Below are 57,671 nucleotides of genomic sequence, written 5' to 3' on the forward strand. Positions count from 1 at the left end.
TCCTATCCAGAAGGGTGAATTGTATATCTTTTGTCCTTTCTAGGGAAGCTGTTTTACACGGATTGCCCAAGTGGAATTCGTTACTCGATAGCATGCTTTGGCCTGATGTCGATATCAGATTTGGATTGAATAAGGTGTCAGGTAATGGGCAGAGTAGGGTGTAAAATAAAGCCTCTTTGAGGGGCATTCTATATTTCAAATTACCAGATTGGTAAAAACCCTTATTTACGATTTAGATCATTAAAAGTTGCGTTGAACTTATTAAGGAGCTAGCAGAGCGACTTCGGAAAGCTCAATTATCTCGTATATGAGGTTGAGTTGATAAATTCTATAACTTTGCGTTGCTTATACTTGTGATGCCAGAAATTGTACGAAGATAATATTGTTCTAGGTTAATTTAATTATATGTATTATTTGTGGGTGAGTTAATTCTGTGCTTGCGGAATCTTAAAATTATTTCCTAAATTTTATTGCACAGTACAGTCTTCTAGTCGAACATTGATGATATAGGTTTTTTATATGATCCTCTTTCTTGCAACAAATTAGTCTTGACTGCCTGACATTTCGAGAAGATGTTTACTCTTTAGTTGGCGTGTCAGTACAGGTACTTGTTTTGTAAAAGGTGGGTTAAGCCGTAATCTATCAAGCTTAAGACTCTGGTCAATACCACCTTAAGGGGGTTCGCTTGCAAATTTACATTCCCCTCCAACAAGCCATGGCTATTCTGTCTAAGGTTGGGCTTGCACCTCCAGGTGAGCTTTCATTTAATTAGCCATATAAGTAATCAAGGATATATAATAATGACTTCCTGGTCACTTGCTTGGGGTTGTGGGCGCCAAAAAGACGTGGAGAGTAATCTCCAGTGGGCAAATTGCTTATACCGTCAACTTGTGCAGATGCAGTCAGCAAGGTACGTAAAGATATTAAGTAAATATTCAGAAGCTCCCTAGGCTATTGTTTTCGGGAATTTTTGCTAGAACACATTCTTTATGGGCACCCATTTTAACTTGATTATTTGCCTGGAAAGCACTAGGTGTCACCTGTGATTGTTTGTTTTTACAGGTTGAAAAATTGATGGACTTCATGTTTTATTGCTAACAAATATCTCCTGTTAAAGATAATAATTTATGCCAGATAGTGAAGAATCAGTTGTATTTAAAATACAAGGGAAAATGGTAATTGGTCAGCGTAAATTCAGGGCACCGTTAAGTTATCAAGACCGTTTAGTTGATGAGGCAAGGCTGGTTTACGTAATTAGTGGCTGTTCAACCCTGGTTTGTGGTGATGAAACCCTCACCTTGAGTCCAGGTGCCACTGTGCTAATGAAGACAGATAATTTTATTAATCAGTGGCATGAAGATGGAATAAACAATGAAATTAATTTCATCGGTTTTCGGCTAACGTCAGAGCTATTACAGAGACTCTACCCAAGTGGTATGCCTGATGTCTTTGGTAATAATGGCGAAAGAAGGGCTGCTGTTAAGGAGGATAATAAGTCCAATAATCAGCCCCCCTCGGCTGAGCGCCTGCAGGAATCTGTACTGCTCTCTAATTATATGCGTAGCATAATTGACTATATCCAGCAGCCAGAAGTATTCAGTGAGCCACTGGTGGTATTAAAGATTCGAGAATTAGTAGAGCTCATCCCCAGGCTCGATAGCAGTGGAACAGTTGTGAAGATGTTGGGGCAGTTGTTCATCAGGCAACAGCCTAAACTTCAGGAAGTGGTGCAAGCTCACTTATACTCCTCTCTGAAGCTGGCGGATTTAGCTTTTCTATGCCATATGAGCGAGTCAACATTTACTCGTAAATTTAAGCAAGTCTATGGCAGTAGTGCCACGAAATATATTACCTCGAAACGGATGGAGAAAGCACAGCAGCTGATTCTCAATAGCGATCTTAGCCTGACTGAAGTTGCTTTGGAGTGTGGTTTTGATGAGCTTAGTTACTTCTCCCGGGTGTTCAAGCAGCACTATCAAGTAGCCCCTTCCCAAATGCGTAAAAAGGCGATTTGACGGATTTGTACAAATCCTTGACTGGATGTTCCAAGTAAAGTGTTGGCTTGCTGGTTAATCTAGTCCTTGTCTTAACAGCGTACTTTTCTAACGATATGTCGTTATATTTAAACCCTCTTGTTATTGAGGGGGTAAAGAATGAATACATGCTCATTGCTGGTGCTAATGGTGATGTTGGTTTTACGTTTAGCCCGACGAGCATTAGTTGTCGTCCTGGTGGTTTGATTAGAACCCTCCTAGGGCAAACTATAGCTGATACCGCTGAAGACTATAAACCAGTCACTTTTATTACTTGCTCATGTTTGCTGGAAGCCTGAATGCTAATCACTCTGCCCCCTGCGCAATCAAAAATAGTGAGACTTGATACAGTCAATTAGTAGCACTGCTTTGGTCTGTTATCCGGGCTAAGGGCCTCTTGAGGTCTCGCAGAAATGATAAGGAATTTTTCAGGGGATCTTTGAGTTCTCATTCTGTTCATTTAATCAACCAGATGGAATATTTAATATGATTCGTTTCGCACAATTTCTTTCCGGTATATTTGTACTTATATTGGGTTCGGCTGGCTTAGTGACCATGCTTTTCCCGGAAGTTGTTAATGGTCCAGCAGGGTTTGATGCCACAACTAATTACGGTTTCACTAACCTACGTACTCTCGGTGCCCCCACACTTAGCTTAGCGATTATTACAGCAATTGGTGCCTTTCGCAAAGAGTGGTTATTAATACTTCCTGCCTCGATGTACTTTCTATTTAATGGTTCTTCGCGGCTTATTTCTGTATTGGTTGAGGGCTACGAGCCCGTAATGCTGACTGGTTTGGTGGTGACATTTACACTATTTATTCTGTCCCAGGTAGCTGTGTACAATTTCCGTCGTGCAGTTTTGACGTAGGTTCAGAAAATGTAGGGTGTTGGCGGTGTTTACTGTAAATATCACACCGCCTCTCTTTCAGAACGTCGCAGAAATGAGGGTGACTCTATGGAAATTGTGTACTTGATTGATGGTGAGGTTAGTGGTGCGTTGCTTCCGTAGGTTTTTGTATTCCATTTCCTGAAACGAAAGCAACCAGCTCTAAGTTGAAAAATGTTTCTAGTTTTTAGGGGCTTTGTCTGAAAACAGCTTTCCAAACGCATCGTAAACAGCAAGATGCAGAGTGTCACCATGGTCTAGTTGTTCAAAGTAGCCGAAGTGTATTTTTGTGTTGCTCTTCTTGTTATCTAGCTTGTTGTATAGTGTTCGCGCTAGGCGCTCCATCACTTCCCCCTCTTTTCCAACTCCAATATAGATCTGTTTGTCCTCACAGCAGTCTTCAGGGATGCTTGTCAGAAGAGATTCTCCACTCCACCATAAGCTTGGGCTGATAATAATATAGTTGTCGAAAAGGTCCATATGCTTTATCAGGATTTCTGTAGCTACAAGTCCTCCCAGAGACTGACCTATCAGTGTGGACTTTTCTTTTGTACGGAAATTGCTCGCAATAATGGGTTGAACCTCTTTGCCCAAAAAATCAATGAATTCCTTTGATCCGCCTGATGATGGAAATTCTTTTTGATCTAAAGCTATTTTGGATGGAAATGTAAAGTCGCGTTTTCTATCAATATTTTCTATGCCTACAAGAATGGATTCTGGAAGCATATTAATCCATGAGAATGAGCCGAATTGGAGCACTCCCGCTATATGGATAAAGTCTTCGGATAAGGAGCCATCTAAAAGAAAGATTACAGGGTAGTTTCTTTTAGGTTCACGATGGTAGCTCATGGGTAAGTAGACATTTAAGGTGCGCTTTTCCTTTAATATCTTTGATTGAAAACTAATTGAGTCGCCAATTACCAGGGGAGAACTCTTAAGGTCTGTAGCCTTTGCGAAAGTAGCCATAAGAAAAAATGAGATGAGAGCCAAATACTTGACCATAAGTTATATGCCCTTTGAAGGTTAAATTATTCTTGAAATAGATAGGGTCTGTAGAAGATTCATATTGAAACGGCCTAATCCTAACACCGGGAAGGGTGGTGGTTGTAGTAATGCTTTATCTAAAGGTTAAAATTATTCATCACTCATCATTTATACAGAAAGTCTTGTTGGGATTGGCGTTCGGATATGGAAGGGGGTGAGATTGCGACCTTATTCTTCTGCTCCAGCTGAATGATTTTCCTGGTTTCATATTCAGGTCGCTTTAAGTAGAAATTTGGATATTTGGCCTGAAAATGTACCAATTTAATTGGTTGGGATTGTTTTGGTATGTACCGCTGAATTTACGAAAGGTGGCCACTTGCAGGTGGTTATTGTTACGACCTGCTTTGCTAGTCCCCCGTCAAATCCTTGATCATTGCCACGTATTGCGCCCCAAGATGTTCAGTTTGTGGATCAGAAATTAACCTGGCTCAGTCTGACTGGCTGGTCGGTTTTTGGGGTTGTTGCATGGGTGTATTTCCTATTTAATTAATCAGCTGATTAATTAAGGTCGTATACCTGTGACTGATAAGCCATCCACACGAGGGCGCGGGCGCCCAAAAGATCCTGAGCGCGAATCCCAAGTGCGTGAAGCGCTCATGCAGTCAGCGTATGCGCTACTTCGGGATAAGGCCTTTCGTGATATTTCGATTCGCGAGATTGCCCAGGGAGCAGGGGTGAATTCGGCAATGATCAGTTACCACTTTGGTGGCAAGGAAGGGCTGATTATCGAGGTAGTGCGGAACCAAATAATGCAGTATGGCCCTGCTTTCATCACTGCCGGGCTGGATGGGAGGGAGCCCACTTTAGAATTGTTGAGAGAGGCAATGAGCAGAATGATACGCCTATATATCAAGGAGCCTTGGATTCCTCGCCTAATTGTTGATGAAGCAGCTTCCAAATCCGGTCGAATGCGCGAACTCTTTGCCGATAGGTTGGCCTCAAAACTGATACCCAAGTTACGTGCTCTACTGCAAACCCTTCAGTCCAATGGCCAGTTGCGAGAGGATTTGGATATTGACCTGATGCCAATCTCTTTTTCCAGTTTGATCGCCTTCCCCTTTATTGCTGGCGCCCGTTTTAAGGAAGAATTTGGCTTTGCTCTGGGGGAGGAAAGTGGGGAGAGATGGATTAACCATACCGTTCAACTCTTACTCCAAGGTGTTTCTAAAAAATCTATATCCAAAGGCGAGGAAGTCAGCAATGGAAATTAAGAGTCATATAAAAGCTCTGATGAATAGCCGGCTCGCATTGCCGGTACTGATTGCGGCGGCGGTGGTTGTATCCTTAGTGTTGGACGTCACTAAAAGTGAGCCTAAACACGATGCAATCACGTCTCCTATAACAACGGTAGACGCAATAAAAGTGCAGGAGCTGCCGTTGCGAGCTCAAGCTATTGCATATGGAGAGGTGAAACCCAGTACTTTCCTGGAAGCCAATGCAGAAGTCAGTGGTAGGGTGGTGTATACAGCTCCGGAATTGGAACGGGGAAATATTATCTCTGCCGGTACGCTGGTTTTGAAAATCGATGATACCAGCTATCAGCTTGCCCTGGCGCAGGCTGAAAGTGACCTGGCTGCAAATCGCGCTAACTTGCAAGAGCTGGAAGTGGAGGAGGCCAATAGTCAACGTTCTCTGGAAATCGCCGAGCGCACCCTCAAGTTGGGTGAGAAAGAACTCGCTCGCAAGCAAAAGTTAGTTGCGAAGGGAACCGTCTCCCGCTCTACCGTAGATACTGAAGAGCAAAATATGCTGCGCTTGCGCCAGGAAGTGCAGAACCAGAGCAGCCAACTTTCCCTTTTCCCGACCCGCCGGAAGGTGATTGAAGCACAGATAGCTCGCTCGGAAGCTCAGGTACGGGATAGTAAATACAACCTGGAGCGCACCAGGGTGACCCTGCCATTTAATGCTCTTATTGGTGAAGTCCATGTAGAGGAAAACCAATATGTTACTGGCAGTGCTCGCTTATTTGATGCAAGTGGACTCGCCCAAGTAGAAATTGCAGCAGAGCTTCCCATGGTGCATGTGGCTCCACTATTGCGTAATTTAAGGCCGGGTATTGATTCCAAACCGACTCCTGAAGATCTACCAAAGATGTTGCTGGGGCTGGAAGCTCGAATCACCCTGGTTGGGGGGCCGGGGAATAATGAGTGGCAGGGGAGGGTTGTGCGTTTGGGGGGAACCCTGGATAGCACCAGTCGAACACTCTCCGTTGTGGTTGCTGTGGATGATCCTTATGGCAAGGCGGTGACTGGTGAAAAGCCTCCGCTATTTCGCGGCATGTATGCCCGCGTCGAGTTGTTGGCTCCCGCTGCACCGGCACTCGCTATCCCCCGCCGCGCTCTCCATGAAGGCAATGTCTATCTGGTAAAAAATGGCCAGCTAAGAGTCCGCCCTGTACAGATTGACTACCACCAAGGCGATATCACTGTGATCCGTGAGGGATTGAATCCCGGTGAGCAGGTTATTGTGACTGATGTAATCCCTGCAATTAATGGAATGGCTGTTTCCGTCGTTAGTGATGAACAATCTGTTACAGCTAGTGCTAGAGGTAACCAGCAGTGATTCGTTATTTTGCCGGTCACCCAACGGCGGCCAATTTATTGATGGTTGCGCTGATGCTAAGCGGGCTTTTTGTTCTGCCTGGCATGAAGCGTGAAACTATGCCGGAAATCGATAAGTTTGAGGTTCAGGTTTTGGTCCCTTATGCCGGCGCTGCGGCGGCCGAGGTGGAAGATAGTATTTGTCTTCCTTTGGAGGAGGCCACCGATGGAATCAGCTTTATTGATGAGCGACTTTGTGAGGCGAAAGATAATCTGGGCCTGATGACTCTTAAAATGCAAGAAGCGGGTGATATGGACCAGTTTGTTGCTGATGTGGAGTCTGCAGTTGACGGTATCGACTCGCTTCCTGCAGAAAGTGAGCGCCCGGTGGTTGAGGAACTGGGGCGTACTCAGGCTGTGGTTAGTATTGCTATCAGTGCCGATCTGCCGTTGGTTCAATTGAATCAACTGGCCGAACACTATCGCCGTGAATTGCTCCGCGACCCCGCCATCCCGATAGTGCGTATTTCCGGTTTCTCTGATCATCAGCTCCAGATCGAAGTCTCAGATTACAACTTGCGCCAATACGGGCTTAGCGTGATGGACCTGGCCAATATTATTGACCAGCAAGCTATCGATATGCCCGCCGGTAAGGTTTCCACTCCAGATCGAGAATATCAGGTGCGCTTTACTGAAGAGCGCCGCACGGTTACAGAGTTGGAGAACCTTGTAGTGATTAAAGGTGGTGATGGGGCGGAAGTTCGACTTGGGGATATTGCAAAAATTTATGATGACTTTGAGTTGGCTGAAGACAAAATTACTTTTGATGGTCATCGCGCTGCGCTTCTCAATATTGAGAAGAATAGTGTGGATGATAGCTTGCGTGTGCTTGAAGCCGTGCGCGACTTTGTCGACCGTGAAAATGAAATTCTACCTGATGGCATGAAACTCACCTTAACCCAAGACAGCGCCTCTATAGTTGCGGATCGTTTGCAGATGGTTATAACCAATGCTTGGCAGGGGCTGATCCTGGTAGCATTGGCTCTCTACCTATTCTTTAGTGGCCGCTATGTTTTTTGGGTGGTCATGGGATTGCCGGTTTCATTCCTGGGGTCGTTTGCATTGATCACGGCCATGGGCGTGTCCATTAATATGATCAGCCTGGTGGGATTGCTGATTGCCATTGGTATCCTAATGGATGACGCCATTGTGTTATCGGAAAGTATTGCCAGTGAACACCGCGAGGGAAGATCTCCGCTGGAAGCGGTTATCAATGGCACCAAGCGGGTGGCCCGTGGCGTTTTGTCCTCATTTGCAACTACGGTAATGGTTTTTGGGGGACTGGTTTTTATTAAGGGAGATATTGGGCAAGTCCTCAAGGTGTTGCCCATTGTATTGATTTCTGTATTGCTCATTAGTTTGGTGGAAGCTTTCCTGATTCTGCCGGCGCACTTGCGTCATGCTCTTGAGCACAAAAGCTCTATCCCCGCCTGGAAGCAGGGTTTTGCTAAACGCTTTGATGGTTGGCGAGAAAATATAGGGCGCGCAGCGGACTGGGCGGTTAAATATCGCTACGCCTTTGTCGGGGGAGTGTTTGGTTTATTCCTGGTCACGGTAAGTCTGATGACGTCCGGGATTGTTAAGTTTCAGGGTTTTCCGACCTTAGAGGGCGATTTATTACAAGCCCGGATCTTGATGCCCCAGGGAACCTCTTTGGTTGATATGGAGAAGTTAGTCGATAAGCAGTTGAAGGCGCTGGATCAGGTCGCCTCAGAGTTGTCAAAAAATGAAAACGCACCTCTGGTGAATCATACGAGTGTCACTTTTGGTATTAATGGTGATGCCTTTGAATCGGGCCCCCATGTGGCCACCATTAATGTCGATTTGCTCGCTGCTGAAGGTCGTACTACCAGTATGGATGAATTGCGCCATGCCTGGCATAAGGCTGCCGGCGATATGGCTGGAGCAATCGCTATTCTTTATAAGGAGCCGGCCTTAGGTCCTGCCGGCCGTGCTATCCACTTACGCCTTGCTGGCTTGGAGTTGGATCAATTAAAGGCAGCGTCCATTCGCTTGCAGGATTGGCTGCGTGGATACGACGGCGTTGTGAATGTAGTGGATGACTTGCGTCCCGGCAAACCGCAGCTCACCGTTAAAATGCGTGAAGGTACCTATGCTTCTGGTCTGGATGCCAGTAGTGTCGCCAATCAGCTGCGAGCTGCTTACCAAGGGATGGAGATAGATGAAATTCAATATCGGGGGGAGACCTACGAGATTCAGGTTCGTATGGATGCAGATTCCCGTGGCGCACTCAGCCGTTTCGATGAGTTGGTCATAATCCATCCAGCTACCAAACAAAGGGTTCCGTTGATTGCCGTTGCCGATATAGAAATGAATCGGGAGTATGCACGAATTCAGCGTATTAACGGTGAGCGGGTTGTGAGTGTGTTTGCTGATGTTTTCACTGAGAAGGCGAACGCTGGCCAGGTACTTGGCGACACCCAGGAGAAGTTCCTGTCTGAGCTTACCCGTGAGTTCCCAGGATTGCGCGTTGATATGCAAGGGGAAATGAAAAATAGTGAGGTTACCGGTACGTCTATTGGCCGGGCCCTGTTAATTGGCGCTATTGGTATCTACCTCCTTTTATCCTTGCAATTCCGCAGTTATGTGGAGCCGCTGATTGTATTGGTAGCTATTCCTTTGGCGCTGATCGGTGTAATTTGGGGTCACCTGATTATGGGGCAGAATATGTCTATGCCCAGCATGATGGGATTTGTCTCTCTCGCCGGAATCGTGGTCAATGACTCAATTTTGCTAGTGGAGTTTGTGAAGCGGCGAGTGCGTGAAGGAATGGACGTTCACAGCGCGGCAAGCCAGGCCAGTCGCGATCGTTTCCGAGCAATCTTCCTTACCTCACTGACTACAGTTGCCGGCCTGTTGCCACTGCTATTTGAAACCAGCTTGCAGGCACAGGTGTTGGTGCCGCTGGTCACCAGTATTGTATTTGGTATTAGCAGCTCTACTATTCTGATCCTTCTGGTACTACCGGCGCTCTATGGAATACTGGAGGACTTTGGGTTTACTGAACCTCAAGAAGAGAGTGATGGCGAAGACGTATTAGTACCGGCGCCTATGCTAACTGCGCCAAGTAGTTAATACTTTCCTTCTAATCATGAAGAATAATGCCTAGCTTAGTGCACCCAAAGTGGTAGTAATAAGCTAGGCAATGTACTTTGGGCTAGTCTTTCCAAAGTCTTCGATCAATAGTTTTGCCAATCTTAGTAAAGTAAAAGCAGGGGTCTTCTAACAATTCATAGTCTCCAAAATAATTTTTGGAGGCATCATCATATCGACAGATTGGTTTAACTTCTGAAAAATTGCGTAGCCCTGATTTTTTAAGGGACTGAAGTTCGCTCTCGACAGGCTTGACAAGACATATTTCTATACTTTTCAAGATGAATTGAGCAACTTTCTTAAATAAATCAAAGACGCCAGAATCGTATTGATTAGTTGTAGCTCTAAATGAAAGTACTAATTCGTGCTCGGGTGAGATAGCTGCCCTGAAAAAATATATAATTTGGTCGCCTCTTCTGCTAGAAAAATATTGTACTGCATAGCTAATCCACTGAACTCCTCCAGTTTTTGGGAGCTTGAATATCTGCCAAAATAAGGGAAATAAATATTGCCACTTTTCTGAAGGAGCGCCTTCACCTGGAGAGTAGTAAGCTCGAATTTCACTGTCTAGCCAGTGTTCGTAATGAGCTGCTTCAAGCAAGTTGGTGCGATTTTTTGGTCTCCTTAAAACTGCAGTAAATTCCATTCCTCCGATGTCAGGATTCCATAAAGGTAGACCTTCATATTAATCGTATTCTTCTGCTGGTTAGGTGCCCCAGGCATTATTTGTAACTTTAAAAAAGTTCTCATAAGAGTGTATGTTTATATCAAAATCCAGAGGTAGATCAGAATCTGTATCTACTCTACCGGGCATGGGAATCTTACTAGCGGGGCAGAAAACGAAGTTCTGTACCGAAAAATTTACAAATTACAGGTGCAGACTTGTTTAAGTTTGGTCTCTTGGGGTTTTGTGTGGTGCCAAATAACATTTACAAATTACGCTAGCAAGCGGATATCAAGTGGTGAATCTAATGCGAACTCTTAACTGTTGAAATCCAATCAGTTCAAATAATGCTGTTACGAATATATTAACGATATACTTCATTTCAAAACTGTTATGAGAAGGTGATGCTGAAACAGGCTGCCATCCTGCTAATGTTAGGGGAAGCTGCAGTTTAATCAAAAGGGTGAATCTGAATAAAGCCTAGCTTGGTCCCCCGATGACTGACTCAACTAGGCGTGTAAATGATGGCTTAGTCGACCCAGAGCCTGCGATCAACAGTTTTGCCAATCTCAGTAAAGTAAAAATACGGATCCTCCAGAAGTTCATAGTCTCCAAAAGGATTTTTTGGTGTGTCATCGTACCTGGAGATTGGCTTTTCTTTGCTGAAGTTGCGCAGTCCTGATTTTTCTAATTCCGAAATCTCAATTTCAATAGATTTGGTGAGTTTGATTTCGATGTTATTTAAGATAAAACGAACGATTTTTTTAAAAAGACTAAAAGCACCGGATTCATATTGATCTGTTGTTGCTCTGAAGGATAGGATTAGTTCGTGCTCGTGGGAAATTGCCGCTCTTGCGTAATAAGTAAATTGATCTCCTTTTCGTGCGCAAAATTTCTGAACAATATAGGCGACCCACTGAATACTTCCTGTTTTTGGTAGTTTAAAAGTCTGCCAAAAAAGAGGGAATAGATAATACCATTCGTTAAAAGATAATCCAGTGTCAGGCTCGTAATAGGCTTTAATATTTCTATCAATCCATCGTTCATAGTTGTTGGCTTCTAATAAACTTGGGGAGCCATTTGGTCGTCTAAGTGCTGCACGAAAGTCCATCCCGCCAATCTCTGGATTCCATAAGGGTGTGCCACGGTACTTGTAGTATTCTTCGGCTAGTAGCAAACCCCAAGCATTATCTGACAGCTTTACGAAATCTTTAAAAGAGTAGATATTTAAGTTGAAGTTCAGTGGGAGAACAGGGGTTGAGTCGACCGCTCCTGGTACGAACCTATTGCTGGGGGGCTTAACGAAATTAAGTTTGGTGCCAGATAGGTTGCAAGTTACTGGCATGGATTTACTTAAGTTCGGTCCCTTAGGTTTCTTTGTGGTTCCAAATAACATTTACAATTTTCTTTGTTAAGCTGATATTAAGTGGTGAAGTAACATAGGTTCTTTACTGTTGCGCATATCTCCACGATGTCTATGATTTTATAGTTGTTATGAGAAGGTAATGCTAAACATTTTGCTACCTGATCAGTGTTAGGGAAAACTACAGCACACTCAGAGAGGTGTTTCTGAATGAAGTCTAGTTGAGTTTCCTTGAAGGTTGGCTCAGTTAGGCAGTATAGAGGAGGCTTTGTCGACCCAAAGCCTACGACCTATAGTTTTGCCAATTTTAGTGAAATAAAAGTAGGGGGCTTCCAGTAATTCATAGTTCCCAAAATGGTTTTTGGAGGCATCGTCATATCGACAGATTGACTTTTCCTCGGTAAAGTCACGTAGACCTACTTTTTCCAGGTACTTAATTTTCTTTTCAGTGGAGTCGATAAGTGTGATTTCAATTTTGTTCAAAATAAAGCGAGCAATCTTTTTGAAGAGGTTGAATGCACCGGGGTTATATTGATCTGCAGCTATAAAAGTAAAGGTTAAATCATGCTCTGTTGAAACTGCGCTCCGTACAAAATATGTGAATTGATTGTCCTTTCTGCCGCAGAAATTCTGAACGAGATAGGCTACCCATTGAATATTGCCTGTTTTGGGTAGCTTAAATGTTTTCCAAAAAAGAGGAAGTAGGTATAGCCAGTCATCAAAAGCTGATCCTGTGCTTGGCTCGTAGTAGGCTTTAATATCTCTTTCGATCCAATGCTTATAATTAGCAGCTTCAAGCAAGTTAGGGTGGCTGCTAGGTCTTCTCAATTCTGCAGTAAAGTGAACTCCGCCAATATCAGGATTCCATAGCGGCGTACCGTGATATTTATAGCTTTCCTCTGCAAGAGGAAATCCCCAAGCTCTATCAGAAAACTCAACAAAACCCTCCAAAGAGAAAATGTTTAGATCCGGATTCAGAGCTAAGACGGAGTCTAAAGGGGTAATTTCTGGTACCAAAGTATTACTGAGCGGCTTTACGAAATTAAGCCTTGTGCCGGACAAGTTACATCTTAACGACTTTGACTTGCCAAAGTCAGGCCCCTTAGGGTTTGTCGTAGTACCAAATAACATCTAGGGCTTCACACTAACAGGCTGATATTAAACTGTGAGGTTAGCACGAAATTTAGTTGCTTGCCTCAAGCTGATCAATGTGCTCGTAGACATTGAATACAAGTCTCCATGGTACATTTGCCCAAAAGCAAACTTGCTTTTTGTAGAGGGCTACCTCTTATGTGCTTCACTGTTGTGGCTATTACTTGCTACTCCACCAGTAGCAAGTAATAATACTGTGGGTGCATCACTGGTAACGGAGTCAATAGCTACATTCATCACTTTATGGATGGTTCCCGTAGCCCCATTCAATGCCGCTACCGAGGTCTCAGTAGTAACTTTTCAAGAAATGCTTCCTTTTCTTCTACTCCTTCGGATTCTACCGTGTCTGCAAAATCCGCCAAAGAGGCTACAGATACTTCTGCAAGGGAAGCGTCAACAATAAGCGTTCCACTAAATATTGGCGCTGTGGACTTAAGGTTCTGGCTCAATTTATCAAAGTCTTTGGTTTCGCAGAGCTGGTACACCAAGGTTACCTATTTTGGTTGAGATCAATGTTTACAATTCAATCTACTCAGGTGTTCACTAACTTTGTGTATATGCATACAGTGTTGTGGGTTAGAATGGAAAACTGGCAAGTAACGCTAAGGGCTCAAATAGGGCTTGGATGGTTATGGCTTAATTTAGACTTTTACTGCTTTAAAAAGGAGGCAGAGTGAAAATTTCAGGAAAGTTCGAGGTTACTGTAAAGCCGATGGATCCGTATGCGAAAGGCAGTGAAGGAAACAGCTTGGGGCGTATGTCAATTAATAAAGTCTTTTACGGTGATCTTTCAGGAGAAAGTCGAGGAGAAATGTTAAGTGCAATGACTCCCGTAAAAGGATCTGCGGGGTATGTAGCTATAGAGCAAGTTGCCGGTACTTTAGGTGGTAAGCGAGGCACGTTTGTTTTACAGCACTTTGGGACTATGAAGAAAGGAGAGGACTTCCTTATTTTAGAAGTTGTGCCTGATTCTGGCACTGGAGAACTAGTGGGACTCTCTGGGAAAATGTCTATTCAGGTGGATGGTGGAGTTCATTACTACGACTTTGAATACCAACTTGATTAATAGGAGTTTGCTGTCTGTATAGCGTCATGGAGAGGTTATTCGATCGAAATTTATACGGTCTGTACTCGTCTTGATTGAAGGTGCAACCTCGGATTGAATATTTGCTAATAGAAATTCAATCTGGGGGATCAGTGTCGTTTTCATAATATCTAAGTTTAGAAGAAGGGCTGAACAGGTGGGTAAGTCTGCGGGGATATATTGGTGAGTGTATCGTCAAAGAACTTCCTTCCTGTATAGAACAAGATGATATCGCCAGTGGAAATCCGCTGACGATAAATTGCTAGGTCGCTAAAAGTCATAGGAAAGCTGGGCGATTAGCTCTCGTGGTTGGCCGGGAAAATGTCCTTGCCGCTCATTAAAACCGCTCACTGCATACGTTTTATTCAAAAGGTTTTTCACGTTGATACTCAGCTGAATATCATCCCAACGAGTTGCCCAGCTGGCATCGAGTACAGTGTAGGCCTTTACTTTTTGATCATCGAAGCTTATTTGATCGCTCACATAGTCGGCACCAATGGCAAATGCTGAGTCCCATATACTGAGGTCATAGCGGGCCCACAAGCCTGCTTGGTGCTTGGGTGCATTTACGAACTGACCTGAGTCTGACACATTGCGTGAGTCACCCTCAGCGATATACGTATCGTTGTACGCATAATTAGCTGTTATGCTGAGTCTCTCAGTTATGTCACCGACTAAGGTGAACTCGCTTCCACCACTTTGAACCTGCCCGAGGTTGATAATTTCGGCTTCATTCGGGGTCTCATCGGCACTGATATAGGCGGGGTTACTTTGGGCCATATTTGCTTTTTTTATCTGATAGAAGGCTAGAGTGGTCAGGATACGCCCATCCAGCCATTCCTTCTTCACACCAATCTCCACTTGACTGCCAGTACTGGGTTCAAGCTCCTCGGCGCCGCCCTCAAAGTCGTCTGCGCTCACCGGATTAAAGCTCTGGGAGTAATTTGCATAGAGGGATAGTGTATCTACGGGCTTATAAGTGATGCCTGTACGGTAGCTTGCATCATTATCTTTGTAGCTATTGCCGCTTTCTTTTTCAGTTTCATCGAACTGATCAAGGCGCGCACCTAGCATCCAGAACCACTGATTGGTCAATTCCACAGTATCCTGGATATAAATGCTGGTACGGATGCTGGCCGTACCATCCTTATTCATATTGATAAGGTTGTAAGTTGACGGGTCAGTTATGCCGTAGTTGAGTTCGTAGATGTTGAGGTTTGTAACACCGTCTGCTCCAGGGCGCGCTCGCCAATAGTCATATTTTGTATCAACATCATGATAGTCACCACCAAGCAAAATCTGATGATTCATACCTGAAATGTCTGTGTCATACACAAAATCCAAAGTAAGGCTCAGCTCTTCATTTGCCCGGTACTGATCGCGGTACTCACGGCGGATGGTTCCATCTTCAGCATTGGCCATTCCATCACCATTGATGTCTACCCAACCGCGTGATTCGTGATAAGCCTGCTCCCTTTCATTTTCCATGTAACGCAATGTTGCGTTAAAGTTCAGGCTATCTGTCACCTTATGCTTGACTTTAGTTCGAAGAACCAAGGCTTTTAGGTTTTGATAATCAGCTTTTTCGTTGGTGTTGTAGGAAGGATCTACCAGGAATTTGCCGTCATCATTAACGGGTACGCCGCGCAAGCGGTTACCGCCTAGGTTTTGTTCTATGTGCTCGAAGGTGGTCGTCAAGTGAGTGCCTGCTGAGAGGTCAAATAGTAGTCCCCCGGCAAGTTCAATGTTCTCGCTGTTCGCATTATTGCGAAAGCTATCTTGAGATTCATAGAATCCTCCTAAACGATAGGCGATATTTTCAATTACACCGCCTGTTAGCTCGATAGAAGCTCCTTTTAGCGATTCGCTTCCGGAGGTGACTGTTAATTCACGACGCTCATCGAAGGTTGGCCTCTTGGAGGTGTAGTTAATCATCCCTCCGGGCTCACCGCCGCCATAGAGGGCGGAGGATGGCCCTTTTAGTACCTCGATGCGCGCTACATTTGATACTTGAGGCACACTAAACCCTGAATAGGGATCGCCGCGGACTCCATCGTAAAATATATTTTTATTGTCTCGAAATCCCCGAAATGTGACTCCGGAATAGCTGAATTCACTAACTCCTGCGATGGAGCGGTACAAGTCAGTGATATCGCGGGCAGCCTGGTCTTCAATGAGCTGTTCACTTAGTACCTGAGCAGACATCGCAATATTTAATAAGTCTGCGTCTGCTTTAGTTCCAGCTTGTGTATGAGAGTCCAGATAAAATTGTTGGGCTCTACCAATAACTTCAACTTCTTCTACCGTTTGAGTTATTTCCTGGGCAGACACCAACGCAGCAGGGGCTAGTGAGGCCCATACTGCCAAGTTGAGTTGTTGAGGGTACATATTGATAGAATTCCGTACAAATAGGGTCGATTATAATTGATAATGGCTGTCATTTTTGAGATGTAGTAATAAATGTGAAACAGTCGTAGGAAGCTAAAAAGCTATTGTGCCGACTGGAGATTAGGTAGGAAGAGTTGATAGCTTAGAACCCTAGCCGTCAACAAAGCATTGATTTTCCTTGAAAGGGTGTCAGTAATAGGTTAAGGAATTGATGGTTTGTACGAATGATTGAATTAAGAAATATTGAAAAGAATGATGAAGCACTACTGGTTGAGTACTTAAATGATGAGTCTGTGTTTAAGTATTTGTCATCGAGAATTCCTCACCCTTATACATTGGAAGATGCTGCTTGGTGGGTTGATAAAGGTTGTAAGAAGGAAGGGGTTGTAAAGGCAATAGAGTACAGAGGGGCCTTTTGCGGGATTATAAGTATGCGCGAGCAGCTGTTTGAGCATTCTCACTCCGGTGAGGTTGGATATTGGGTTGCGCGAGAATTTTGGGGGAGAGGAATTGCTACTATTGCTTTGACTCAGTTTACTCGTGAGATTTTTTCTTCACAAAATATTGTCAGGCTTTATGCCTCTGTCTTTTCTGGAAATGTCGGATCAGTGAAGGTTTTACAGAAGGCGGGGTATAAGCATGAAGGGACTTTAAGCTGCTCAGTAAAAAAAGGGGGTATTTATTTTGATGAGTACATTTTCGCCAAGGTGAATGCCCCATCATAAAATTTCGAGTTATATTCTTAGTTGTGGAATATTAGAATTGAACAGAGATACTGAATTCAGTAGAGAGCTGAGTAGGATATCAAAATACTTCAGCTACCTGCTCAGGCATAAGCCTGAAGCCATCGGCTTGTTTATGGATGAGAATGGATGGGTGGCAGTTGATGAGTTGATTCAGAAAACTGTAGACTTTGAGCTAAACAGGGATTTGGTTTCTGTCGTTGTGGAAACCAATGATAAGCAGCGGTTTTCTATAAGTGATGATGGTCTTTCTATCAGAGCCAATCAGGGACATTCTGTAGATATTAATTTACATTTAAGCCCCCTTGAACCACCAGGTGCGCTTCTCCATGGCACTGCAGAGCGTTTTGTTGAAGATATCCTCGCGCAAGGACTGAAGAAAATGCAAAGGCATCATGTTCACCTGTCAGAATCTGAGGCTGTTGCTCGATCTGTTGGTGCCAGGTATGGCAAGCCCGTACTGTTAAGGGTGGAGGCTAAATCCATGCATCGAGATGGTTTTGATTTTTATCGCTCTGCTAATAATGTGTGGCTGGTTGATCATGTGCCAGTCAAGTATATGAAGTTACTTTAAAGGCAGGGGTTATCAGTATTGTTATATGGGTACTGTTAGTGGAGGGATACTCTAGAGTCAGCTTATTTACAAAGGAAGAGCCATTGATCAAGATACACCCCTTGAATGGATAGGCCTATTGGGGGGTGAAGATAGCTTTATAAATTTCTATGCCAAAATAAGGAATAATTATAATTTTTCTGTATACCAAATTTTTGGAGTCACAAGCACGCCAGCCTTCTTCTTGGCTTCTTCAAGTTCACTACTATTGACAAATTTAATGGCATGCTCCTTCGAAGGAAATTCATGGATCACGGTCACATTATGGTGATTATCAATTTCCCGGTATACGGATGTGGCAGTAGCACCCATTTGCTCAACTATAGGCATAAACTCCTTTAGCGCTCTGTGCCATTCGTTGAAGTCCTTAACATTTGCGTGTACAAATAGATGTATCATATGGATACCAGTTGGTCAGTAGATGCTGCGTGTTATACAACCTTGTGAATAGTTATAGTAGTTAGCTATTCAGGGTCAAGTTTTAAAGAGGTTTCCAATAGTAGCCTTTGGGTCGCAACGGGGATGTTTGGCAGGTAGTTGGGGGTCGGTTGTTATAATTGGTCTTTAAATTTATTAATTGTATGGAGTCAGGGGGGTTGACTTAAATAGTATGGTTAGTAAAACGCTATCTTGTGAGTCAAGCTTTGCCGCTTATTGCTTTGCCTACTTTCTAATTAAATCCACGGGAAAAGTACAAGCTTCGTATATTGCTATTTAATTGTGTGCGATGAGGTGAACCCAAATGGGTACGATTGTTTTGTTTTGGGTTTCTTATAAGGCTCCCGTCTAAAAATAGTAATTTTAACTTATTGAATAGCTTTTCTGAGTAAGTGTATCTTTCTATTTGTTCCTGCCCATTAATGAGAATAGATAGTTTGGCGGTGATTTTCGCAATGTGGCGTGTATCTACTGTGTTGAAATTTTCTGGTATCGATAGATAGTGATACCAAGGTTTGATTTTTAGTGCATATTGAAATTTGAGCTTTTTCTGGGGGAGCTTATGGATCTGACTATTTCTATTTTAGGGCATGCACTTACAGCTATCGCGGCTCTTTTGGCAATTCATGGGAAAACATGGGATGAAACCCAAATTGGCCTGAAAAGGGTAACCAGGATAGGCGGTGTTGCAGCCGGGGTGGCAGTTGTTGGTCTGGCGCTTTCAATCTTTCAGACTATCGATAAGTATCAGGAAAAAGCTGCTTATAAGGAATATGCAATTTCAAAAATTGAAAAGGGGTGGAGCAATCTTTTTGTTCCCTTTGAGGCGCTCCACTACCAGGTGACAGGCTTGAAACCCAAAAAGGGGGAGCACCTGGAGTTTGCCGAGTTGGTATTGAAGGAAAATCTATTGGCCAGCTTTGATAAAGTGGATTTTAAAGAAATTCATCGATTCCCCAAGTTTGGGACAGTTGGGAATATGGTTTGTGCACAAACACTTTCAGGTATGGGGACGGTTTCCAGATATATTGAAGAGTACTCAGATCATTTGGATTTAGAAATCAAGGCTTCGGTAGAGGAGTTGCAGTTAATGCCTGCTTTTTCCACGCTAATACAATTTGGCGGCTGTCCCGGTATTAAGGGGCGCTCAGTCAACGATCCTGATCGTTATCAGGGGAAATTTGATACTCCGGAAATGCGAGCTTATATCAGGAAGCTAATCGCATTTCAGAAATTAATAGGCTAGGGGGTAAGTACTTAGTGGAGAGATAGCAAAACGGCAGCTCAATAGCATACCGTTTTGCAGTCGGCCGTGATCAGGGTCATATATCAGACGGCTCGACCTTGCTTCTTGAATATTGTGATGGCGCTGATAGTGAGTTCCTTGACTAAAGTCTCAAATTTTTGCAACGGCATATTTCTAGCTGGAGCAATATTCAATAGATGCTCGCTGACTTGAACGAGTTTCAACCCTTTGGGGGGGTGAATGTGGGCGGGGAATCTACAAACCCATCCTGTTAGTGCTAGTTTGTTGATAGCTTCTCTATCGAGAGCTTGAATTCCTTTGCCGTTAGCAATGATTACTTCGATATCATCAAGGTGGGTGGTATCAATGTTCTGGGGTTTTCTTGGTGTTGAGTTGGGTTTTCTAAAACTCTCGAGTTTTAAAAGTTCTTCGTAGGTGATATAGAGCTCTTTCCCAGGCATTCTGATCTCCTTCTCACGGTCATCAACTAAAACTTGTGTCCGATGCTCCTGAGCATTTTGGGTTGAATCGGATCGCTTTTATTTTTTAGTGTTTATTAATCTAGTTGTTATTCCAAGAATCGCAATCAAATTCGATGATTGCATCATATAGACAGATTGATACTTTGGGCAATGTTTTAAACTCTCAATAAGGTTGCTAAGAATATTACAGCGACTGATTGTGTAGAAAATTCACGAAAACCGCTATTGTGAGTTGAGTTTGTTACTTGCCGGACTGGGTAATTTATTATTTTAAGCGTTGGCGTAATACTTAAAATAATAAACTGCCTTGCAGTTATTCAAATTTATTTATATTTCCTTTTTGAGGTAGTGTTTGAAGGTTTACCTGGTTGATTGAATTTTGAAGCGTGACCTCTGGTTTTGGCCAGCTTAAAAACTCGCTCGTCTTTTTATTTGATGCCTCACAGGTGGTTTCCTTCTGGAGTCTCCAGGTGGAATGGGAGAGGTTTATTTAATTTCATTTAAGAAGCCTTGCGTCGATATATCTTTTAGGCATGTGATACATCCTCGCGCTGGTAAGTAGGTCGAGTTTTAGATTAAAGCAATCCCTGTAAGACAGAATTGCAAAAGCTGGCGTGCATAATGCTTATCTCGGATACAACGTATAAAAATGGATAAGCACTATGGAAGAGAAGGATTCGATTGACAAGAAAGTGTCGAGCAAAAAAATTAGCCGTAGAAATTTTACTAAAGGGGCGGTGCAACTGGGTATTGCTGCCAGCGCGGCTTCGACAGGATTGGTTTCCGCTCTCTCAATGTTGGATCGGAATTTCTATGATCAATATGACTACGTGATTGTTGGGTCCGGTGCGGGTGGAGGGCCATTAGCGGTAAATTTAGCAAAGGCGGGATTTTCTGTTTTGGTGTTGGAAGCTGGTGCCGACGACCCCAGTGATGACACCCATAATATTCCAGCATGGCACCCCTTTGCGTCTGAAGACCCCAAATTGAGCTGGGACTTTTTTGTTAAGCATTATGCGGATATCAATCAGCAGCAACTTGACGAAAAATACGTTTCCGGGAAGGGAATCCTCTACCCACGGGCGAGTACTATCGGTGGTTGTACTACGCACCACGCACTGATTACGGTCTATCCACATAATAATGACTTTGACCGCATAGCTCGGGATACAGGGGATATTTCCTGGGATAGCGCAAATATGCGGCGATATTTTGAGCGATTAGAGCGTTGTGAATATGTGCCCCGCCCAATTTTCTCCAATCCATCTCGCCACGGTTTTGATGGTTGGCTGCCCACGAATCGCGGCAACCCCGCGTTGTTGCTGGAAGACCCGGCGATCTTGAAAGTTGCCCAGGCTGCGTTGGCCAAGTATGGGCTCGAAGGGGCTTTGGAAAAAATTATCAGCGGTAATCTTCGCTTGGATATCAATCATTGGGACGTGGCCGGTGGCCAGGAAGGACCTTTTATCGCCCCTATGGCAGCAGATAGCCGAAACCGCCGTACCAGTGTACGCGAATACCTCTTAGATACTCAGTCAATTTACCCAAACTTGCTTCATATTCGTACAAATTCACTGGCAACTCGTGTGTTGTTTGAGGGGAATACTGCTGTTGGGGTGGAGTTTTTAGAGGGGGCGAGCCTGTATAAGGCAGACCCTTACCACGACGAAAGTGGTACTGCCGGAGTCTTGAGGCAAGTGCGGGCAAATCGCGAGGTTATCTTGTCTGGAGGGGCCTTCAATAGCCCGCAACTTCTCAAGTTATCGGGAATTGGTCCCGCCCATGAGCTCCGCGATCACGGCATAGAGCCCCTGGTAGATCTGCCTGGGGTAGGAGAGAACCTCCAGGATCGCTATGAGGTCGGAATCGTTAGTGAGATGAGTGAGGATCTTGCCCTTCTTAAAGATTGCACTTGGGGAGAGGGGAATGATCCCTGCTTAAATCGCTATCGCTATGGCTGGTTCAATCAGGGGCCCTACAGTGGAAATGGTCCAGTATTGTCTCTGGTCAAACGTTCCAAGCCGGAGCTGGAAGATCCCGACTTGTTTATTTTCGGAGTGCCCTCCGATTTCCATGGATACTTTCCCGGGTACTCCCAGGCGTTGCGGGACTACAAAGACCGTTTCTCCTGGATTGTACTGAAAGGTCATACGAACAATACTGCCGGACGTGTGACCCTGCAATCTGCTGATCCTAGGGACACGCCGGAGATCAACTTCCACTATTTTGGTGAGGGTAATGATGCTCTGGGAGAAGACCTTCAGGCAGTTGTTGAGGGGGTAAAAATTTCCAGGGATATTATGTCGGGCCCTATTGTGAGCAAGCAGGTCTCCAGGGAATTATTGCCCGGTAAAGAGGTTCAGTCAGATCAGCAAATTGGCGATTTTGTTAAGAACCAAGCTTGGGGACATCACGCTTCCTGTTCAAATAAAATGGGGCCTGCCAGTGATCCTATGGCAGTTGTCGACAGTAAATTCCGGGTTCACGGCACCAATAATTTAAGGGTGGTGGATGCTTCGGTGTTCCCCCGAATCCCCGGTTTTTTCATTGTGGTGCCGGTCTATATGATCAGTGAAAAGGCGAGCGATGACATCATTGCTACAGCAACTGGGCTGAGCGCTTGAAGATTTGTATGTGAAATAAAAAGCCCCGCGTTGCGGGGCTTTTTATTTAGAACGAGATGTTCTTCGGTGTGCGCGGGAAGGGGATTACATCGCGGATGTTGCCCATGCCGGTTACGTAGGACACGATGCGATCAAAGCCCAGGCCAAAGCCCGCATGAGGCACTGTACCGTAGCGGCGCAGGTCGCGGTACCAGTCCAGGTGTTCCTTGGGTACATTCATTTCATCCATACGCTCATCGAGCTTCTCCAAACGCTCTTCACGTTGGGCACCGCCGATAATTTCGCCGATTCCCGGTGCCAGAACGTCCATTGCGGCAACGGTTTTGCCATCGTCGTTCATGCGCATGTAGAAGGCTTTAATGTCCTTCGGATAGTTCATCACGATAACTGGCTTTTTGAAGTGCTTCTCTGCCAGGTAACGCTCATGCTCAGAGGCCAGATCAATACCCCAGGATACGGGGAACTCGAACTTCTCTTTGCAGCTTTCCAGGATTTCAATCGCTTCGGAGTAGTTGATGCGGGCGAAATCGTTGTCGATGATATTCTCCAGGCGGCTGATAGCCTCCTTGTCGATGCGCTGGGCAAAGAAGGCCATATCATCGGCGCGCTCTTCCAGTACCGCCTTGGATACATACTTCAGCATTTGCTCAGAGAGATCGGCTACATCTGCCAGGTCTGCAAAGGCAACTTCCGGCTCAACCATCCAGAACTCTGCCAGGTGGCGAGTGGTATTGGAGTTTTCTGCACGGAAGGTGGGGCCGAAGGTGTACACCTTGGACATGGCCAGGCAGTAGCTCTCAACATTCAGCTGGCCGGATACAGTGAGGAAGCTCTCTTCGCCGAAGAAGTCCTTGCTGTAGTCCACCGCACCTTTATCTGTGCGCGGCAAGTTCTCCATATCCAGGGTACTGACCCGGAACATCTCGCCAGCACCTTCACAGTCAGAAGCGGTGAGAATTGGGGTGTGCACGTAGAGGAAGCCGTTCTCGTGATAAAAACGGTGAATTGCTTGGGCGATACAGTTACGCACGCGGGCTACGGCACCACTGACATTGGTGCGCGGGCGCAGGTGAGCGTGTTCGCGCAAGTGCTCCATAGTGTGGCGCTTGGGGGACATGGGATAGGTATCCGGGTCTTCCACCCAGCCGACAACCTGGACTTCGGTGGCGAGCAGTTCGATAGACTGTCCCTTGCCTTCGGATGGTTTGATGGTACCGAGGATATCTACCGCGCAGCCGGTAGTCAGGCGCTGCACTTCTGACTGGTAATTGTGCAGGTGATTCTCAGCAACCACCTGGATCGGATCAAAGCAGCTGCCGTCATGTACGGCCAGGAAAGAGAGGCCGGCTTTGGAGTCGCGGCGGGTTCTGATCCAGCCTTGAACGCGGACTTCTTCGCCCTCGCGACCGCTGGATTTCAATAGGCTATCTACGGATTCGACTTTTACTGTCATTTTCTATCGGTTTCTCATTAGTCCGGAAGGTGGTGTTCTGTCAGCTTGCCTAAAAGTTGACCACCCCACCAAGGTGAAGTTACGGCGGGCATATTGACTGGTTGTAGAGGGGAAATCCAGTCCCTTGGCTATCGGGCAGCTCTTCAAAATCTCCCTAAGGACTTTGAAGAGCTGTTATGGCCTCTATATTGGTGATGTCTCACCAGCGGATTGCAATGGGGGTGCCGACTTTTACGAGAGCCATAAACTCATCCATCTCGTCATTGGTAAGGGCAATGCAACCATCAGTCCAGTTAAAACGTTGGGTGATTGGAGCGAGCCAGCCGAGTCGATTGCGCTGGCCATGGACCATAATGAAGCCACCTGGCGAGACTCCCCGAGCCTCAGCTTGAGCGCGGTCTTCGGCATTGGGGTAGGAGATATGCATTGCCCGATAATAAGAGGAGTCTTCTTTTTTGTAGTCCAGCGTGTAGTGTCCCTCGGGGGTTTTTTCATCGCCTTCCTGCTGCTTGTGTCCTTGGGGTTGCCCGCCGAAGGCTACATGGTAGCTCTTTATAACCTTGTCGCCATCGAGCAAGTGCATTTTGTTTTCGGACTTAATCACTTCCACCAGGGTGACTTCAGCCTGGGCAATAGTGGTTAATGTAAAAAGCAGAATGGCGATATAGCGCACGGCTTGTAACTCCGGTTGGAGGTGGTTGATTCAGGTTGCTGTGATATAAATTTTCCGAATCAGCAAAAGGGCGGGGCTGAATTATCTTGCAGCTGCAGCTGCAGCTAGAGTGGGGCGCTTCACTTTGGGTGAGGCAGGCAGCTTCAGTTGAGCGCCTGCCAGGATGTGCTAGATCAGCCGCTGGGTTTTTTCACTGTGTGTAGGACGGTGTCCTGTTCAAAGAAAACGTAGAACTCGCCGTATTCCCAGCGCGTGATAGCGGGTTCGCCAATTGGCCCCTCAATACCAAGGGGTTCCCCCAGGCGTGAGGTCACATCATGTTTTTTAAGCCCACGGACTTCTTCAATGGTGAGCTCCCCACCCTGGGTGCCTACGGGTACTTCAATGGTTGTCGCCTGGGCGCCAAAAGTAAGAAGTAGTGCCATTGAGCCAGCGAGACAATTCAATCCGCTGCGGAGTCTGCTGAACATTTTTTGTTCTCCGATGTAGATGTTCCATTAGCCGTCCCATTAAAACAGAATTTCCGCCAATGCTCCTGTTCTTCTTCACGTTTTCGCGCCAAGAATAGAAATAAATGCGCCTCTTTGGGATGTTAGGTGCCATGAGTTGACGGCTAAATTCTTGCAGCGCTACTACTTCGAATTTTGATGCGATTTAACAGAAGACGGCTTGGCTGGCTGTATCGGCGCCTATGCTAGGCTGTTAATTATGCTTGGCTTGTCGAGCGGACAAGAATGAGGCTGGTTAATACCTTTTCAATTCTCGGCCTTCTTATTGGTTCTATCTGCTTTGCGCTCTCCCTTACGCCATCCCTTATTCCTCGCAGTGATGTAATGCAGGGAATACTGGGCGGCGTCGCATTCTTTGTCGGCTATGTTTTCGGCGTCTTTCTGAGTTGGCTTTGGAAATACCTGGGTATCCCCAATCTGCCGATTTCCACATGGCAAAAACGTCTATTTGATCGAAGTGTATTAGCAGTATGTCTCCTTCTTTTTCTTGTTTCTCTCTGGCAGGGAGTGAAGTGGCAGAACTCTATCCGCGCCCTTATGGGTATGGAACAGGTTGGATCCGTAGAGCCTATTACGATCGCTGTAATATCTCTCCTCATGTTCCTGGTGTTGTGGTGCCTGGGAAAAGGGTTTCAGCGAATAGTTCTCCTGGTGGCCTGCTATGTGGAGCAGCATGTGCCCGAGCGAGTGGCGATGCTTGTGGGTGTGTTGGCGGCTGTGCTCCTTTACTGGGCTGTTTTTAATGGAGTGCTGTTGAAAGCAGGTTTGCATGTGATTTCATCGACCTATCAGCGGCTAGATAATTCTTATGCGAAGAGTATTCCCCCTCCGGCAGACCCCAATCTTCCTGGTGGCGCCAATTCGCTGATTAAGTGGGATGACATTGGCAATCAAGGGCGCCGGTTCTTAACGTTGGGGCCGACAGAGGAAGAAATAAAAGAGGTGGCTGGTTCTGCAGTACAGCCCATCAGGGTTTTCGTTGGGCTTGATAGTGCTGTGACGCCCATGAAGAGCGCTCAGTTGGCGCTGGAGGAATTAAAACGGGTTGGTGCATTCCAGCGTGAGATCTTATTAGTGGCAACTCCAACCGGCGCCGGCTGGGTTGATCCCGGTGCTGTAAATTCTTTAGAGTTTTTGTATCGAGGTAATACCGCCACTGTTGCGGCGCAGTACTCCTATTTATCCAGTCCAATAGCGCTGATGGCGGATGATTCTGAGGGGCTTGAGTCGGCGCGAGCACTGTTTAAGGTCATTTATGATTATTGGACGGAGTTGCCAGAAGATGAGCGGCCCCGAGTTTACTTGTTTGGCCTCAGTCTTGGCGCTCAACTTTCCGAAGACTCCTTCGACTTCTATGACATTATTGATGACCCGATTGATGGAGCCCTTTGGGCTGGGCCGCCCCTCGGTGTAGGCATGTGGAGCCGGATTGTCAGAAATCGAGATCCGGGCACTCCCGCCTGGCTGCCAGAGTTCAAAGGGGGGGAGGTGGTGCGCTTTGGTAATCAGTACGGAGGCTATATTGGTCGTGAGCCATGGGGTGAGTTCAGGATTGCATTTTTGCAGCACGCCAGTGACCCGATAGTATTCTTTAGTGTGCGCTGGGCGCTGGAAAGGCCCGACTGGTTGAACCATCCCAGAGGACCTGATGTATCGCCGGATCTCCAGTGGTACCCTCTAGTTACCGGCTTGCAGCTGCTGGCAGACTTAAATGTAGGGCTCGCTCCGTTGTCTTTTGGCCATCGGTATACCCCGTGGGGATACACCTTAGCGTGGCTCGCCCTTACAGAGCCAGAGGAGTGGGATGAAGAGGCGTTGAAGCGCCTGAAGGCCCAGCTCAAGACATACAACGTTCGGTAAACTTGCCTAAATCTTTGGATTTCCTGACGTTTTTCCGTTTAAATCGACCCTATGTTAAAACCTGTTCCCCTATTTATTGGTCTGCGCTACGTGGCTGCCCGCCGCAGGCAGCAGTTTATTTCCTTTATCAATGGCTTTTCTCTACTAGGGATGGCCCTTGGTGTTTTTGCGTTGATCGTTGTCGCTTCTGTTATGAACGGCTTCGATCGTGAGCTTAAAACCCGAATACTAAGTGTTGTACCTCACGGCTTTGTAGAGCGGGAAGGCGGTCTTGTGGACTGGGAGACACCTGCACGGCAGTTGGAAGCTCAGCCACATGTCGAAGCGACCAGCCCTTTTGTGAATGGCTACGCCCTCTTGAGTGCTCATGGCAGCAGTCACGGTGCCCAGTTCCAAGGTGTGGAACCGCAAGCGCTGCGCAAGGTGTCTACTGTCGGTGAGCATATGGTGATGGGTAACCTGGATTTGCTCGAGCCCCGCAGCTACGGGGTGGTTCTGGGGCGAATCCTTGCCCATCAGCTCAATGTGATTCCCGGAGATTCGGTAATACTGACCCTGCCAGAAGTCAGCGTGACCCCCGCTGGTATATTCCCCAGAACAAAGCGTTTCACGGTTGCCGGTGTTTTCTCTGTGGGTGCGCAGGTGGATCAGAATCTCGCGCTGATCAATATTGAAGATGCTGCGCGCCTGACCCGGATGACGGGTAAGGTCCAGGGGCTGCAGTTGCGCTTTGACGATATGGACAATGCGCTGGGGCTTGTTTCTGTCTATGCAAATGAGCTGGGCGAGGGTTTTCAGGGTGAAGATTGGGGGGATTCCCAGGGAAGTCTTTTCCAAGCAGTTAAAATGGAGAAGACTGTTGTCACGTTGATGCTGATGATCATTGTCGCCGTGGCCGCATTCAATATTGTCTCCGCATTAGTACTGATGGTTGCGGATAAGCGCTCCGATATTGCAGTGTTGCGAACATTGGGGCTGACCTCCCGTCAGATTATGGCGGTATTTGTGATTCAGGGCAGTGCCATTGGCATTATCGGCGCTTTTGCCGGTGCTGTTTTAGGCATCGTGATAGCGATGAACCTGACTGAAATGGTGAGCTGGATTGAGTCGGTAGTAGGCGCCAAGATATTTGATCCCCGTGTTTTCTTTGTTAGTTACCTGCCTTCTGAATTCCGTGCCGGCGATGCAGTGGTGGTGTTAACGGCGGCAATTTGTATGAGCCTGCTGGCAACGATATTTCCTGCCTGGCGAGCGGCACAGATTGAGCCGGCGGAAGCTTTGCGTTACGAATAATTTATATAAGTCGGCCTGTTTTGGTGTGATTTATAGATGTTGAGAGACAGCGAATAATTTGATGAACAGTCGAGTGGAAATAGATACGGAAAAAGCGCAGCCAGCTCCGGCCCCGGATGGTGCTGTTTTGGCTTGTCGGCAATTGCGCAAACATTACCGCCAGGGAGGCCGGGACCTGGAGGTTCTGAGTGGTGTTGAGCTTGAGGTAAAGCGGGGCGAGAAATTGGCCATCGTCGGCGCTTCTGGCTCTGGTAAATCGACACTGCTCAACTTGCTTGGTGGCCTCGATACCCCAAGCTCCGGTGAGGTCTGGGTTGCGGGTAAGAATCTCGCTGAACTCAATGCCAATGAGCGGGGCTGGTTGAGAAATAGCAGTCTCGGTTTTGTATACCAGTTTCACCATTTGCTTAACGAGTTTTCCGCCCTGGAAAATGTCGCCATGCCATTACTGATAGGCAAGCGTTCAGTTGCCGAAGCCCGCAAAGAGGCCGAGGCGATGCTCACGGCGGTAGGCCTGGGTGAGCGCATGGGGCACAAGCCATCACAGCTTTCTGGCGGTGAACGGCAACGGGTGGCCATTGCCCGGGCACTGGTGACAAGGCCCGCCTGTGTTTTGATGGATGAACCCACCGGCAATCTGGATCGGGCTACGGCGGCAGAGATCCATAAATTGATGGATCGCTTGAATCAGGAGATGGGAATTAGCTTTGTGATCGTTACCCATGACCCGGATCTGGCGGCAGCCCTGGATCGCTGCCTGCATCTGATCGATGGGCGACTGACTGCTGACTGGCACCAGGGTGATCATGTTTAAGCCACTTCCCGCCTATATTGGGCTGCGCTATGCCGGTGCCCAGCGTAGAAATGATGATTCTGCCGGGTTGGTCTCATTCATTTCCGGTTTGTCGATGATCGGCCTGATCCTCGGTGTTGCCTTGATGATTGTGGTGATGTCGGTGATGAATGGTTTTGACCGGGAATTGCGCGAGCGAATCCTGGGAATCATGCCCCATGTCACTATTTACAACGGGAGCCCTGATGTGGATTGGGCCCAGTTGCGCCAGCAATTGGTTTCCGACCCTGCGGTTCTCTCCGCGGCAGAAGTGTGGCAGGTTAATGCGCTTGCCAGGCGTGGGGCTGAAGTGACGCCGCTGTTGGTGCAGGGGGTCAACCCAGAGACAATTACCGAAGTCTCCAATATCGGGGACTTCCTTGAATCCTCATCCTTCGATGCCTTGCTTGACCCGTCTGAACCGGGTGTGGTTCTGGGTAAAGGGCTCGCTGAAAAGTTGGGGGTTGAGGCGGGTGATTACCTTTCCCTGATTGTGCCAAATAACGATAGTGCCACCGGAGCACGCAAGGCAGCCAGGGTTGCTGGATTTAAAGTGGCGCAGGTTTTTCACTCTGGCACTGTATTGGATCAATCTCTCGCCCTGGTTGCCTGGCAGCAGGCCAGGACTCTGGCTGGAGGTAGCGGTGGGGCAGGGGTCCAGTTACGGGTCAATGAAATGCTCGAGGCCAACTGGATTATGCGGCGTCTTCTGCAAGACCTGCCTCGGGGCAATTTCTACGGCACTGATTGGAGCCGAACCCACGGCAACCTCTACCAGGCTATTCAGATGTCCCGCAACCTGGTGGGGTTACTGGTTTTCCTGATTATTGCGATTGCCGCTTTTAATGTGGTTTCCACTTTGGTAATGGTGGTTATCGATAAGCATACCGATATCGCCATCCTCCGTACTATGGGTGCCAGTACCCGGCAGATTTTGCTGACTTTTGTGAGTCAGGGTGCGCTGGTCGGGCTCGTGGGGGCTGTAGTTGGCGGTGCGTTGGGGGTGTTAGGCTCCCTGACGGTGACCAAATTGGTAGCGGGGCTGGAATCAATGCTCGGCATTCAGTTCCTAAAGTCTGATGTCTATCCCGTGGATTATTTGCCGTCCCAGTTGATATGGGCAGACGTGACACTGGTTGTGGCGGCGGGCTTTCTGCTTAGCTTGCTGGCAACTTTGTATCCGGCCTTTAAGGCCAGTCGGGTTCAGCCGGCAGCAGCCTTGCGCAATGAGTAAGTCGGGCCGGGCTTTTGGGTAGGGTCTCAATTTTCAGAAGATATCTGCCGGTGCCCGCCGCAATTTTGGCTTGGGTGCTGGCTGCCTGTTTTACCTTGATGCTGGATGGGTGGTACCTACGGGTTTTTTGTCCGCCTGATATGCGTAGTGGTTCCGTTTGCTACGCAGAGGGGTGGGAGATCTGGCCCATTTGGATTGTTTCACTGGGAGCAGTACTTTCAGCGTTTATGGTGGTGTGGGCGGCCGCGTTGGCTGCGGCTACCGCCAAAATTAAGGTGGCCCGCAAGGCTTTATTTGTTGGAGCTATTGCAGCTCTGGTGCTAGGTGCTCTTACCGAGTATTACCTGCAGGCATTGCTGGCAATTGCTTCAGGGGCTTTTGCCTGTTGGTGCCTGCAGAGGGTTTACAGTGGGAAAAGTTAACTGACCGCTGATCGCCTTTGGATTCGCAATTTCCATCTTTTCACAACGTGCCAGCGCCAGAGGGCACGCATGGCAAAATAGGCCACTGTCGCAAAGAATGCCCCGGCAATCAGAGAGCCGGTAAATAGTGGCAGCCAGATCTTCCCGACTTCACTGGTCAACCATTCCCACGACAGTTCGATGCTGAAATCCACCGGTGGCGCCCCCAGAACCCAGGCGCCAAGCTTGTAAGTGCTAAAGAAAATAGCCGGCATGGTGATCGGGTTACTGATCCATACAAGAATCATCGACAAAGGTAGATTGCAGCGCAGCCAAAGTGCGAGCAGAGCGGCAATAACCATTTGCCCAGGCAAAGGGAGGAAGCTGGTAAATACGCCAACCGCAAATGCGACCGAGACTGAGTGTCGGTTCAAATGAAAAAGGTTGGGGTCGTGGAGAAGAGTCCCCAGAAATTTGAGGCCATTGTTGGCTCTAACTTCTTCGGGGCTTGGCAGCCATCGCCTGATAATACTCTTCGGCATAACTCTGTCTGTAACCTGGGTGGTGGCAGCCTAAAACAAGCGCTGTTCCGAGGCCTGGATATTCTTTCTGTGGGATTTTCCCTAAGCCCCAAATAAAGCATAGAGCGCTCGCGTTAGTCGAACAGGCTCATCTGGCGCGGGCGCTATTATGCCCACTTAAACATGGCAAGACTACTGCTCTGTTGAAAGTCACCTATTTTGCCCTATTGTCAACAATCCTTAATGTTTAATCGGGGATGCCTGCAGTTGACGAGAGAATGCTGGTGATTTAATGTCATGCCCCATTAAGATTGTCGACAATCTAGGTCTTGCATGACTGTAGTTGGTACTGCCGGTTCAGCTTCAGAGGAGCGTCAAAGCCTTGCTGAACGCTTATTTCTGACTTTGCGCGCTGAAATTGTGGAGGGGCAAATCGCCTCTGGCAGCAAAATTAGCGAGCCGGAACTGGCGCGCCGATTTAATGCCAGTCGCGGGAGTTTGCGCGAAGCAGTGATGCGCCTGGAGTCTTTGGGGCTGCTGGAACGCAAGGTCAATATTGGAGCAAGGGTTGTAGAGTTAAGTGAGCGCGGCTTACTGGAACTCTATGAAGTTCGTGAAGCCCTTGAGGGTATGGCTTGCCGTCTGGCAGCGGAACAGCGCACCGAGGAAGACCTGGTTGAGCTGCGCCAAATGCTCTACCACCATGAGCAGCAGGAAGAGCTGCAGGCCGGTAAGGCGTACTTCCAGCCGGAAGGGGATTTTGATTTTCATTTCCGTATCGTGCAGGCATCAAAGAATGATCTTCTGATCGATACCCTGTGCAATCGACTTTATTACCGTGTTCGTATGTATCGCTACCAATTGGGGATGGCCAGTCCCCGGGCCCAGCGGGCTTTCCGCGAGCACAACCATATTATTGAGGCCATTGAGGCCGGGGATGGTGAGCTGGCGGAGCTATTAATGCGCCGGCATATCCGCGCCTCGAGAATAAACATTGAAAAGAAACTGAGGTAGAGCATGAGCCAAAAGCCTTCTGCTGGCGCGCGTTTCCGCGCTGCACTCGCCGAGAATCAACCGCTGCAAGTGGTTGGTACCATCAACGCCTATTCCGCCATTATGGCCGAACGTATTGGTCACAAGGCGATTTACCTTTCTGGCGCCGGTGTTGCCAACGCCTCCTACGGTCTGCCGGACTTGGGTATGACCAGTCTCGATAATGTACTGGAGGATGTGCGCCGCATAACTGCTGCCAGTGAGTTGCCGCTTTTAGTGGATATCGATACTGGTTGGGGTGGCGCTTTCAACATTTCCCGCACCATTAAAGAGATGATCCGCGCTGGTGCCGCTGCGGTACACATCGAAGATCAGGTAGCGCAGAAGCGCTGTGGCCATCGCCCGAATAAAGAGATTGTTTCCAAGCAGGAGATGGTCGACCGTATCAAAGCGGCGGTAGATGCCCGTACCGATGACGATTTCTTTGTAATGGCTCGCACCGATGCCTTTGCACAGGAAGGGCTCGATGCGGCTATTGAACGCGCCCAGGCTTGTATTGAGGCTGGCGCCGACGGCATTTTCGCGGAAGCAGTTACTGAACTTGAGCACTATCGTGCCTTTAAGGACGCGCTAAATGTGCCGATTTTGGCGAATATTACCGAGTTTGGTAAAACCAGGCTGTATAACGCCAAAGATTTGGGCGAAGCGGGCGCAGATATCGTACTGTATCCACTGTCGGCGTTCCGTGCGATGAACCGCGCGGCGGAAAATGTTTATACCAGTATCCTGCAAAATGGCGATCAGCAAGCGGTTGTCGACACCATGCAGACTCGTGAGGAGCTGTACGATTACCTGAATTATCACGAGTTTGAACAGAAGCTGGACGAACTTTTCAATAAGTAGGCATTACGGAGTTATTCATAGGCTCCCAAGCAGCCCGGTGCGAAAGCCGGGCGCTGCGCTTTCAATTGGATGAACACAGCAAATGTGTATACAACAGGGGAAATAAGAAGATGGTAGAGAAAGCATTGGGCGGTGCTGGTCTGCGCGGCCAGGTAGCAGGTAAAACTGCACTTTCTACAGTGGGCAAATCCGGTTCCGGCCTGACTTACCGCGGTTACGATATTAAAGATCTGGCCCAGCACTGTGAGTTTGAAGAAGTTGCCTACCTGATTTTCTATGGGGAATTACCCACTGAGGGAGAGCTGGCGGAGTACAAGGCGCTGCTGAAAGCCAAGCGTGGCCTGCCGCAAGCATTAAAAGAAGTGCTTGAGCGCATTCCGGCTGATGCCCATCCTATGGATGTAATGCGCACCGGTTGTTCCATGTTGGGTAACCTGGAAGGTGAAGAATCCTTCGCCCAGCAGTTGGATAAAGCCAATCGCCTGCTGGCCGCATTCCCCTCCATAATCTGCTATTGGTACCGTTTCACCCACGACAATGTGCGCATCGAAACTGAAACCGATGACGACAGCATTGGCGGCCACTTCCTGCATATGCTGCGCGATGAGAAGCCCAATGAACTGCACGAGCAGGTCATGAACGTTTCCCTGATTCTGTATGCAGAGCACGAATTTAACGCATCTACTTTTACCGCTCGCGTTTGTGCCTCCACTTTGTCCGATCTGTTCAGCTGCATCACCGGTGCTATCGGCACTCTGCGTGGTCCTCTGCATGGTGGTGCCAACGAAGCGGCAATGGAACTGATCGAGCGTTTCTCCAATCCAGACGAAGCAGAGAAAGAACTGCTGGGCATGCTGGAGCGCAAAGAGAAGATTATGGGCTTCGGCCACGCCATTTACCGCGAGTCCGACCCGCGCAATGAGATTATCAAAGGCTGGTCTGAAAAGTTGGCTGAAGATGTTGGTGATACCGTGTTGTACCCGGTATCTGTTCGCTGTGAAGAAGTGATGTGGCGTGAGAAAAAATTGTTCTGTAATGCAGACTTCTTCCACGCTTCCGCGTATCACTTTATGGGTATTCCCACAAAATTGTTTACCCCGATTTTTGTAATGTCCCGCGTTACCGGCTGGGCTGCACATGTATTCGAGCAGCGCGCTGATAACCGCATTATTCGCCCGAGTGCGGAGTACGTAGGTGTTGAACCCCGTACAGTAACTCCAATCGCTGAGCGCGGTTAATTTTCATTTCACTTTTGAAATGAGGCACACCCGGTGTGCCGGCTCCAGGTTGCCTTTGGTGAGTGGCCTGGAGCCACTCTCAGAAGAGATACGATTTTAAAAAAAGATTCGACTGATTTACCTGCTATGAATACTGATTACCGCAAATCACTGCCCGGTACAGACCTCGATTATTTCGATACCCGAGCCGCTGTTGACGCGATCCAGCCCGGAGCCTATGCCAAACTGCCGTATACCTCACGTATTCTGGCGGAAAACTTGGTGCGTCGCTGCGAGCCGGCAAAACTGACCGACTCCCTGAAACAGATTATTGAGCGCAAGCGCGAATTGGACTTCCCTTGGTTTCCAGCCCGAGTGGTGTGCCACGACATCCTCGGCCAAACTGCGCTTGTAGACCTGGCCGGTCTGCGCGATGCCATTGCCGATAAAGGCGGTGATCCCGCCAAGGTAAATCCAGTGGTTCCCACCCAGTTGATTGTGGATCACTCCCTCGCGGTAGAGCACCCCGGATTTGAGAAGGATGCTTTTGAAAAAAATCGTGCGGTAGAGGAGCGTCGTAACGAAGACCGCTTCCACTTTATCAACTGGACAAAAACCGCATTTGAAAACGTCGATGTGATTCCCCCCGGTAACGGCATCATGCACCAGATCAACCTGGAGAAAATGTCTCCGGTGGTGCAGGTGCGCGAGGGCGTGGCCTTCCCGGATACCTGTGTCGGTACCGACAGCCACACGCCGATGGTAGATGCTCTAGGTGTGATTTCTGTGGGTGTTGGCGGCCTGGAAGCTGAGAGCGTGATGCTTGGCCGCGCCTCTTATATGCGTCTGCCGCATATTGTTGGAGTGGAGCTCACTGGAAAGTTGCAGCCGGGTATTACTGGTACCGACTTGGTACTGGCTCTCACTGAATTCCTGCGCCGCGAGCGCGTGGTCGGAGCCTACCTGGAGTTTTATGGTGAGGGGGCTTCCAACCTGACCCTGGGCGATCGCGCCACTATTTCCAATATGACTCCAGAGTATGGCGCTACTGCGGCCATGTTCTCTATCGATGAGCAAACCATCGACTATCTCAAACTCACCGGACGCGATGATGAGCAGGTAGCTTTGGTAGAGAAGTTTGCCAAGGAAACGGGCCTCTGGTCCGACACCTTGAAGGATGCCGAATACGAGCGTGTACTGAAGTTTGACCTGGACACAGTGGGTCGCAACCTTGCTGGCCCCTCCAACCCCCACGCGCTTCTGCCGGCTTCGGAACTGGCTAATCGCGGTATTGCTAAAGCCTGGGAAGAGAAAGCCGGTGAGATGCCCGATGGTGCTGTGATTATTGCCGCGATTACCAGCTGCACCAATACCAGCAACCCGCGCAATATGATTGCCGCAGGCCTGATTGCCCGCAATGCGAACAAGCTCGGCCTGACCCGTAAGCCCTGGGTCAAGTCATCCCTGGCTCCAGGCTCCAAAACGGTAAAAATGTATCTGGAAGAGGCCGACCTGCTACCAGATCTGGAGCAGATGGGTTTCGGCGTAGTGGCTTTCGCCTGCACCACCTGTAACGGTATGAGCGGTGCCCTGGACCCGAAAATTCAGCAGGAAGTGATTGATCGCGACCTGTATGCTACTGCGGTCCTGTCCGGAAACCGCAACTTCGACGGTCGTATCCACCCCTATGCCAAGCAGGCTTTCCTGGCTTCACCGCCGCTGGTCGTTGCCTACGCTATTGCCGGCACCATCCGGTTCGACATTGAAAAAGATGCGCTGGGATACGATGCCGATGGCAACCCGATTACCCTGAAAGATATCTGGCCCAGCGATGAAGAGATCGATGCGATCGTACGTCAGAGCGTGAAGCCACAGCAGTTCCGCGATGTGTATATTCCCATGTTCGAAGAGCGGGATGCCGCAGAAGAGCAGGGCCACGCACTCTACAACTGGCGCCCGATGAGTACCTATATCCGCCGGCCACCTTATTGGGAAGGTGCCCTGGCAGGCGAGCGCAGCTTGAAGGGCATGCGCCCGCTGGCGGTGCTGGGTGACAATATCACTACCGACCACCTGTCTCCGTCCAATGCCATTCTGGCCAGCAGTGCTGCCGGTGAATACCTGGCGAAAATGGGATTGCCGGAGGAGGACTTTAACTCCTACGCGACCCACCGTGGCGACCACCTCACTGCCCAGCGTGCAACTTTCGCCAACCCGAAGCTACTCAACGAAATGGTGCGCGATGATAACGGCGAGGTCCGTCAGGGCTCCCTGGCTCGAGTCGAACCGGAAGGGCAGGTTACCCGCATGTGGGAAGCCATCGAGACCTATATGGATCGGAAGCAGCCTCTGATTATCATTGCGGGTGCCGATTATGGGCAGGGCTCCTCCCGTGACTGGGCTGCGAAAGGTGTGCGCCTTGCGGGTGTGGAAGCGATTGTGGCCGAAGGCTTCGAGCGAATTCACCGCACCAACCTGATCGGTATGGGTGTATTGCCGCTGGAGTTTAAGCCGGGCACTACCCGTGAAACCCTGGGTATCGACGGTACCGAGAGTTTCGACGTAATCGGTGAGCGCACTCCCCATGCCACGCTGACCTTGCTTATCCACCGCGCCAATGGTGAGACGATTGAGGCTCCTGTTACATGTCGTCTGGATACCGCAGAAGAAGTTTCCATTTATGAGGCTGGGGGTGTTTTGCAGCGCTTTGCCAAAGATTTCCTCGAAGCAGAAGCGACGGTCTGAGTTATGAAGTTTGCTCCTCAAATAAAAATCCCCGCGACTTATATGCGCGGGGGAACCAGCAAGGGTGTTTTCTTCCGCTTACAAGATCTGCCCGAAGCTGCACAAGTGCCGGGGCAGGCCCGTGACAATATGCTGCTACGCGTGATTGGTAGCCCGGATCCCTACGGTAAGCAAACCGACGGTATGGGTGGTGCTACTTCAAGCACCAGCAAAACGGTAATCTTGTCGCCCAGCGATAAAGACGATCACGATGTGAACTACCTGTTTGGCCAGGTTTCTATCGATAAGCCGTTTGTTGACTGGAGTGGTAACTGCGGAAATCTAACCGCCGCTGTGGGTGCCTTTGCGATCAATAGCGGTTTTGTAGAGCCCGCGAGAGTGCCAGAAAATGGCATCTGCACCGTGCGTATCTGGCAGGCCAATATTGGCAAGACCATTGTTGCCCATGTACCCATGACCAATGGTGAAGTTCAGGAAACCGGAGACTTTGAGCTGGACGGAGTGACTTTTCCGGCGGCTGAAGTGGAAGTGGAATTTATGGACCCTGCCGACGGTGAGGGTGCCATGTTTCCTACTGGTAACCTGGTCGATGATCTGGAAGTGCCCGATGTAGGTGTGCTCAAGGCCACCATGATCAATGCTGGAATTCCGACGATTTTCGTCAATGCAGAAGATATTGGCTACACCGGCACTGAATTGCAGGATGCCATTAATGGTGACAGCAAAGCGCTGGCGATGTTTGAGAGCATTCGCGTTCACGGTGCGGTAAAGATGGGATTGGTTTCTACCGTAGAAGAAGCTGCAAATCGTCATCACACCCCTAAGGTTGCTTTTGTTGCTAAACCGCAGGATTACGCTGGATCCAGTGGTAAGGCAGTGGCATCTTCCGAGGTCGACCTCCTCGTGCGCGCCTTATCTATGGGCAAGTTGCACCACGCCATGATGGGCACGGCAGCAGTAGCCATTGGCACCGCTGCAGCGATCCCGGGCACATTGGTTAACCTTGCAGCTGGTGGGGGTGAGCGCAGCTCTGTTTGCTTCGGCCACCCATCGGGTACCTTGCGTGTGGGTGCTGAAGCCAAAGAGGTCGAAGGTCAGTGGGCTGCTACCAAGGCTATTATGAGTCGTAGCGCTCGAATCCTAATGGAAGGTTGGGTGCGAATACCTGGCGATAGCTTTTAGGGCTTTAGTGATTTCTTTATAGGGGGCCTTTGGGCCCCTTTTTATTTTCCTTCTCTAAAAATTGATTAGGAATCGGTTTTAAATTTTTACTCCAATGAAATTTTATATTCCCTATATATTTAATTTTGTAGGCGAATATTAATATCAGTCATCCTGACATTAACTTTTCTTCCGATTTTCCTGTGTTTTCCTGTAGGTTTTTTATCTGAGAAAAAAGGCTGCGTTTTTATCATTGTGAGATAGGGCTTGCCTTAATAGTCACATCTAGGTCTGTTTAGATATAGCCTTTATTGCTCAGCGTACGTATATTTAAGGCCTGCTGTTGGGATGCGAGGCGTTGGGTGAGCAAGCAGATATACTCTAAAAAACTCCCAACATTCGTAGAAAGCTGGTGTATGAATCCTACGGTTTCAGTACTTACTTGACTTGCTGGTCGCAGCTAGTGACAACAAATTGTGAACTAGTCCTCTTTGTCCTAGTCGCGATCCGCTCTATCGTATCTGAGTTTCTTACGTCCCTTCTTTTTGAGATTTTAGCCTAGCCGCCGTACTGCCGACGGCCCTATGGGATGGCCATTCATTAAAAAATAAATGTGGCTTTCCTTTTGCAGCAGATTGGAGAGACATCAATGAGAATTAAAAAACCACTTACCTTTGCAATTGCAATGGCAAATGTCGCGGTAGTGTCGGCTTGGGCTCAGGAAGATAGCCAACAGGATGACGATTGGGCGCTGGAAGAAGTAACGGTTACCGCAACCAAACGCGAAACCAATTTGATGGACACCCCCGTAGCGATCAGTGCATTTACGCAAGAAGAGCTCGATCGACAGGGTATTAAGAATGTAAAAGATCTGGGCAACACTATCCCCAACGTGGATATTGGCTACGATGCCTCCCAGTCCTCCCCAGTAATTTCTATGCGCGGCGTGCGCTCTACTAATACCACTGAGTTTGGTGACCCAGCTGTTGGCTTACACTTCGACGGTATTTATTCTTCGCGCCCCCAGTCTGCTATGGCAATGATGTTTGACTCTGAAAGGGTTGAAGCCATGCGTGGGCCACAGGGTACCCTTTATGGACGCAACTCCACAGTAGGTGCCATTAATGTTATCTCCAAGAGACCGGTAATTGACGAGTTTGAAGGTTCATTCGGAGTTGAGCTTGGTCGCTGGAATCAAGAGCTGGTAAAAGGTGTTATTAATATTCCGGTTTCAGATGCCTTTGCTCTACGTGCGTCCTTTATGGACGAGACTAGGGATTCCTACCTTACCGGATATTATGACGTTAACCAGTGGGACAATCGCTATATTGATGCTGACTCTGTAGGTGCGAGCGTTTTATCTGATGACGCTTCAAAAACCTTCATTCAAGCGAATAATGCTGAAGGAGCTACGGACTATCAGCTAGTTAGAGCTGATGCTGATGATTTTTATGGGAATGTTGATCAGCAGGCGGTACGTATAGGTGCGTTATGGGAACCAACTGACGATATTTCTTGGTATGCCGTAGCGGAACACTATCAGGATAGTAGTGCAGGCGGCATCAACACTATTGACTGTGAAAAGGCTGAGCAGCGAGAAGATGGTGTAAACTGCGAAACCTACTACGGATCCGGAGCTGACGAGTACACAGTCGCAGTTAATGTACCGGGTGAGCTTGATCTCACCATGACTTCATTCCGCTCTAACTTCCGCTGGGATTTCAGCGATACCATGGCGTTTGTGTATAACACTGGTTATGCCGTTCAGGAACGAAGCAACCTGATTGATATTGATGCTGGCCGCAATACTTGGGATATGAGTATGAGTATTACGGACTCAGAAAATGTCTCTTACTCCCATGAGTTGCAGTTGCAATCTACAGGTGATGGTCCCCTACAGTGGATTACAGGTTTGTTCTATTTCCACGAGACCACTGATCTGAATGGTTACTTCCTGGCCTCATTAGATAATGCCGTATTCTGGCGCCAGCCAGACAGAACCATAGAGGCCAGTGCAGTATTTGCTCAGGCTACCTATGACCTTACTGATACCCTCCACCTGACTGTTGGTGGTCGATATACAGAAGACGAGAAGAGTGATGAAGGCGGCAACAACCTGAGTTGTACTCGAGACTGGTCCACTGGATCAGATGAAGAGTATGGCTGCTTCCCTGCCTATTTACAGGACACCTTTAATAGCTTCTCTACTAACCACTTTGCTGACAGCTCAATTTATACAATTGATACTTACAATGATGTCAGCAAGAGCTGGGATTCATCCGACTTTCGAATTGGTCTCGATTATGACCTGACAGATGAAGTCATGCTGTATGCATATGTTGCAAGTGGATTTAAGTCCGGTGGTTTGGGTGATGTTGTCATCCAATACGAGCAAGACCCGGATACGGCTGAGTACATCTACGATGATGAGGGAAATCGGGTTGTTCAACAGGTAGTTGACACTAGCTATGATGAGGAGAAGGTCATTACCTGGGAGCTAGGAGCAAAAGGTACCTTCTTGGATGGGCGTCTAAATCTGGCTAGTACCTTCTTTTTCTCCGACTATAAGGATATGCAGCTAGCTGCTCCTGATACTGCGTACTCGTACTATGCGGTAGAGCGAGAAGGTGAAGACGCAGGTGAAATTACTACCGAGCCCGTGGTCATTTACCTTACCAAGAATGCTGCTAGCGCAGAGATTATGGGGTTAGAGCTAGAGTTTGACTGGGCTCCCTATCCGAATGGTCGAGTCAGTGGTTTTGCTACCTGGATGCAAACAGAAATTACCTCTGATTTTCAAAACCGCTGGAATTTCAATAACCAAGCGTTATTCGAAATTTCGGATTACGGTTTAGCTCATGACAATACTAATGAAGAGCTCTTCCGAAATTTGAAGGGTAATGAGCTGCCTGCATCACCTGAGTTCAGCTTCACCATCAATTATGATCACACCTTTGAGTTGGCCCACGGCGGTGCAATTATTCCGTTTATAGGCATCCATTGGGAAGATGAGTCTTACCTGACGTATTGGAATGTTGACAAACACGATTTCCCTGTTGGAGACACTTCTGCTTATGACGACAGCCGTGATTCTTTCTGGATGGTAAATGCTTCCGTGAAGTATGTAAGTCCGGACGATCAGTGGAATGTTGAAGCCTTTGGTAACAACCTGACTGACGAAGTTGTTCCGTACTATGCAGATGGAAGTGATGGCCTGGTATCTGGTCCATTCTCTACTCCAATGAGCTACGGTGTGCGCTTTAACTACAACTTCTAAGTAGTTTTTACTAAGCGAGTATGAAAAAAGCCGGGCTATATTGTGCAGTCCGGCTTTTTTATTGCCTAATGAACCTCTCGCTTACCAATATATTATTTACATGATGTCGCAGATCTAATGATGTAATTAATTCAGCTGTTTTGACACAATAATATTGTGAGCTATCTAGAGCAATAAATAACCTGTTGCTGTAAATACCCCAAAATATGTGTTGTAAGCTATTTGAAAGCAACTGTGAGTGTAAATACTTGCATGGGTATTTTAGATTTCCAATGAAATAGGGGCTCGCGTTTTAAAGGGAGTCTAGCTTTAACCTGTTTGTCATCACCGTTTGCTTCACTTGCGCGTCAACATTTATACCGTTGCAAAGGCAAGGCTGCTTACAATGAACAAATTTGATAGACGAACGCTTTTAAAATGGGGTGGGTTGTTAACCGTTAGTGCTATGGCCCCATCACTGAGGGCCAGTAGCGATGTACCCGAGTATGAATATGATGGACTCGCCAGTACCTCCAGCCACTTTATACATGGCGTAGCCTCCGGAGACCCAACAGCCAATTCGGTTATTATTTGGACAAGGGTAACCACTGAGGAGGTTTTCCCCCTTGTCTATTGGGAAGTGGCACTTGATGAGACATTTAGTCAGGTTGTTTCATCCGGGTATCTACAAACGGATGAGTCAAAAGATTTTACGGTTAAGCTGGATGTTACGGAGTTAAATTATGGTAGAGATTATGTCTATAGATTTAAGTACAGGGATCAGGTCTCTTCTATAGGTCGTATAAAGCTAGCTCCAGCCTCTGGTGAGGAAGCTCCTTTTCTTAAGTTTGTGGTCACTTCCTGCTCACACTTTGAGCATGGAGAGTTTGTGGGTTACCGAGATATGGTGGAGCGGGAACAGAATATAGATGCCGTTATCCACCTCGGGGATTACTCCTATGCATCCTCAAATTCTGGTGACTACCGTAAGTTTGAGCACTCTGATTTTAAGTTTGATCGGGAGAGTTACCGAGCAAGATATTCTGAAATCAGAAGGGATACATTTCTACAGCAAGCTCATCAAATGCACACCTGGATGTTGATTTGGGATGATGGCGATCTGAGAAATGGTGTCTGGAGAGAAGGCCCGGAAATCAGGGGGGCAGACTTCGAGGAAGTGATGGAGGCTGCTATGGAAACTTTTTTTCTTTGGATGCCAATCCGTTACATTGCACCGCGGCGCGTATGGCGCTCTATACCTTATGGTGATATGGCCGATATCTTTTTCCTGGACATGTGCTTCTATGATCGGGATGAGCCAATCAATGATATGCCAGATAACCTTGAGAAGCGCCAACCTATATTTGCAGAGCTTGATTACATTGGCCGGAGTATTATTGGTCAGGAACAGGCTGCTTGGTTTGAGCAGACTATAAAGCAGTCTAATGCGCGTTGGCGAATTGTCTGTTCTGGAGCGCCGGTTTTTGAATGGTGGAATAATTATTCACCGAGCGCCTGGAGAGGATACCCCCAATCCCATAAATGGTTGTTGAATCTGTTTAGTGAGCTTGAAGATAATATTGTGGTTTTATCCGGGGGATTACATAAAGCAATGGCCTCAGGGCTAGCTTTAGATCCTTTTACTGATGATTACAATGCAGGTAGAGATAATGTCGCGATTGAAATAACGGCTCCCTCCCTCACTCGTGGAGATGGTGGTGCTATATGGTACGAAATTGCAGACAACCGGAGCACTGAGACTACGCTAAAGAAAAATCCTCATATGAAGTTCCGTAAGGGGAATAGGGCGGGTTACTTAATTAGTAAATTTGAGAGTGATCAATTTACCGGCCGCTGGCGACTCTATGATACCGTGAGATCTAAAAATGGCCCGAGCGCTGATACTTACGGAGATATTATCAGTGAGTATGGGACATCAAAAATTAAAATAGTGGATTAAATAGCCGGCAAAGTTTTGATATTAGATGCCGCCTCAGATACCACCATATGGTGGTTCGGTAAGAAGTCTGGGGCTAAGACTGCTGCATCTGTGTCATACTTGCACACTTTCTCTATTGGGGGTGGCGGTATGTCTGAAATACAGTTGGAAGAAAGACGGAAGTTAGAGCTAATCGAAAAGGTTAGAGGTTATCTGTCTAAAGAATTTGAGCTGGAAATTGGCGGCTTTGAAGCGGAGTTCTTTATTGATTTCCTTGCAAAGGAGATGGGAGCCGGCTTTTATAATCAGGGTTTACATGATGCTCAGGTAATAGTGTCCTCTAAGTTGGAGGATATTTCTGATGCAATTTATGAGATAGAAAAGCCTGTCGACTAGAATTATTGCACCTGTTGATGACAGTACGATTCTATCTCTTATAAGCTGTTCAGAGATATTATTCCTTAGGTTTTTCCGCCTGGATAAATAGCATGGCTGCAAAGACCAATGCTATTCCAGGTATAAAGCTGATATTAAAGTTTGCCATTTCCAATATTATGGCCACTATTAGTACAAATATCGGATTCAAGAAACTATATGCTGCAACCTTAGTTGCCCCGATCCTTAATGTACTGAATTGCAGCAGAAAAAAACTAATTAAAGTTGAGAATAAGGCTAAATAGAATAGCCCGCCGTAAGTCTCGGTAGGTATATTTCGCCAATCTATCTGGTTCAAGTTTGGAAAAGAGAGCAATAGTAACCAGAGCGCGCCAAATAGAATAACCCAGAATGTCATAACCTCTGTAGGCTCCCCTGAGTGAACCTTCTTGATAAGTGGGTTATATAAACTGAGCGATATAGCACCTAAGGTGAATATCCAATCCCCTTTATTTAGGTCTAGCGTTATCGCTGTTGTGATACTCCCCTTGAATACAATCCAGGCTGCACCCAGAGTCCCAAGGGTTAGGCCAATAACTTTGCGGGTGCTGCTCCGATCGCCATTGATGATCAAAGTAAAGATGGCAGTCATCGCCGGAACGGTTGTAAAAAGAGCGCCGGTATTTACTGCGGTGGTGTATTTGAGTGCTTCAAACATACACCAGAAAAAGATAACCAATGGGATACTGAGTAGTGCATACCCCAGTAGTTTTTTTGGCTCTGGAAGCTGAATCCCGTGCTTTAAAAATATGAAGGGTGCAAATAGTCCCGCCGCAATTAAGAATCGAATCAACATCATGGAATCCGCCGGGAGTGAATCGGCGATTAACTCCCCAACAGGAAATGATCCTGCGACCAGTAGTGTACAAAGTATCATCAGGCAGTGAACCCACCAGAGCGAGGTGTTGGCGCTTGTAGTTGATGGGGTTATGCCCCTAGTAAGCTCACCCATGCTTCTTCCCTCTATTAGCGAGAGATAAGTGTATGTCGTTTCTGGTAAACTGATAATCCAGTATTATAGACACTCACTGTTGAGGATAAGGAAACAGTCGCTTATGGAGACAATTGCAGCGATTCCAATATTTGTGACTGTGGCAGAAACCGGTGGCTTTTCCCCGGCGGCAAAGTTACTTGGCATCTCAAAATCAGCGGTAAGCAAGCGGGTTACCCAATTGGAGCTGCAGCTTGGTGTGAAGCTTTTGCACAGAACTACGCGAAAGTTGAGCCTGACGGAGGCTGGGGAGCATTTTTATGAGCACGCACGCATTGCTTATAAATCGGCCAAAGATGCACAAGACGCAGTTCTGCAGCTACAGGGGGAGCCTCGGGGGCGCTTGCGGATCAATGCTCCTATGTCCTTTGGTAGATTGCATCTGGCTCCCTTAATTCCCGTATTTATGAAGCGTTACCCCGAGATTAGTATCGACATGGTACTGGACGATAAAGTTGTCGATTTAGTGGGGGAGGGCTTTGATATCGCTATTCGCGGAGGTGACCTTCCCGATACCAGCCTGATTGCCCGCAAACTTGCACCTCTGAAAAGTGTACTCTGTGCGTCACCTTCCTACTTGAAGGAATTCGGAGAGCCCACAGAACTGGAGCAGTTGAGCGCCCATAATTGCCTGATTTTTACTTATTCCAGGGATGTGAAAGAGTGGGGTTTTTTCAAAGACAATCACTTACATACCATTGAGGTGAAGGGTAACTACCAGGTAAATAATAGTGAGGCACTGAGGGAAGCTCTTCTCCAAGGAGTAGGGATAGGCCGCTTGCCCACCTTCGTGGCAGGACCAGACATTGAGGCTGGAAAGCTAATTCCTCTTTTCGAGGAGTACCAGATGCCTGCCAAGTCTATCTACGCGGTTTTCCCTGAGCGGCAGTTTATGCCAGCCAAAGTCCGCGCCTTTATAGACTTTGCAATAGAGTACTTTGGCGGCGATACACCTTATTGGGATCAGTAAACTGTTAACTTTTCGTCAACAGTAAGTCTCCGCCGAACCCCATTATCAACGATAAGGAAACCCAATAAGCTTCTTCTCATCGACATTCAATCAACGAACGATAGTCAGAGAGAAACTTATGGAATTGTTTAAAGCTGTTGAATCCCGCCGCTCGGTTAAGCATTTCGATGTCACAGCAGAGATGCCTGCCGAGGACTTCACCCGTCTGGTCCAGGCGACTATGTTGTCGCCGACTTCTTACAATATCCAGCACTGGCGCTTCCTGCGCATCACTGACATTTCCCTCCGGAGCCAGCTTAAAGATGCAGCCTGGGGACAGCAGCAAGTAGAAGATGCTTCTGAGTTGGTCATACTTTGTGCAGATATTAATGCCTGGAGTGATCGGCCGGAGCGGTACTGGGCCGATGCGCCGAAAGAGGCTCGGGATGTGTTAGTGCCAATGCTAACTGAGTTCTACAAGGGTAAGCAGCAACTACAGCGGGACGAGGCTATTCGAAGCTGCGGATTGGCAGCACAAACCATGATGTTAGCGGCAAAGTCGATGGGATATGACACAGGTGCAATGGTTGGGTTTGACCCAGAGAGAGTCGCTGAGCTGATCAATTTGCCCGAAGGTTATTTGATCGGGATGATGATAGTGATTGGAAAAGCGGCAAAAGTTGCGAATGGACGTGGTGGACAGCTGTCGATAAATGACGTCCTGTTCGAGAATAGCTTTTAAGGTGATGAGAAATAGGGGTGAATCGCTATTGAGGCTCTTTTAGTAAGTCTCAAGGATTAATTGTGTAAATTGTAAAGGCAATTACAGTGTCTATTTGCTGACGTTATCAAAGTTTCGTTATGTTTGCCTAGCGCAAACAATAGATATGAGATAGAGCAACATAATAAAAGCTCCCTTAGGCTCAGAATGAGTTCTTTTCATTGATATTGGAAACGTGAAGTGTGGCTTATGCCTACAATTTTCTTATATCAATGAGAGGGACCTGCCATGAACACCTGTTACCACAAGTTAGTCACAGCTTTCGTCACAAGTGCTACTTTATTCTCATCACCACTAGTTATGGCTGTTGATTGTGGCGATGTAATAACAACAGCTGAAACCTTGTCGGAAACGCTGAATTGTGAACTGAGCCTGGCGAATCCCTATGCAGTGACAGTAACTGGACCCAATGGAAGTCTTACGATGGCAGAGGGCGGGGAAATTATTTGTGATAACCCAAATCTAGAAGGTATCGCTGGAATTTTAGTTAATGGATTATCTGGTGCCGTTTATGGTGGGACGATAACCGACTGTCCAGATGGTTTAAACCTGGAGGGAGATGGATTTCATACCATAGATGGAATTATGATCTTAAACTCTCCACGAGAGGGAATTGTTATTGATAGTGACTCCAATAATATTGTTGGGAATCAAATTATTGATACTGGCAATGATGATGGTATAGATGTTAGAGGCGATCGAAACCAAATTATCAATAATTATATTGAATCAGCCGGCGATCAGGGGATTACGGTAAATGGTGTGTTTACACTGGTTCAGCTAAATACTGTTGTCGGTAGTACTGATGGTGATAACGGAATTGATATTAATGAAAGTAACACAACAGTTATTCAGAACTTTGTTACCGGCAGTGCGAGTAATGGGATTGAACTCAATGTGGATGTATCAAGTACTTCTATAATACAAAACATAGTAATGGAAAATGGGACAAATGGCTCACCTGATACAGCCGGTATCAATATCGCTGGATTCAATAATGAGAATAATGTGGTGGTAGGGAATACATCGCTTGATAATTCTGCATTTGATTTACGTGATCCTACCGATCCAACCTGTAGTGGAAGTAATACCTGGATTGGCAATACTCATGTAACAGCAGAACCTGCCTGTTTGGATTAAGATCGGGGAGGCTTTTAATCTGGGGAAAGTAGAAGCGTGTAAGTGATATTGCTGGAGAAGACGGAAAGATATACTGTGTTTAAGGTATACTGTGCATTTGCGTCTTCCCTATTTTGGGTAAGTTGCGGAGTTACTAAAATTAAGCCCGAACTATGATGTTCCACGCCAATGCGGACACTCGATTGCCGATAGGGTGACACTAAGGGATATGTTCTGTGAGAGAAACGACATGGCAGTCTTCTGCTTTATGAAAATCAGTTGTCGCTTCCTACAAAAATCTCAATCCGATCGACATTCCCGCTAGCATCCAGTACAGCAATTTGGTGCTTACCACTTCCCGGAAGTAGTGCCAGGTTTTCATTTCCGAGGGTTTCGCCCTTGGGTTCACCGTTTAGGAACCAATAGCGCTTTCCCTGTCCGCCAATCGCGCTCAGAGTTAAACGCGGAAGTGGGGCATTTTTGCCGGTAGGTCGATACTGGTTACCATCTCCAGCTCCGATAATCTTTAGTGGGGTCCCTGTTGTTGCAGTCGGGGTGTAACACTCGGGAGCCGTCGGAGGAATTTGTTGGGCACGGGTCTGGTTTTCAGGTAGCCAGGATTCCAGTTCTTTTGGCCAAAGGGCTAGGCTATGCCTTTGAGTAGTAGAATCCATACAACTGGGCTTTACCCGCATACCTTGCCGGTTTGCAAAGAAACTAAAGGTTTGTGCTGCCCGCAGAGGCTCACCTTGCGGCGATAGTGTTCTGGGTGTGCGCCCTTGGATTAACCAGGCGTTGTGTTGCAGATGGCAGTGGCTGGTTTGTGTGAGCGTCTTCTGGCCCCCAAGCGGCCAACAAATAGTCTCTTGAGTTACTGAGTCTGGCTTTTTCAGGTGCTGTTGTTTGTTGTCTGGTAATGCGGCGATAACTGCGTTCAACAGAGGTGTGGCACTAATGGAGCCATAGTAACCGGGTAGGGGAGTGCCATCCGGTCGGCCTACCCAAATGCCGACGGTGTAGCCGGGAGTTACGCCAATCGCCCAGGCATCCCGATAGCCGTAGCTGGTGCCTGTCTTCCAGGCGATATCTGCCTTGTTTTGTCGCACCAGATTGCGCCAACGGCGGGAACCTCCGCGATTGGAAGCGAGCATTTCAAATGTAATCCAAGCTGCCTCAGAAGACATCAGATGCCTTTCACGTACCGGCTCCTCGGGTAAATAGCGGGGAGCTGCAGTCTGGCCTCCCCGTGCCAGTGCGGCATAAATACCTGTTAGCTGGTCAAGACGAGTACCTACGCCCCCCAAAATCATGGCCAAGTTGGGTCTACCGTTACTGGGAAACTCTAGTGCTAGTCCGGCATTTTCCAGGGCTGCGGCCAATCGACCGGGGCCGTAATGTTCCAGTAGCTGTACTGCAGGGACATTGAGAGATTTCTGAAGGGCGGCAGTGGCGGTGACAGGGCCGGCGAAGCCTCGATGGAAATTTTCAGGGCGGTAATCGCCGTAGATGCGGGGCGCATCGCTGAGCAGGGAGGCGCTGTGGATCAGGTCCTCATCAATGGCAAGTCCGTACAAAAAGGGCTTGAGCGTAGAGCCCGGTGAGCGCACAGCCCTGGCCATATCCACATAGCCATAGCGGCGTCCGTTACCAAAATGAGAAGCTCCCACGTAGGCGCGCACGGATAAATCGGAATTCTCCAAAACTACAACAGCTGCAGATGTTTTGGCTGGATAGCTATCCATATGATCGCGCAGAAAATCTTCCAATCTGCGCTGGATGTTGCCGTCGATTGTGGTGCGAATAACTTCTTGATCGCTGATGGTATTCACCAGCCTGCGGGCTAGATGCGGGGCGTTTTGTGGGAATTCCAAGCGTTCCGCATAGACCTGCTCAAGTTGAGCGCGCTCAACATCCACTGCGCTCCAGACGGTAAATGACTGCAGTCTATCCAGAACTTTGTCCCGGGCTTTTTGTGCCTTTAGAGGATGCCGATCTGGTCGCAGGCGGCTCGGCGCCTGAGGCAGTACAGCTAGCAGTGCAGCTTCCGCATGGGTAAGATCGGAGGCTGATTTACGCAGGTATAGACGGCTGGCTGCTTCCACGCCTTCAATATTGCCGCCGTAAGGTGCGAGGTTCAGGTACAGATCGAGAATTTCATTCTTGCTGAAGTGCCACTCCAATTGCAATGCACGCAATATCTGCTTGGTTTTGCCCGGCAGAGTTTTGCGGTGTGGATCTAGTAGTCGCGCTACCTGCATGGTGAGAGTGGAACCGCCGGAAACGACTCGTCCATTGCGAAGGTATTGGGCTGAAGCTCGCAATAGGGCTAGCGGATTTACTCCGGGGTGCCGATAAAAGTGTCGGTCTTCGTAGGTGAGAAGAGCTTCGATAAAGCGCGGTGATACATTTTCCCGAGATATTGGGTATCTCCAAACTCCGCGACTGTCGGCAAAGAAGCGTAGTGGTTTACCGTAACGATCTGCAACGACCCGTGCAAAATCTTGAGTTTCGGGAAGAGGTGGAGGGAAAACAAAGTCGAGCAGTAGCAGTACCGCTGTGAGGGAGGCGGGCGCAAGCAGCAGTGCGTGAACTCTGCGACTGCTGCTTTGCCAGGCTCTCCGGATAGTGGCCAACAGCTTCACTGTTTACCGATTACCCGCAATTGCGTTAGGGGATTTTCACCGATAGCAAAGCGTTCCGGTTTGTACATATCCTCTACATAGGGCGGGGGCACCTGATAGTTGCCGGGGGTTACTGCACGGGCGATATAGAAGAGATTGGTGGTTTTGTATCTCAGCTGATCCAGTGCCGCCACAAAGCGGTCATCGCGATATTCAGTGTGTTGGATATTGTCCTGGGTGTCCTGCCACTGAGCGATACTTTTGCCATCGAACTCGAGTTCATCCACTTTGACACTGTCGGCCAGGTTTTGATTCTCCAGCTCAAAACCTGCGGGCAATAGGTCCACTGCAAGTAGGTCGGGCAGGCGTTGGTCCGCATCAATTTGCAAACGCACCAGGTAAAGCTCGCCCTCACGAACTTGATTGGGAATGACTTCCGTGCCATCCAAATTGTGGTAGCTGCGTTTGATTCTGACACCTTTATCCATTTCCGCCTCAGGTGACTTCTTGCTGTAACCATTGATGGTAATTGCTGCATAGAGTTTTTCTATTTGTGCAGTTACCTCAAGTGCGCTGGCGGCTTCGCGCCCGCGGAATAATGCGCTGTGCGGGTTATCGCTATTGAGCTCGCGCAAGCCATCAATACTGGCCAAAGTCGCAGACCAGTTTGCACTGCTATTGAGTTGCAACTGTGCTCCAGCCATAAACACACTATTGCGCTCCTGGGTGCTGAGATATTGGCGACCGTGGAGAAGATCTGCCAGTTCGAACACCAGGGATTCCGTTTTATCACCAGCGAAATTGTGCTCTAGGAGCAGGGAGATCATTTGGGCCGTATCCCGTAGGTCTGATCCATAATCGCCATAGTAGCTGCGGCGTTTGCGCTCAATTTTAAGCGCTTTTTGCAGGGCCTCCTGGGCCAGGGTGGCATCGCCCATGGTGTGCAAAGCGATTGCCATATGCAGATTTGGCAAGGGAGATTGGGTCAGGCTAGAGCCGCTTTCATAAAGGGTACGCAGTTGCCCGAGAGACACTTTCTGTACTCGTGAGAGCACATAGGCAGCGTAAGCTCTTGAGGCATAAGCATAGAAATCGGGACTATAGCTATAGCGTTGCTGATAGAAAGTACCGCGCTCACGGGTGTAGTCCTGCAGTCGCTTGAGTGCGGATTCCAGGCGGTTATTGTCAAATACGATTCCCTGGTCCCGGGCCCGCAATAGAAGATCGACTACATAGGCGGTTAGCCACTGGCTTTCGGAAGACTCGGAACTCCATAGGCCAAAGCTGCCGTTCCCTTTTTGCATACTGAAAATGCGTTCAATACCCGCGTCGATACGTTCGGCCCGCTCATTCTCATCCAGAGGTTCAAGGCCCAGTTTTTGCTGTCGCTGCGGCGTTGCCATGACTAGCGGGAAGGTCCGGCTGGAGGTTTGTTCCAGGCAGCCGTAGGGGTATTGCAGCAGGTTGGATAGGTGATCCTGTAACTGCAGATGCGGTCGGCTGTCCAGGGATACCAGGGTTTGAACAGTTCCAGGCATTAGGGAATCCAGGAAGCTGCTATCGGCACTGAATCTCTCGCCCTGGGACAGGAGTCTGCGCTGGTTGCGTGTGGTTGCCGGCCAAGCGGGGCGCACGCCCAGGCGCCACTGCTGTTCGATATCGATATCATTTCCATCTTTATCGACGGCACCTTGCACGACTAGTTTGAACTCTGCATCTCCGGTGGCATCTTTGGCGGTGATTGGGAAGCGCAAAGTTTTACGTTCACCATCCGCCAGTTCCAGTAACCGCTCACCCATTTCCAAATCTACCGCGCCCACTGATTGCATATTTACACTGAGTTTTTGGGAGCGGCCACTTAAGTTATTGAGATCAAGGGCCAGTGTGCTGCTATCACCAGGGGCCATAAAGCGAGGCAAGGCGGCTTGGGTGACAACTGGTGAGGCGACTGTTATTTCTCCGTCGGCGCTACCGAATCGGTCTTTGCTGAAAGAAACCGCCATTAAGCGCAGCCGTCCGTTAAACTCCGGTAGTTGTAGCGCGACCTTTGCTTGGCCCTGAGTATTAAATTCAACGGGTCCTGAGAATAAAGATACTATTTGGACGTCGGAGTTGGGCTCGTTGCCCCCTCGGGCTAGTTCCGCATCGCCGCCAAAACGTCGCTCCACCAGTTTGCCTCTGTTGGATTCAATAATGCGATGATAAATATCCCTTACATCCACACCGTAACGGCGCTGGCCAAAAAAGGCCTCGAAGGGATCCGGAGTTTCGAAGCGGGTGATATTGAGCACACCGACATCGACGGCGGCCAGGGTAGCCCAGGCTTTGTCTCCGTTTTGTTCGATAGAATTTTCGTCGGCAGAAATGGTAACTTCAATTTCCGAGCCGGGGAGGGCATTCGTGGGCGCTTCTAGTGAAATGGGCAGACGCCGAGGATCACGATCCAGGGGCAAGTGGGCGAGACCAAAAGCGCGATTGGGGGCGATACGCTCATTCTTGTCCGCAGGACGCAGAGCAGTAACAGAAATATAGGTGTCGTGGCGATCCCACTCAGGAGAGATTGGGATTTCGATATTGGTGCCCGACTTTTCTACAGGTAGTCGTTTGGACCACAATAGTTGGTCGCTCTCCACCAACACCAACGCCTCTCCGTCAGCGGGCGGTACTATGGTGAGTTGCGCCAGATCTCCAGAAGAGTACCTTGGTTTATCCAGTGACAGGGCCACGGTATCTGGACGCGCAGCCTGGCCTTTGGCTACTTGGTCCTTACGCCACCAGTAATACCAGTCCCGGCCGGCGTGGAAGCGTAAGCTGCTGGTTGCCCCCGTATTGGTATCAGTGACTTCTAAGCGGTAGTGGCCGTGTTCCACTGGGACTGTGAGCTTCAGTGGCTGCTCTTCGGTGAATTGGAGCTTGCGACTGAAAGTTTCAAATTCAGCACTTGAGTATTCATAGTGCCAGCCCCGATTTGCAGAGTACTCCCAAAAGTACTGGCGGTCTTCGGAAATTAACACCGCTTTGAGATCCCGCCCGATAACAGGCTCGCCCTTTGCGTCGGCAACCACTATTTCAAATTCTGGCCTGCTGTTGGCCGATGGGTTTTCCTCTCCAAAATTTGGGCGAATACCTACCACCGGGTGTGTGGGCCATATCAGGACTGGATGTTGGCGAGTTACCGGGCGGCCGCCGGATTCGAACAGGCTGGAAACCAAGTTGATTTTCAGCGGGCTCTTTGCTCGTTTCCAACGGGAGCGCAAGGTCAGATTGCTCAACCCTTCCTCATTGAGCTCAATCGTTGGGGCATGAAACTGTCGCGTGGGCAAAGATTCATTAGTGTTCCCAAATAAGAACCCTTTCCACTGGGGGAAGGGCTCGCGATAGTGGCTAATTTGCACCAGAGTTTCCAGGCGGTTTTTTGCCGCTGGCGCGCCATAGAGATAACTACCTTCTACTTGAAGTTCGAAAGATTCTTTGTGGCCCTCTACCAGACTGCGCTCTTCACCATCTTGCAAAACCAGCTTCATTCGCTCTGGCAGGAATTCTTCTACCTTAAATGGATAATTCACTTTGCGCCCATCGGCTAGCTCAACCTCCAAGCGCCAATCACCGGTAGGTGAATTTTGTGGAAGTGGGATAAGATTTTCGTAGTATCCGGGCGCGCTGGCGTGCCATGTGAATGCGCGCGCGCTGGTATTATCCGGCTTTATGAGTTCTGCCTTGATCGGCAGGTCTTTGATATAGCGACCATCATAATTGCGCAGCAGCCCGCTCACCTGGATCGATTCATTGGGGCGATACAGATCTCGCGGGCCATACATGAAAAACTCCATCGGCCTTGAAGGGCGCTGGCCCAACTGAAAATCCGAAAGGTCCAATGCAGGTTCACGTAGGTCGAGTATGGAGAAGTGACCGGTGTCAGGATCTCTTGCGATGAAGAAGCGCTGTGAGTCTTCCTGTTCCTGCGACAGAGCAAAGCGCACCTGGCCGTCTTGGTCGGTTGTGTATTGCTGGATTAGCTCCCCTTTGTTGTTGAGCAGCTCAACCTCAATGCCCTTAAGAGCCTGCCCTTCATCCAGAGATGAAACATAGAGGTCAACACTGTTTGGATAGTACCGCGCATGAAGGCCTAAGTTGGAGATGGAGAAGTGGGTGACATCATAGAGATTAGTGTCATACACGCCTGCCGGCTGCATAACTGCGACATAGATTCCTGGTTGTTGCAGGGGCTTTATATGCCCGATAGAGAGGTCGAAATCTCGCTGGACGTATTTCTCCTTGGTGAGATCGAACTGGGCACTATAGACAAAATCGGCCACTTGATTGAGAGACTTTAAGCGATAGTAGTATTTTAGTGACTGGCTTTTGATCAGCCTGAAGAACTCGGAATAATGCTCAGGTTTCACTCTATGGAAGTGAATCTGTGCAGCTTCAACACTGACTGCAGTAACAGGTAGGCCGGGAGTTACCGTCGCGGGAAAAATACTTCCATTGCTGGCAAAGCTGATACTGGGCTCAATCCGTCGGGTGCGAATCTTCTCCTGTTTCTCTTCCTGTAACTCCAAGCCGTTTTCGCCGGGCAGACCCGGGAGCACGGTGAGTTTATAGCGAGTATCTGGTTCAATATGAGGAAAATAGAGAATTTTCTGGTTATCGGAGAGAACCCAACCACCATCTACACGCTCGCCATCGTCACGGGATAGATTCATGTAGGAGCCAAAATGGGCATTGCCCAGTAAAGGTTCAGAAAAGATAACAGCGATGGCCCTTGCATCTTTAAACGTCCGCTCCCCAACATGGAGGACCTTTAGAAAGTGATCCCCGGAGATTTGAGTACTGGCACTGGCTGTGACTTGTGAAGGGGTAGCATCATTCTCTGTCAGATCAGTAGAATTTCTTTCAGAAGTGCGCTGGGCTTCATCAGCTTTCGAGAGTGCTTCACTAGAAGAGGCCGCTTCTTTTTTATGCACTTTCTCAGTGGGGCTGAGAGTCTGTTCCAGGTTGTTACCCTCATCAACGCTCCCGCCCTCCGCAAGCTTGGGGGTGTCAGCGAGTTTCTTCTCTGGCTTTTCTTGTGAGCAAGCCATAGCAATAAGACAAAGAAGAATGACCGCAATCCAGCGTGGTGAGCGGTGAAGGGACATGGGAATTTCCTTATAGAATCCTTTTAACGGCGCACAATTTAGTCCGTCTTTAAATATGTCTCAAGTTTCCTCCATGGTTTCTGTGCTCGGTATCTATTCCTGATGCAAGCGTGTACCAATAGTGAGGCGGGGATTACTGATGGCTAGAAAATATATTTATAGAATGATGGGATGGCAATTAGATGGTTTAGGGAGTAAGCGACCTTCCTGTTCTATGGTGCCAGGTTGAGGCGTGTAGTTTATTCGATAATCACTAGTTCAATTGAATCTAGCCGAAATAACGTTGTATCACTACACCTATGTTGGCTTCTTTTTACGTTTAAATAGCTTAATCCAGAAGATTCCTTCAAAGATAATGCCAAGAGCAAGGAAGATTACTCCTCCCACAGGGACTCCGAAAGCGTAGCAGGCAATCGCCGCAAATAAAAATAGCAGTGCGGTGGCAATTCTTTTCACTTTGATATTCCTTTGTTATGCCTCAGTACTACCCTAAGCTTATCCTACTTCAAAGACTATACTGAATACCGGACTTAAACCCAACATAAATAATGCCCAAGCATAGAACTGTGGAACAGAAAGCTAAAGGCAGATAGAGTTTGTGATGGCCATGCCTGATCCTGTAAATCGTCACCACTATCAGCGAACTTAAGGCCAAAAGTGCCGATAAGCCTAGAGCCATTAAGATGACTTGAACTTCAGTAATACCATCATTTCCGGCAACTAGCGTCGGTTCTAAATACTTGGGGCCGCTTTGCCTGGCAGCTGTTACAGCGGAGACACTTTTGGCTAGAAGCAGTTCGTTACCATTAAGCCCTCGCCAGTACTCCATAATGGAAATAAGAGTTGCTATTGAACTTGCTATAAGGCAAAGGCTGATTTTTGAAGCGGTAGCCATGATGCTTGAAGTTGGGGGCATACAGAATGTCTTATTTTGTCTTTCTATTGAGTTTGCTTTGCCAGAATGTGATTAGTAAGCAGGCAGCTAATGTAGGTATGAAAACGACTGAAGCTTGAAACATCAATATGGAGGCCTGGATCTTCAGAATTTCACCTTCACCAAAAGAGTTATCGTAAATGTAATGTGCAGCCAGAGTGTAACTTAGGCTGACTAATATAGAAGTAATCAGTGGTCTTAGAATCATTGTTTTAGTTAACTATGAAAACTCAGCTTGGATGGCCTTTAAGGATAAACTAAACCTGTGTTAGATTTCTAAGGAAATTATTAATTGATTCTTGTAGTTCGTAATCCTCTGTACTGACAGAATATATACGTGCTTTATGGGCAAATTCCAAGGCTTTATCTTGTTTGTTTAGCATCAAGAAACGTTCAGCCATTTCCAGGGCAATTGAAGCTGAATACGAAGGGAGATCTAATTTTATGGAGCAGTTAAGTCCCTGAGTGTATGCCTGTATTGCATCCTCACAGCTTTCTGAAAAATCACCCAGAGCCTCCCACTGTAGGGGATGGTCTAGCTCGCCTTCGGCATATTTTGCGCATAGTCTCTCTAGCGAGTTGAGGGAGTCTTGGCACCCAGCTTTATCTCCAGAGGCGGATTTATTGACTATCTCAAGTGCGAGTTCATGTACATCATCGTAAAGTGGTGTAATCATTTAGAAATTATACCTAAGAGCTGAAATATAAAAAATATCGATATAACAGTGGGTACTTATTGCCAAGACGAGTCTTTTGTAGATCGTTGCCAGATATTAGAGGTTTCGACTTCGCAAGTTTAAGTACGTTCTCACCAAGCGGTGACTGGTATTGCTGTAAAGAGATCACAGATAGCGGCCTAGGTTTTTATAGGGAGTCTCAGACTAGATAGTCAACCTTACTCTTTCATATGTACTATCTTACTGTTAGGTGGGGTTATATGAGGTAGCCTGTGAAAGTACTGATTGTTGGGGCTGGGCCCACTGGCCTTACTACAGCGGTCGAGCTTGCTCGGCGAGGGCTATTGCCAAGAATTGTGGACCGCCGGGATAGCGCTTCAACCCTTAGTCGAGCGGTGGGAGTTACTTCTCGCAGCCTTGAGTTGCTTTCACACTCTGGCGTTTCTGAAAAGTTGATTGCTGAGGGGATCGCTGTTCAGAGCGCATGCATTTACCTAAATACGCATTTAGCACTAGAGTTTCCCCTCCATTCCAATCGGACCTATTTCCCCGCCATT

At 47.8% G+C, this 57,671-nt stretch carries 44 protein-coding genes (1 of these 44 cut by a window edge); 28 read left to right on the plus strand and 16 right to left on the minus strand.

Going from position 1 to position 57,671, the window contains the following annotated elements; genetic code table 11:
- The first annotated feature begins 1,127 nt into the window (after positions 1–1,127).
- Together ACJJI6_RS04295 and ACJJI6_RS04300 are read left to right on the plus strand one after the other, a co-directional pair.
- Entirely contained in the window at positions 1,128–2,015 is an 888-nt protein-coding gene (locus ACJJI6_RS04295) for an AraC family transcriptional regulator (RefSeq protein ID WP_475712591.1), read from the plus strand.
- Positions 2,016–2,519: 504 nt separating this feature from the next.
- Positions 2,520–2,903, plus strand: a complete 384-nt coding sequence (locus tag ACJJI6_RS04300; RefSeq protein ID WP_475712592.1) for a hypothetical protein — start codon at positions 2,520–2,522, stop codon at positions 2,901–2,903.
- A gap of 198 nt (positions 2,904–3,101) precedes the next feature.
- Here the strand turns inward: ACJJI6_RS04300 and ACJJI6_RS04305 are convergent, their stop codons facing one another.
- Positions 3,102–3,923: an alpha/beta hydrolase gene (locus tag ACJJI6_RS04305; RefSeq protein WP_475712593.1), complete on the minus strand. Its 822-nt coding sequence runs from the start codon at positions 3,921–3,923 to the stop codon at positions 3,102–3,104.
- Between the two features lie 560 nt (positions 3,924–4,483).
- Here ACJJI6_RS04305 and ACJJI6_RS04310 point away from each other — a divergent pair.
- Genes ACJJI6_RS04310 through ACJJI6_RS04320 form a run of 3 tightly spaced genes read left to right on the plus strand, consistent with a single transcriptional unit; the run spans position 4,484 to position 9,661 of the window.
- The gene (locus tag ACJJI6_RS04310; RefSeq protein ID WP_444941889.1) at positions 4,484–5,176 is read left to right on the plus strand and encodes a TetR/AcrR family transcriptional regulator; all 693 of its coding nucleotides are present in this window, start codon (positions 4,484–4,486) and stop codon (positions 5,174–5,176) included.
- Complete coding sequence (locus tag ACJJI6_RS04315; RefSeq protein ID WP_444941888.1) at positions 5,166–6,527, plus strand: efflux RND transporter periplasmic adaptor subunit; 1,362 nt, start codon at positions 5,166–5,168, stop codon at positions 6,525–6,527. The genes ACJJI6_RS04310 and ACJJI6_RS04315 overlap by 11 nt, the downstream gene beginning before the upstream one ends.
- A complete protein-coding gene (locus ACJJI6_RS04320; RefSeq protein WP_444941887.1) occupies positions 6,524–9,661 on the plus strand; it encodes an efflux RND transporter permease subunit in 3,138 nt (1,045 codons plus the stop codon). Before ACJJI6_RS04315 ends, ACJJI6_RS04320 begins: the two co-directional genes overlap by 4 nt.
- A gap of 82 nt (positions 9,662–9,743) precedes the next feature.
- Here the strand turns inward: ACJJI6_RS04320 and ACJJI6_RS04325 are convergent, their stop codons facing one another.
- From ACJJI6_RS04325 to ACJJI6_RS04335, 3 genes are all read right to left on the minus strand, one after another.
- Entirely contained in the window at positions 9,744–10,325 is a 582-nt protein-coding gene (locus ACJJI6_RS04325; protein WP_444941886.1) for a hypothetical protein, read from the minus strand.
- Between the two features lie 547 nt (positions 10,326–10,872).
- On the minus strand, positions 10,873–11,739 hold the full coding sequence (locus ACJJI6_RS04330) for a hypothetical protein (RefSeq protein ID WP_444941885.1): 867 nt from the start codon (positions 11,737–11,739) through the stop codon (positions 10,873–10,875).
- A 210-nt stretch (positions 11,740–11,949) separates the two neighbouring features.
- A complete protein-coding gene (locus tag ACJJI6_RS04335) occupies positions 11,950–12,768 on the minus strand; it encodes a hypothetical protein (RefSeq protein ID WP_444941884.1) in 819 nt (272 codons plus the stop codon).
- 763 nt (positions 12,769–13,531) lie between these two features.
- Between ACJJI6_RS04335 and ACJJI6_RS04340 the strand changes: the two genes are divergently transcribed.
- The gene (locus ACJJI6_RS04340; RefSeq protein ID WP_413665625.1) at positions 13,532–13,924 is read left to right on the plus strand and encodes a DUF3224 domain-containing protein; all 393 of its coding nucleotides are present in this window, start codon (positions 13,532–13,534) and stop codon (positions 13,922–13,924) included.
- Between the two features lie 288 nt (positions 13,925–14,212).
- Here ACJJI6_RS04340 and ACJJI6_RS04345 read toward each other — a convergent pair whose 3' ends face one another.
- Complete coding sequence (locus ACJJI6_RS04345; protein ID WP_444941882.1) at positions 14,213–16,330, minus strand: TonB-dependent siderophore receptor; 2,118 nt, start codon at positions 16,328–16,330, stop codon at positions 14,213–14,215.
- Between the two features lie 224 nt (positions 16,331–16,554).
- Here ACJJI6_RS04345 and ACJJI6_RS04350 point away from each other — a divergent pair, with 224 nt between their 5' ends.
- Entirely contained in the window at positions 16,555–17,055 is a 501-nt protein-coding gene (locus ACJJI6_RS04350) for a GNAT family N-acetyltransferase (protein ID WP_475712594.1), read from the plus strand.
- A gap of 37 nt (positions 17,056–17,092) precedes the next feature.
- Positions 17,093–17,647: an RNA 2'-phosphotransferase gene (locus tag ACJJI6_RS04355; RefSeq protein WP_444905401.1), complete on the plus strand. Its 555-nt coding sequence runs from the start codon at positions 17,093–17,095 to the stop codon at positions 17,645–17,647.
- Positions 17,648–17,815: 168 nt separating this feature from the next.
- Here the strand turns inward: ACJJI6_RS04355 and ACJJI6_RS04360 are convergent, their stop codons facing one another.
- The gene (locus ACJJI6_RS04360) at positions 17,816–18,085 is read right to left on the minus strand and encodes a DUF1330 domain-containing protein (RefSeq protein WP_444897134.1); all 270 of its coding nucleotides are present in this window, start codon (positions 18,083–18,085) and stop codon (positions 17,816–17,818) included.
- 601 nt (positions 18,086–18,686) lie between these two features.
- Between ACJJI6_RS04360 and ACJJI6_RS04365 the strand changes: the two genes are divergently transcribed.
- The gene (locus tag ACJJI6_RS04365) at positions 18,687–19,370 is read left to right on the plus strand and encodes a hypothetical protein (protein WP_475712595.1); all 684 of its coding nucleotides are present in this window, start codon (positions 18,687–18,689) and stop codon (positions 19,368–19,370) included.
- An 83-nt stretch (positions 19,371–19,453) separates the two neighbouring features.
- Here ACJJI6_RS04365 and ACJJI6_RS04370 read toward each other — a convergent pair whose 3' ends face one another.
- Positions 19,454–19,831, minus strand: a complete 378-nt coding sequence (locus ACJJI6_RS04370; RefSeq protein WP_475712596.1) for a Tse2 family ADP-ribosyltransferase toxin — start codon at positions 19,829–19,831, stop codon at positions 19,454–19,456.
- 683 nt (positions 19,832–20,514) lie between these two features.
- Between ACJJI6_RS04370 and ACJJI6_RS04375 the strand changes: the two genes are divergently transcribed.
- A complete protein-coding gene (locus tag ACJJI6_RS04375) occupies positions 20,515–22,476 on the plus strand; it encodes a GMC family oxidoreductase (protein WP_475712597.1) in 1,962 nt (653 codons plus the stop codon).
- 46 nt (positions 22,477–22,522) lie between these two features.
- Here ACJJI6_RS04375 and asnS read toward each other — a convergent pair whose 3' ends face one another.
- The 3 genes from asnS to ACJJI6_RS04390 all read right to left on the minus strand — a co-directional run bounded on the left by asnS (position 22,523) and on the right by ACJJI6_RS04390 (position 25,072).
- Positions 22,523–23,929: an asparagine--tRNA ligase gene (gene asnS / locus ACJJI6_RS04380; protein WP_444897139.1), complete on the minus strand. Its 1,407-nt coding sequence runs from the start codon at positions 23,927–23,929 to the stop codon at positions 22,523–22,525.
- A 199-nt stretch (positions 23,930–24,128) separates the two neighbouring features.
- Positions 24,129–24,602 carry a L,D-transpeptidase family protein gene (locus ACJJI6_RS04385; protein ID WP_475712598.1) on the minus strand — a complete coding sequence of 158 codons (474 nt, stop codon included), beginning with the start codon at positions 24,600–24,602 and terminating at the stop codon, positions 24,129–24,131.
- 173 nt (positions 24,603–24,775) lie between these two features.
- Positions 24,776–25,072 carry a hypothetical protein gene (locus ACJJI6_RS04390; RefSeq protein WP_282932628.1) on the minus strand — a complete coding sequence of 99 codons (297 nt, stop codon included), beginning with the start codon at positions 25,070–25,072 and terminating at the stop codon, positions 24,776–24,778.
- 264 nt (positions 25,073–25,336) lie between these two features.
- Between ACJJI6_RS04390 and ACJJI6_RS04395 the strand changes: the two genes are divergently transcribed.
- From ACJJI6_RS04395 to ACJJI6_RS04415, 5 genes are all read left to right on the plus strand, one after another.
- A complete protein-coding gene (locus tag ACJJI6_RS04395) occupies positions 25,337–26,971 on the plus strand; it encodes an alpha/beta hydrolase (RefSeq protein ID WP_475712599.1) in 1,635 nt (544 codons plus the stop codon).
- 51 nt (positions 26,972–27,022) lie between these two features.
- Entirely contained in the window at positions 27,023–28,264 is a 1,242-nt protein-coding gene (locus tag ACJJI6_RS04400; RefSeq protein ID WP_475712600.1) for a lipoprotein-releasing ABC transporter permease subunit, read from the plus strand.
- 61 nt (positions 28,265–28,325) lie between these two features.
- Positions 28,326–29,078 carry a lipoprotein-releasing ABC transporter ATP-binding protein LolD gene (gene lolD / locus ACJJI6_RS04405; protein WP_282932629.1) on the plus strand — a complete coding sequence of 251 codons (753 nt, stop codon included), beginning with the start codon at positions 28,326–28,328 and terminating at the stop codon, positions 29,076–29,078.
- A complete protein-coding gene (locus tag ACJJI6_RS04410) occupies positions 29,071–30,330 on the plus strand; it encodes a lipoprotein-releasing ABC transporter permease subunit (RefSeq protein WP_475712601.1) in 1,260 nt (419 codons plus the stop codon). The genes lolD and ACJJI6_RS04410 overlap by 8 nt, the downstream gene beginning before the upstream one ends.
- 50 nt (positions 30,331–30,380) lie before the next feature.
- Positions 30,381–30,752, plus strand: coding sequence for a hypothetical protein (locus ACJJI6_RS04415; protein ID WP_475710066.1), 372 nt, complete (start codon positions 30,381–30,383; stop codon positions 30,750–30,752).
- Here ACJJI6_RS04415 and ACJJI6_RS04420 read toward each other — a convergent pair.
- Positions 30,749–31,273, minus strand: a complete 525-nt coding sequence (locus ACJJI6_RS04420; protein ID WP_413665638.1) for a DUF2062 domain-containing protein — start codon at positions 31,271–31,273, stop codon at positions 30,749–30,751. The two genes, ACJJI6_RS04415 and ACJJI6_RS04420, sit on opposite strands and share 4 nt — an antisense overlap.
- A gap of 312 nt (positions 31,274–31,585) precedes the next feature.
- On the opposite strand from ACJJI6_RS04420, the gene ACJJI6_RS04425 reads away from it, so the two are divergent.
- The 8 genes from ACJJI6_RS04425 to ACJJI6_RS04460 all read left to right on the plus strand — a co-directional run bounded on the left by ACJJI6_RS04425 (position 31,586) and on the right by ACJJI6_RS04460 (position 43,862).
- Positions 31,586–32,266, plus strand: coding sequence for a GntR family transcriptional regulator (locus tag ACJJI6_RS04425; RefSeq protein ID WP_444933083.1), 681 nt, complete (start codon positions 31,586–31,588; stop codon positions 32,264–32,266).
- A 3-nt stretch (positions 32,267–32,269) separates the two neighbouring features.
- Positions 32,270–33,148, plus strand: coding sequence for a methylisocitrate lyase (gene prpB / locus ACJJI6_RS04430; RefSeq protein ID WP_475712602.1), 879 nt, complete (start codon positions 32,270–32,272; stop codon positions 33,146–33,148).
- 110 nt (positions 33,149–33,258) lie between these two features.
- A complete protein-coding gene (gene prpC / locus ACJJI6_RS04435; RefSeq protein WP_444905390.1) occupies positions 33,259–34,386 on the plus strand; it encodes a bifunctional 2-methylcitrate synthase/citrate synthase in 1,128 nt (375 codons plus the stop codon).
- A 126-nt stretch (positions 34,387–34,512) separates the two neighbouring features.
- A complete protein-coding gene (gene acnD / locus ACJJI6_RS04440) occupies positions 34,513–37,110 on the plus strand; it encodes a Fe/S-dependent 2-methylisocitrate dehydratase AcnD (RefSeq protein ID WP_475712603.1) in 2,598 nt (865 codons plus the stop codon).
- Positions 37,111–37,113: 3 nt separating this feature from the next.
- A complete protein-coding gene (gene prpF, locus ACJJI6_RS04445; RefSeq protein ID WP_475712604.1) occupies positions 37,114–38,292 on the plus strand; it encodes a 2-methylaconitate cis-trans isomerase PrpF in 1,179 nt (392 codons plus the stop codon).
- A gap of 628 nt (positions 38,293–38,920) precedes the next feature.
- Positions 38,921–41,548, plus strand: a complete 2,628-nt coding sequence (locus ACJJI6_RS04450; RefSeq protein ID WP_475712605.1) for a TonB-dependent receptor — start codon at positions 38,921–38,923, stop codon at positions 41,546–41,548.
- A gap of 385 nt (positions 41,549–41,933) precedes the next feature.
- Positions 41,934–43,487: an alkaline phosphatase D family protein gene (locus ACJJI6_RS04455; RefSeq protein WP_475712606.1), complete on the plus strand. Its 1,554-nt coding sequence runs from the start codon at positions 41,934–41,936 to the stop codon at positions 43,485–43,487.
- 129 nt (positions 43,488–43,616) lie between these two features.
- Positions 43,617–43,862 carry a DUF2164 domain-containing protein gene (locus ACJJI6_RS04460; protein ID WP_444912950.1) on the plus strand — a complete coding sequence of 82 codons (246 nt, stop codon included), beginning with the start codon at positions 43,617–43,619 and terminating at the stop codon, positions 43,860–43,862.
- 58 nt (positions 43,863–43,920) lie between these two features.
- On the opposite strand, the gene ACJJI6_RS04465 is transcribed toward ACJJI6_RS04460, so the two are convergent.
- Complete coding sequence (locus tag ACJJI6_RS04465; protein ID WP_475712607.1) at positions 43,921–44,853, minus strand: DMT family transporter; 933 nt, start codon at positions 44,851–44,853, stop codon at positions 43,921–43,923.
- Between the two features lie 103 nt (positions 44,854–44,956).
- On the opposite strand from ACJJI6_RS04465, the gene ACJJI6_RS04470 reads away from it, so the two are divergent.
- The 3 genes from ACJJI6_RS04470 to ACJJI6_RS04480 all read left to right on the plus strand — a co-directional run bounded on the left by ACJJI6_RS04470 (position 44,957) and on the right by ACJJI6_RS04480 (position 47,762).
- A complete protein-coding gene (locus ACJJI6_RS04470; RefSeq protein ID WP_475712608.1) occupies positions 44,957–45,862 on the plus strand; it encodes a LysR family transcriptional regulator in 906 nt (301 codons plus the stop codon).
- A 118-nt stretch (positions 45,863–45,980) separates the two neighbouring features.
- On the plus strand, positions 45,981–46,583 hold the full coding sequence (locus ACJJI6_RS04475; RefSeq protein WP_413665647.1) for a nitroreductase family protein: 603 nt from the start codon (positions 45,981–45,983) through the stop codon (positions 46,581–46,583).
- Between the two features lie 267 nt (positions 46,584–46,850).
- The gene (locus tag ACJJI6_RS04480) at positions 46,851–47,762 is read left to right on the plus strand and encodes a right-handed parallel beta-helix repeat-containing protein (RefSeq protein ID WP_475712609.1); all 912 of its coding nucleotides are present in this window, start codon (positions 46,851–46,853) and stop codon (positions 47,760–47,762) included.
- A gap of 254 nt (positions 47,763–48,016) precedes the next feature.
- Here the strand turns inward: ACJJI6_RS04480 and pbpC are convergent, their stop codons facing one another.
- From pbpC to ACJJI6_RS04495, 3 genes are all read right to left on the minus strand, one after another.
- Entirely contained in the window at positions 48,017–50,383 is a 2,367-nt protein-coding gene (gene pbpC, locus ACJJI6_RS04485; RefSeq protein ID WP_475712610.1) for a penicillin-binding protein 1C, read from the minus strand.
- On the minus strand, positions 50,380–55,503 hold the full coding sequence (locus ACJJI6_RS04490; protein ID WP_475712611.1) for an alpha-2-macroglobulin family protein: 5,124 nt from the start codon (positions 55,501–55,503) through the stop codon (positions 50,380–50,382). The genes pbpC and ACJJI6_RS04490 overlap by 4 nt, the downstream gene beginning before the upstream one ends.
- Positions 55,504–55,800: 297 nt before the next feature.
- On the minus strand, positions 55,801–55,959 hold the full coding sequence (locus ACJJI6_RS04495) for a hypothetical protein (RefSeq protein ID WP_282932647.1): 159 nt from the start codon (positions 55,957–55,959) through the stop codon (positions 55,801–55,803).
- Positions 55,960–56,333: 374 nt separating this feature from the next.
- Here ACJJI6_RS04495 and ACJJI6_RS04500 point away from each other — a divergent pair, with 374 nt between their 5' ends.
- On the plus strand, positions 56,334–56,474 hold the full coding sequence (locus tag ACJJI6_RS04500; protein WP_475712612.1) for a hypothetical protein: 141 nt from the start codon (positions 56,334–56,336) through the stop codon (positions 56,472–56,474).
- 220 nt (positions 56,475–56,694) lie between these two features.
- On the opposite strand, the gene ACJJI6_RS04505 is transcribed toward ACJJI6_RS04500, so the two are convergent.
- Positions 56,695–57,114 carry a hypothetical protein gene (locus ACJJI6_RS04505; protein WP_475712613.1) on the minus strand — a complete coding sequence of 140 codons (420 nt, stop codon included), beginning with the start codon at positions 57,112–57,114 and terminating at the stop codon, positions 56,695–56,697.
- 272 nt (positions 57,115–57,386) lie between these two features.
- On the opposite strand from ACJJI6_RS04505, the gene ACJJI6_RS04510 reads away from it, so the two are divergent.
- On the plus strand, positions 57,387–57,671 hold the beginning of the coding sequence (locus ACJJI6_RS04510) for an FAD-dependent oxidoreductase (RefSeq protein WP_444927688.1). It continues 777 nt past the right edge of the window; the window shows 285 of its 1,062 coding nt (coding positions 1–285); it begins with the start codon at positions 57,387–57,389; its stop codon lies beyond the right edge, outside the window.

This window comes from Microbulbifer maximicatervae (SeqCode) (genome assembly GCF_056232625.1).

Excerpts from the sequence above, each read along its gene's own strand:
- ACJJI6_RS04295 (WP_475712591.1), top strand. The coding sequence starts at position 1,128 with ATGCCAGATAGTGAAGAATCAGTTGTATTTAAAATACAAGGGAAAATG.
- ACJJI6_RS04300 (WP_475712592.1), top strand. The coding sequence starts at position 2,520 with ATGATTCGTTTCGCACAATTTCTTTCCGGTATATTTGTACTTATATTG.
- ACJJI6_RS04305 (WP_475712593.1), bottom strand. The coding sequence starts at position 3,923 with ATGGTCAAGTATTTGGCTCTCATCTCATTTTTTCTTATGGCTACTTTC.
- ACJJI6_RS04315 (WP_444941888.1), top strand. The coding sequence starts at position 5,166 with ATGGAAATTAAGAGTCATATAAAAGCTCTGATGAATAGCCGGCTCGCA.
- ACJJI6_RS04325 (WP_444941886.1), bottom strand. The coding sequence starts at position 10,325 with ATGGAATTTACTGCAGTTTTAAGGAGACCAAAAAATCGCACCAACTTG.
- ACJJI6_RS04330 (WP_444941885.1), bottom strand. The coding sequence starts at position 11,739 with ATGTTATTTGGAACCACAAAGAAACCTAAGGGACCGAACTTAAGTAAA.
- ACJJI6_RS04345 (WP_444941882.1), bottom strand. The coding sequence starts at position 16,330 with ATGTACCCTCAACAACTCAACTTGGCAGTATGGGCCTCACTAGCCCCT.
- ACJJI6_RS04350 (WP_475712594.1), top strand. The coding sequence starts at position 16,555 with ATGATTGAATTAAGAAATATTGAAAAGAATGATGAAGCACTACTGGTT.
- ACJJI6_RS04360 (WP_444897134.1), bottom strand. The coding sequence starts at position 18,085 with ATGATACATCTATTTGTACACGCAAATGTTAAGGACTTCAACGAATGG.
- ACJJI6_RS04365 (WP_475712595.1), top strand. The coding sequence starts at position 18,687 with ATGGATCTGACTATTTCTATTTTAGGGCATGCACTTACAGCTATCGCG.
- ACJJI6_RS04370 (WP_475712596.1), bottom strand. The coding sequence starts at position 19,831 with ATGCCTGGGAAAGAGCTCTATATCACCTACGAAGAACTTTTAAAACTC.
- ACJJI6_RS04375 (WP_475712597.1), top strand. The coding sequence starts at position 20,515 with ATGGAAGAGAAGGATTCGATTGACAAGAAAGTGTCGAGCAAAAAAATT.
- asnS (WP_444897139.1), bottom strand. The coding sequence starts at position 23,929 with ATGACAGTAAAAGTCGAATCCGTAGATAGCCTATTGAAATCCAGCGGT.
- ACJJI6_RS04390 (WP_282932628.1), bottom strand. The coding sequence starts at position 25,072 with ATGTTCAGCAGACTCCGCAGCGGATTGAATTGTCTCGCTGGCTCAATG.
- ACJJI6_RS04395 (WP_475712599.1), top strand. The coding sequence starts at position 25,337 with ATGAGGCTGGTTAATACCTTTTCAATTCTCGGCCTTCTTATTGGTTCT.
- ACJJI6_RS04400 (WP_475712600.1), top strand. The coding sequence starts at position 27,023 with ATGTTAAAACCTGTTCCCCTATTTATTGGTCTGCGCTACGTGGCTGCC.
- lolD (WP_282932629.1), top strand. The coding sequence starts at position 28,326 with ATGAACAGTCGAGTGGAAATAGATACGGAAAAAGCGCAGCCAGCTCCG.
- ACJJI6_RS04410 (WP_475712601.1), top strand. The coding sequence starts at position 29,071 with ATGTTTAAGCCACTTCCCGCCTATATTGGGCTGCGCTATGCCGGTGCC.
- ACJJI6_RS04420 (WP_413665638.1), bottom strand. The coding sequence starts at position 31,273 with ATGCCGAAGAGTATTATCAGGCGATGGCTGCCAAGCCCCGAAGAAGTT.
- ACJJI6_RS04425 (WP_444933083.1), top strand. The coding sequence starts at position 31,586 with ATGACTGTAGTTGGTACTGCCGGTTCAGCTTCAGAGGAGCGTCAAAGC.
- prpB (WP_475712602.1), top strand. The coding sequence starts at position 32,270 with ATGAGCCAAAAGCCTTCTGCTGGCGCGCGTTTCCGCGCTGCACTCGCC.
- prpC (WP_444905390.1), top strand. The coding sequence starts at position 33,259 with ATGGTAGAGAAAGCATTGGGCGGTGCTGGTCTGCGCGGCCAGGTAGCA.
- acnD (WP_475712603.1), top strand. The coding sequence starts at position 34,513 with ATGAATACTGATTACCGCAAATCACTGCCCGGTACAGACCTCGATTAT.
- prpF (WP_475712604.1), top strand. The coding sequence starts at position 37,114 with ATGAAGTTTGCTCCTCAAATAAAAATCCCCGCGACTTATATGCGCGGG.
- ACJJI6_RS04450 (WP_475712605.1), top strand. The coding sequence starts at position 38,921 with ATGAGAATTAAAAAACCACTTACCTTTGCAATTGCAATGGCAAATGTC.
- ACJJI6_RS04455 (WP_475712606.1), top strand. The coding sequence starts at position 41,934 with ATGAACAAATTTGATAGACGAACGCTTTTAAAATGGGGTGGGTTGTTA.
- ACJJI6_RS04460 (WP_444912950.1), top strand. The coding sequence starts at position 43,617 with ATGTCTGAAATACAGTTGGAAGAAAGACGGAAGTTAGAGCTAATCGAA.
- ACJJI6_RS04465 (WP_475712607.1), bottom strand. The coding sequence starts at position 44,853 with ATGGGTGAGCTTACTAGGGGCATAACCCCATCAACTACAAGCGCCAAC.
- ACJJI6_RS04470 (WP_475712608.1), top strand. The coding sequence starts at position 44,957 with ATGGAGACAATTGCAGCGATTCCAATATTTGTGACTGTGGCAGAAACC.
- ACJJI6_RS04475 (WP_413665647.1), top strand. The coding sequence starts at position 45,981 with ATGGAATTGTTTAAAGCTGTTGAATCCCGCCGCTCGGTTAAGCATTTC.
- ACJJI6_RS04480 (WP_475712609.1), top strand. The coding sequence starts at position 46,851 with ATGAACACCTGTTACCACAAGTTAGTCACAGCTTTCGTCACAAGTGCT.
- ACJJI6_RS04490 (WP_475712611.1), bottom strand. The coding sequence starts at position 55,503 with ATGTCCCTTCACCGCTCACCACGCTGGATTGCGGTCATTCTTCTTTGT.
- ACJJI6_RS04500 (WP_475712612.1), top strand. The coding sequence starts at position 56,334 with ATGGAAATAAGAGTTGCTATTGAACTTGCTATAAGGCAAAGGCTGATT.
- ACJJI6_RS04505 (WP_475712613.1), bottom strand. The coding sequence starts at position 57,114 with ATGATTACACCACTTTACGATGATGTACATGAACTCGCACTTGAGATA.